General features: G+C 45.6%; 55 protein-coding genes and 1 tRNA gene (2 of these 56 running past the window's edge). 11 read left to right on the forward strand and 45 right to left on the reverse strand.

Annotation, left to right across the window (positions count from 1 at the left end; translation table 11 throughout):
- From IE104_RS09705 to IE104_RS09725, 5 genes are all read right to left on the reverse strand, one after another.
- A protein-coding gene (locus tag IE104_RS09705; RefSeq protein WP_189417845.1) for a DksA/TraR family C4-type zinc finger protein crosses the window boundary here: on the reverse strand, positions 1-2 show a 2-nt sliver of it. It extends 265 nt beyond the left edge of the window; just 2 of its 267 coding nucleotides fall inside the window; the start codon is cut by the window's left edge — 2 of its three bases fall inside, at positions 1-2; the stop codon falls past the left edge of the window.
- A 151-nt stretch (positions 3-153) separates the two neighbouring features.
- A complete protein-coding gene (locus IE104_RS09710; protein ID WP_189417847.1) occupies positions 154-318 on the reverse strand; it encodes a CsbD family protein in 165 nt (54 codons plus the stop codon).
- Positions 319-586: 268 nt separating this feature from the next.
- A complete protein-coding gene (locus IE104_RS09715; RefSeq protein WP_189417848.1) occupies positions 587-2,611 on the reverse strand; it encodes a glycoside hydrolase family 97 protein in 2,025 nt (674 codons plus the stop codon).
- A gap of 205 nt (positions 2,612-2,816) precedes the next feature.
- A complete protein-coding gene (locus tag IE104_RS09720) occupies positions 2,817-5,405 on the reverse strand; it encodes a glycoside hydrolase family 3 protein (RefSeq protein WP_189417850.1) in 2,589 nt (862 codons plus the stop codon).
- Between the two features lie 201 nt (positions 5,406-5,606).
- Positions 5,607-6,623, reverse strand: coding sequence for a nucleoid-associated protein (locus IE104_RS09725; protein ID WP_189417852.1), 1,017 nt, complete (start codon positions 6,621-6,623; stop codon positions 5,607-5,609).
- 67 nt (positions 6,624-6,690) lie between these two features.
- Between IE104_RS09725 and IE104_RS09730 the strand changes: the two genes are divergently transcribed.
- Both IE104_RS09730 and IE104_RS09735 read left to right on the forward strand, forming a co-directional pair.
- Entirely contained in the window at positions 6,691-7,038 is a 348-nt protein-coding gene (locus IE104_RS09730; RefSeq protein ID WP_189417853.1) for a RidA family protein, read from the forward strand.
- A 139-nt stretch (positions 7,039-7,177) separates the two neighbouring features.
- Positions 7,178-8,173 carry an LLM class flavin-dependent oxidoreductase gene (locus tag IE104_RS09735; protein WP_189417855.1) on the forward strand — a complete coding sequence of 332 codons (996 nt, stop codon included), beginning with the start codon at positions 7,178-7,180 and terminating at the stop codon, positions 8,171-8,173.
- Between the two features lie 99 nt (positions 8,174-8,272).
- On the opposite strand, the gene IE104_RS09740 is transcribed toward IE104_RS09735, so the two are convergent.
- Complete coding sequence (locus tag IE104_RS09740) at positions 8,273-10,531, reverse strand: glycoside hydrolase family 16 protein (RefSeq protein WP_189417856.1); 2,259 nt, start codon at positions 10,529-10,531, stop codon at positions 8,273-8,275.
- Positions 10,532-10,993: 462 nt separating this feature from the next.
- On the opposite strand from IE104_RS09740, the gene IE104_RS09745 reads away from it, so the two are divergent.
- From IE104_RS09745 to IE104_RS09760, 4 genes are read left to right on the forward strand one after another with little or no spacing between them, the layout of a single operon-like run.
- Positions 10,994-12,106: an MlaE family ABC transporter permease gene (locus tag IE104_RS09745; protein WP_189417858.1), complete on the forward strand. Its 1,113-nt coding sequence runs from the start codon at positions 10,994-10,996 to the stop codon at positions 12,104-12,106.
- A 2-nt stretch (positions 12,107-12,108) separates the two neighbouring features.
- Entirely contained in the window at positions 12,109-12,921 is an 813-nt protein-coding gene (locus tag IE104_RS09750) for an ABC transporter ATP-binding protein (protein WP_189417859.1), read from the forward strand.
- Positions 12,918-13,898 carry an MlaD family protein gene (locus tag IE104_RS09755; protein ID WP_189417861.1) on the forward strand — a complete coding sequence of 327 codons (981 nt, stop codon included), beginning with the start codon at positions 12,918-12,920 and terminating at the stop codon, positions 13,896-13,898. The genes IE104_RS09750 and IE104_RS09755 overlap by 4 nt, the downstream gene beginning before the upstream one ends.
- 2 nt (positions 13,899-13,900) lie before the next feature.
- Positions 13,901-14,482 (forward strand): PqiC family protein, encoded by a 582-nt coding sequence (locus tag IE104_RS09760; protein ID WP_189417863.1) that lies wholly within the window; start codon positions 13,901-13,903, stop codon positions 14,480-14,482.
- Here the strand turns inward: IE104_RS09760 and IE104_RS09765 are convergent.
- The 3 genes from IE104_RS09765 to IE104_RS09775 all read right to left on the reverse strand — a co-directional run bounded on the left by IE104_RS09765 (position 14,479) and on the right by IE104_RS09775 (position 17,805).
- A complete protein-coding gene (locus IE104_RS09765) occupies positions 14,479-15,804 on the reverse strand; it encodes an outer membrane protein assembly factor BamB family protein (protein ID WP_189417864.1) in 1,326 nt (441 codons plus the stop codon). The genes IE104_RS09760 and IE104_RS09765 overlap by 4 nt on opposite strands.
- A gap of 108 nt (positions 15,805-15,912) precedes the next feature.
- A complete protein-coding gene (locus tag IE104_RS09770; protein WP_189417865.1) occupies positions 15,913-17,370 on the reverse strand; it encodes a winged helix-turn-helix domain-containing protein in 1,458 nt (485 codons plus the stop codon).
- Between the two features lie 15 nt (positions 17,371-17,385).
- A complete protein-coding gene (locus tag IE104_RS09775) occupies positions 17,386-17,805 on the reverse strand; it encodes an OsmC family protein (protein ID WP_189417866.1) in 420 nt (139 codons plus the stop codon).
- Positions 17,806-18,053: 248 nt separating this feature from the next.
- Between IE104_RS09775 and crp the strand changes: the two genes are divergently transcribed.
- Entirely contained in the window at positions 18,054-18,689 is a 636-nt protein-coding gene (gene crp, locus IE104_RS09780) for a cAMP-activated global transcriptional regulator CRP (protein WP_189417873.1), read from the forward strand.
- A 64-nt stretch (positions 18,690-18,753) separates the two neighbouring features.
- On the opposite strand, the gene trpC is transcribed toward crp, so the two are convergent.
- The 7 genes from trpC to rpe all read right to left on the reverse strand — a co-directional run bounded on the left by trpC (position 18,754) and on the right by rpe (position 24,562).
- Positions 18,754-19,551, reverse strand: a complete 798-nt coding sequence (trpC, locus tag IE104_RS09785) for an indole-3-glycerol phosphate synthase TrpC (protein WP_189417875.1) — start codon at positions 19,549-19,551, stop codon at positions 18,754-18,756.
- A 24-nt stretch (positions 19,552-19,575) separates the two neighbouring features.
- On the reverse strand, positions 19,576-20,604 hold the full coding sequence (trpD, locus tag IE104_RS09790) for an anthranilate phosphoribosyltransferase (protein WP_189417877.1): 1,029 nt from the start codon (positions 20,602-20,604) through the stop codon (positions 19,576-19,578).
- 111 nt (positions 20,605-20,715) lie between these two features.
- The gene (locus tag IE104_RS09795) at positions 20,716-21,105 is read right to left on the reverse strand and encodes a tautomerase family protein (protein ID WP_189417879.1); all 390 of its coding nucleotides are present in this window, start codon (positions 21,103-21,105) and stop codon (positions 20,716-20,718) included.
- Positions 21,106-21,139: 34 nt separating this feature from the next.
- Complete coding sequence (locus tag IE104_RS09800) at positions 21,140-21,448, reverse strand: DUF1330 domain-containing protein (RefSeq protein ID WP_189417881.1); 309 nt, start codon at positions 21,446-21,448, stop codon at positions 21,140-21,142.
- Between the two features lie 16 nt (positions 21,449-21,464).
- Positions 21,465-22,046: an anthranilate synthase component II gene (locus IE104_RS09805; protein ID WP_189417883.1), complete on the reverse strand. Its 582-nt coding sequence runs from the start codon at positions 22,044-22,046 to the stop codon at positions 21,465-21,467.
- Positions 22,043-23,518: an anthranilate synthase component I gene (trpE, locus tag IE104_RS09810; protein ID WP_189417885.1), complete on the reverse strand. Its 1,476-nt coding sequence runs from the start codon at positions 23,516-23,518 to the stop codon at positions 22,043-22,045. Before trpE ends, IE104_RS09805 begins: the two co-directional genes overlap by 4 nt.
- Positions 23,519-23,875: 357 nt before the next feature.
- A complete protein-coding gene (gene rpe / locus IE104_RS09815) occupies positions 23,876-24,562 on the reverse strand; it encodes a ribulose-phosphate 3-epimerase (protein WP_189417886.1) in 687 nt (228 codons plus the stop codon).
- 134 nt (positions 24,563-24,696) lie between these two features.
- Between rpe and IE104_RS09820 the strand changes: the two genes are divergently transcribed.
- Entirely contained in the window at positions 24,697-25,776 is a 1,080-nt protein-coding gene (locus tag IE104_RS09820; RefSeq protein WP_189417888.1) for a DUF3530 family protein, read from the forward strand.
- Positions 25,777-26,252: 476 nt separating this feature from the next.
- On the opposite strand, the gene IE104_RS09825 is transcribed toward IE104_RS09820, so the two are convergent.
- The 8 genes from IE104_RS09825 to ftsH form a co-directional block, all read right to left on the reverse strand.
- A complete protein-coding gene (locus IE104_RS09825; RefSeq protein WP_189417889.1) occupies positions 26,253-26,993 on the reverse strand; it encodes a tRNA-uridine aminocarboxypropyltransferase in 741 nt (246 codons plus the stop codon).
- A 31-nt stretch (positions 26,994-27,024) separates the two neighbouring features.
- A complete protein-coding gene (locus IE104_RS09830; protein ID WP_189417890.1) occupies positions 27,025-28,422 on the reverse strand; it encodes an MATE family efflux transporter in 1,398 nt (465 codons plus the stop codon).
- A 184-nt stretch (positions 28,423-28,606) separates the two neighbouring features.
- A tRNA-Leu gene (locus IE104_RS09835) sits at positions 28,607-28,691 on the reverse strand.
- A gap of 6 nt (positions 28,692-28,697) precedes the next feature.
- Positions 28,698-29,075 carry a preprotein translocase subunit SecG gene (gene secG, locus IE104_RS09840; protein ID WP_189417891.1) on the reverse strand — a complete coding sequence of 126 codons (378 nt, stop codon included), beginning with the start codon at positions 29,073-29,075 and terminating at the stop codon, positions 28,698-28,700.
- 66 nt (positions 29,076-29,141) lie between these two features.
- A complete protein-coding gene (gene tpiA / locus IE104_RS09845) occupies positions 29,142-29,903 on the reverse strand; it encodes a triose-phosphate isomerase (RefSeq protein WP_189417893.1) in 762 nt (253 codons plus the stop codon).
- A 191-nt stretch (positions 29,904-30,094) separates the two neighbouring features.
- Positions 30,095-31,432 (reverse strand): phosphoglucosamine mutase, encoded by a 1,338-nt coding sequence (gene glmM / locus IE104_RS09850; protein ID WP_189417895.1) that lies wholly within the window; start codon positions 31,430-31,432, stop codon positions 30,095-30,097.
- A gap of 57 nt (positions 31,433-31,489) precedes the next feature.
- Entirely contained in the window at positions 31,490-32,335 is an 846-nt protein-coding gene (gene folP, locus IE104_RS09855; protein ID WP_189417896.1) for a dihydropteroate synthase, read from the reverse strand.
- Positions 32,336-32,604: 269 nt separating this feature from the next.
- Positions 32,605-34,515, reverse strand: coding sequence for an ATP-dependent zinc metalloprotease FtsH (gene ftsH, locus IE104_RS09860; RefSeq protein ID WP_189417898.1), 1,911 nt, complete (start codon positions 34,513-34,515; stop codon positions 32,605-32,607).
- Between the two features lie 287 nt (positions 34,516-34,802).
- On the opposite strand from ftsH, the gene IE104_RS09865 reads away from it, so the two are divergent.
- Positions 34,803-35,105, forward strand: coding sequence for a YhbY family RNA-binding protein (locus tag IE104_RS09865; protein WP_189417900.1), 303 nt, complete (start codon positions 34,803-34,805; stop codon positions 35,103-35,105).
- Between the two features lie 62 nt (positions 35,106-35,167).
- Here IE104_RS09865 and greA read toward each other — a convergent pair whose 3' ends face one another.
- From greA to glyA, 21 genes are all read right to left on the reverse strand, one after another.
- Positions 35,168-35,647, reverse strand: coding sequence for a transcription elongation factor GreA (gene greA / locus IE104_RS09870; RefSeq protein WP_189417901.1), 480 nt, complete (start codon positions 35,645-35,647; stop codon positions 35,168-35,170).
- A 216-nt stretch (positions 35,648-35,863) separates the two neighbouring features.
- Positions 35,864-39,094, reverse strand: coding sequence for a carbamoyl-phosphate synthase large subunit (gene carB / locus IE104_RS09875; RefSeq protein WP_189417908.1), 3,231 nt, complete (start codon positions 39,092-39,094; stop codon positions 35,864-35,866).
- A 129-nt stretch (positions 39,095-39,223) separates the two neighbouring features.
- Positions 39,224-40,369: a glutamine-hydrolyzing carbamoyl-phosphate synthase small subunit gene (carA, locus tag IE104_RS09880; protein ID WP_189417915.1), complete on the reverse strand. Its 1,146-nt coding sequence runs from the start codon at positions 40,367-40,369 to the stop codon at positions 39,224-39,226.
- Positions 40,370-40,754: 385 nt separating this feature from the next.
- Complete coding sequence (locus tag IE104_RS09885; RefSeq protein ID WP_189417917.1) at positions 40,755-41,693, reverse strand: DUF808 domain-containing protein; 939 nt, start codon at positions 41,691-41,693, stop codon at positions 40,755-40,757.
- Between the two features lie 8 nt (positions 41,694-41,701).
- The gene (locus IE104_RS09890; RefSeq protein ID WP_189417919.1) at positions 41,702-42,256 is read right to left on the reverse strand and encodes an outer membrane beta-barrel protein; all 555 of its coding nucleotides are present in this window, start codon (positions 42,254-42,256) and stop codon (positions 41,702-41,704) included.
- A gap of 29 nt (positions 42,257-42,285) precedes the next feature.
- The gene (gene dapB, locus IE104_RS09895) at positions 42,286-43,092 is read right to left on the reverse strand and encodes a 4-hydroxy-tetrahydrodipicolinate reductase (RefSeq protein ID WP_189417921.1); all 807 of its coding nucleotides are present in this window, start codon (positions 43,090-43,092) and stop codon (positions 42,286-42,288) included.
- A gap of 27 nt (positions 43,093-43,119) precedes the next feature.
- Complete coding sequence (gene ribA, locus IE104_RS09900) at positions 43,120-43,725, reverse strand: GTP cyclohydrolase II (RefSeq protein WP_189417923.1); 606 nt, start codon at positions 43,723-43,725, stop codon at positions 43,120-43,122.
- Positions 43,726-43,762: 37 nt separating this feature from the next.
- A complete protein-coding gene (locus IE104_RS09905) occupies positions 43,763-44,392 on the reverse strand; it encodes a retropepsin-like aspartic protease family protein (RefSeq protein ID WP_189417925.1) in 630 nt (209 codons plus the stop codon).
- Between the two features lie 15 nt (positions 44,393-44,407).
- Complete coding sequence (locus tag IE104_RS09910; RefSeq protein WP_189417927.1) at positions 44,408-44,890, reverse strand: phosphatidylglycerophosphatase A family protein; 483 nt, start codon at positions 44,888-44,890, stop codon at positions 44,408-44,410.
- 27 nt (positions 44,891-44,917) lie between these two features.
- Entirely contained in the window at positions 44,918-45,907 is a 990-nt protein-coding gene (gene thiL / locus IE104_RS09915) for a thiamine-phosphate kinase (RefSeq protein ID WP_189417928.1), read from the reverse strand.
- Between the two features lie 29 nt (positions 45,908-45,936).
- Positions 45,937-46,416 (reverse strand): transcription antitermination factor NusB, encoded by a 480-nt coding sequence (gene nusB, locus IE104_RS09920; RefSeq protein ID WP_189417930.1) that lies wholly within the window; start codon positions 46,414-46,416, stop codon positions 45,937-45,939.
- Between the two features lie 120 nt (positions 46,417-46,536).
- Entirely contained in the window at positions 46,537-47,007 is a 471-nt protein-coding gene (ribH, locus tag IE104_RS09925) for a 6,7-dimethyl-8-ribityllumazine synthase (RefSeq protein WP_189417931.1), read from the reverse strand.
- A gap of 39 nt (positions 47,008-47,046) precedes the next feature.
- Complete coding sequence (gene ribBA, locus IE104_RS09930) at positions 47,047-48,159, reverse strand: bifunctional 3,4-dihydroxy-2-butanone-4-phosphate synthase/GTP cyclohydrolase II (protein ID WP_189417933.1); 1,113 nt, start codon at positions 48,157-48,159, stop codon at positions 47,047-47,049.
- A gap of 23 nt (positions 48,160-48,182) precedes the next feature.
- Positions 48,183-48,722, reverse strand: coding sequence for a hypothetical protein (locus tag IE104_RS09935; protein WP_189417935.1), 540 nt, complete (start codon positions 48,720-48,722; stop codon positions 48,183-48,185).
- The gene (locus IE104_RS09940; RefSeq protein WP_189417936.1) at positions 48,722-49,381 is read right to left on the reverse strand and encodes a riboflavin synthase; all 660 of its coding nucleotides are present in this window, start codon (positions 49,379-49,381) and stop codon (positions 48,722-48,724) included. Before IE104_RS09940 ends, IE104_RS09935 begins: the two co-directional genes overlap by 1 nt.
- 147 nt (positions 49,382-49,528) lie before the next feature.
- A complete protein-coding gene (locus tag IE104_RS09945; protein ID WP_189417938.1) occupies positions 49,529-50,092 on the reverse strand; it encodes an RDD family protein in 564 nt (187 codons plus the stop codon).
- Positions 50,093-50,153: 61 nt separating this feature from the next.
- Positions 50,154-51,278: a bifunctional diaminohydroxyphosphoribosylaminopyrimidine deaminase/5-amino-6-(5-phosphoribosylamino)uracil reductase RibD gene (gene ribD / locus IE104_RS09950; RefSeq protein WP_189417940.1), complete on the reverse strand. Its 1,125-nt coding sequence runs from the start codon at positions 51,276-51,278 to the stop codon at positions 50,154-50,156.
- A 2-nt stretch (positions 51,279-51,280) separates the two neighbouring features.
- The gene (gene nrdR, locus IE104_RS09955; RefSeq protein ID WP_189417942.1) at positions 51,281-51,751 is read right to left on the reverse strand and encodes a transcriptional regulator NrdR; all 471 of its coding nucleotides are present in this window, start codon (positions 51,749-51,751) and stop codon (positions 51,281-51,283) included.
- 220 nt (positions 51,752-51,971) lie between these two features.
- The gene (locus IE104_RS09960; protein ID WP_189417944.1) at positions 51,972-53,285 is read right to left on the reverse strand and encodes a zinc-dependent metalloprotease; all 1,314 of its coding nucleotides are present in this window, start codon (positions 53,283-53,285) and stop codon (positions 51,972-51,974) included.
- A gap of 116 nt (positions 53,286-53,401) precedes the next feature.
- Positions 53,402-54,082 carry a protease inhibitor BamI-like protein gene (locus IE104_RS09965; RefSeq protein ID WP_189417945.1) on the reverse strand — a complete coding sequence of 227 codons (681 nt, stop codon included), beginning with the start codon at positions 54,080-54,082 and terminating at the stop codon, positions 53,402-53,404.
- 307 nt (positions 54,083-54,389) lie between these two features.
- Positions 54,390-55,655, reverse strand: coding sequence for a serine hydroxymethyltransferase (glyA, locus tag IE104_RS09970; protein WP_189417947.1), 1,266 nt, complete (start codon positions 55,653-55,655; stop codon positions 54,390-54,392).
- Positions 55,656-56,163: 508 nt separating this feature from the next.
- On the opposite strand from glyA, the gene IE104_RS09975 reads away from it, so the two are divergent.
- Both IE104_RS09975 and IE104_RS19110 read left to right on the forward strand, forming a co-directional pair.
- A complete protein-coding gene (locus IE104_RS09975) occupies positions 56,164-57,438 on the forward strand; it encodes a hypothetical protein (protein WP_189417948.1) in 1,275 nt (424 codons plus the stop codon).
- A 231-nt stretch (positions 57,439-57,669) separates the two neighbouring features.
- On the forward strand, positions 57,670-57,671 hold a 2-nt sliver of the coding sequence (locus IE104_RS19110; protein WP_268247516.1) for a hypothetical protein. The gene runs 127 nt beyond the window's last position; just 2 of its 129 coding nucleotides fall inside the window; the start codon is cut by the window's right edge — 2 of its three bases fall inside, at positions 57,670-57,671; its stop codon lies off the right edge, out of view.

Consider the following 57,671-nt stretch of genomic DNA (forward strand, 5'->3'; position numbering starts at 1 on the left):
ATAAGCTACCTCACTTCAAATTACAGTTTCAGGTTGTTACGGCTTAGGCTATTCAGGGAAGAAAAAGTTCGAGGGAAATAATATAGATATGGCGCCAAAAAATAGATTTATAGTCTATTTTTTAGCGCCATAACAGCTTGCTAATAATCCCTATTAGCGATTCTCTTTAGCGTTACCAATTCCTTTTTGCACAGAGCCTTCAATTTGTTTGCCTATGCCTTTAGCTTGTTGCTTTTCGCTGCCAACAGCCTCGCCAACTTTTTGTTGAACCTTACCAGCTGTTTTCTTGATTGATCCTTTTACTTGGTCTTTGTTCATGATATTCACCTTATAAAATTGAGTGATTAAACAAACAAGCTGAAAAGAAAAAAGCCCTCACTGCCTTGCAAAAGAAAAATATTACCTGCACAACATCAAACTTTAAAAATCCTTTTCGCACGACCTTTTGCTTTTCACAGCGTCAATATCCCACAGTATCTGGCGCAAGTATGTGCGTTAGCTAACAAGCGAAACAATTGTAAAAGTTCCATAAACACAATAAAAAAGCCGCCCTAAAGGCGGCTTTAAATAACAGCAATATTAAAATCTATTTTTTCAATAAGACTACAGCACCACCGGAAGGCGCTAAAGTCAGCGTTAAACTATCTGCATTGGATTGTGTAGTTTCGGTTTTATTTAGCGAAGAAATGGTTTTTCCATCTTGCCAAATTTGCGCTTTGTATTTTCCTTTATCCAAAAAGTTAAGCGGGATATTTAAGGCGCGCCCTTCTTCATTTGTCATTGCGCCTATGTACCAATCCTTACCTTTGCGACGCGCACTCACAATGTACTGGCCAATATCGCCTTGCAAAATACGAGTTTCATCCCACGTGGTCGGAACATCTTTAATAAATTCCAAACCATCTGCCCAATCACTTTTTGGTTTTGGCCAGGCACCTTCGGTTTTTGAATAATTAATTGGAGAATCTGCCAGCATTTGCAATGGGCTGTCATAGACGACATACATCGCCAACGCTTGGCCTCGTGTAGTTTTTACGTAGGGCAATGTGTTGCGGCGCAACTTGGGGAATTCCTCTGGTGTTGCGTGGAGGAAGCCGCCTGGCGTGTAATCAATTGGACCAAGAATCATACGCGTAAATGGCAAGGTCACATTGTGGGTTGCCGTTACACGACTACTCCACTTGTTGTATTCCGCACCCAATACACCTTCTTGCGTTAAATAGTGAGGATAAGTTCTCACCAAACCATTCGGTGGATAAGCGCCGTGCAAATCAACCATGATGTGGTGCTTTGCAGTCATTGTCAGGAGTTTATGAAAGTAATCGACCATCTCTTGGTCTGAGCGATCCATAAAATCGACTTTGATTCCTTTGATGCCCCATTTTTCATAAGCTTCCAGTGCTTCAGCCATTTGCCAATCCAATTGCTTCCACTGCAACCAAACCCACACACCAACGTTTTTACTTTTTGCATAACTGAGAATTGCTGGCATATCCATCGCAGGTACAGGCGTAAGCAAATCAGAACCGGGCTTACTCGTGATGGTTGAACCCTTGTGCCAACCTTCATCAATCAATATGTATTGCAAACCGAGGGTGGCTGCAAAATCGATATAGGCTTTGTAGGTATCTGTATTCATGCCGGGTTTGCTGGCGGTTGCGCCTTTCCCGAAAACAACTTGATTGTCGTTCCACCAATCCCAGGCTGTTTTGCCGGGCTTGATCCAACTGGTGTCTTTAATTTGTGTTGGTTCACCCAAGGCGGCGATCAAAGAAGATTCCGCCAACTTACCTGGATTATCACCCAACATAACCACACGCCACGGAGTGTTGAATCCTTTGGCAGACATTTTCGCTCTCACCGAAGCATAGTTTGAGCCGTCGGGAAGATTATCAACGCTATACGTCAGGCGTGTTTCCACACCATTTGCGCCGCCGCCCGTACCTGTAAACCATGAACCTGGGTAATCGCGCACATCAGACTCGGCCAAAGCAAAAGTCGTTTGGCCAACACCGGTTTTACACACGAGCGGGTTATCGTAAAGATTATGCTGGCGAATCATGGATGACTTAACCGGATCAAACTCACCTTCATGACTGTGTACAAACTTGCCCTGATTGAAGCCGAAACAGTTGTAATCATTTGCGAAAATAAATTGCGTTAATTCATTTTGGATGGTGAATTGATCAAGCCCAGATTGATTAGGTAATTGGTAGCGTATCGCCACACCCTCGTCGTAGGCACGCACGATTAAGTTTAAATTGAGTTTACGTTCATCTTTTGCTGCAAATTTCAGCGTGTAAGTGTTGTAGTGATCGGCTACGGTTTTGGTTCTACCGAGCAAATTAAAACTCTCATTTACGCTGGAGTTTTCTTTGCTCAGGAACTGCATTTCATTATTTCCCAAGGGCTTATTATTAATAATCAAACCCAGGGAAGACTCGCTAATAATCTGTTTACCATCAAGGCTCAGGGTATAGCTCAACCCACCGCCATTGTTAGTTATATCGACCTGCACCCGCGAATTAGGGGACTTCAGGGCATAGGTATCTGCCTGAGAGGCAGCCGCCAACATCATGATACTGGCCGACAGTAGTTGGAATTTCTTCATTATTTTTTCCTTGGTTGTATGTGTTTGGAGCAGAGTTGACATTAATTCAGAGGTATCCGACACCTCATCGCTAAATCCTATTTTTTACCAATCATCAAACAATTACGATAAATATTACATATTTAAACACATGGACTCTCAAAAAAGCCAAAAAAAATCCCCGCAGGCGCAAACCGGCGGGGATTCATTTCAAGTCTTAAAGCAATTATTTAGGGCAAGCTACACCTTTACCCGCACCTTTCACCACACGAACCTTGGCAAAAGTTACATCCAAAGTGCCCTTGGTAATCAGGGAGAATGGTTGCAATACTTGCGTCCAGAACTCGCTTGGTGGTTGTGCCACACCAAAGTTCGCGCCTGAGTTGGGGTAGCAGCTCAGCGGAACAGTCAGCGTTTGCCAGCCTTTGCCGGTAGCACCTTTAAAGTTCTCGGTCAGGTCAATATCAGAGGCACAGTAAGAACCACAACCCAAACGCAGGAAGGTTGTTGCGCTTGGCGCTGCGTCAACTTTGATATCAAATACCAGTGCAGAATCTGTCTTCACATAATTGATAAAGTCTTGACGGTTACCTACCGACAAAGCTACCTGACCATTACCAGCACCGTTCCATTGCACACGACGCGCATCTTCTTGCACTTCGCGGTCAACGGCTTGAATGGTTAATGATGATGCTTTAACAGTGTTGCTGTTCATTGGCACAACATCATTTTGGAAACCAATAATTTCTAACTGCCAGGGATCAATTGGACGACGGTTGAAAATTTCCATCTCAGCTAAAGCTTCGGCTGCTTTTGGTCCTTCTTCAGAGAGATCATCACCCAAAGTATTTTTATCGGCGTAACTCATGCCGTAACCGTAAGCGAAAAGTGGATCGTAATTTTTATCGCCGCGATTCAACGGAGTTTGGTCGGGCAGTTTTGGCCAGGAGAAACTCAAACGACCTTTCATATCGTAATTAATTGAGCCATCTGCTTTCTTAAAGATTACATCCGCAATACCTGCACCTTCAGTACCTGGCTGCCAAATAGAAACAAAAGCATCAGACGCATTAATTTCACGGTTCACCCAAAGTGGGCGGCCAGTGATAAACAAAGACACCACCGGAATACCCTGGCTACGCAATTTTTTCAGCAGATCCCAATCAGCAGTTGAGCGAGGTTTATAAGCCATGCTACCAACATCGCCTTGCATTTCTGCGTAAGGGTCTTCACCGAACACAACAATCGCAACATCAGGTTTATCTTTGAACGAACCATCAACACTTAAGGTTGCCTTGCCACCAGCAGCAGTTACTGCTTGATTAATACCGGCAAAAATAGAGGTTGCACCGGGGAAATCAGAATTAACATTACCTGTGCCCTGCCATGTTACAGACCAGCCACCCGCTTGTTTACCAATATTGTCTGCACCATCGCCCGCAACCAATACTTTTTGTTTTGGTGCGAGTGGTAAAAGATTATTTTTGTTTTTCAACAACACCAAAGATTCACGCACAGCCTGACGCGCAACTGCACGATGCTCTGGCGCACCCAAAACTTCTTTTTTGCCCGCTAAAGAACGGGTAGAAGGCGCACCCTTTTCAAATAATCCTGCGCGAATTTTTACACGTAAAATACGACGCACTGCATCATCCAAACGCTCTGCAGTTACTTCGCCAGATTTCGCTTGTGCTAACAAATTGTTATAGAGATCTTTCCAGTTAGGTTCTGGCACCATGTAAATATCCAGACCCGCCATTAACGAAGCCGAACAATTTACTGCTGTACAACCTGGAATAAAACTGTGACCACTCCAGTCGCCAACCACTAAACCATCGAAACCCATTTGGCCTTTAAGCACATCGGTCAACAAATGTTTGTGACCGTGCATGCGCGTACCATCCCAGCTAGTGAATGATGCCATGACCACTTGTACACCGGATTCAATTGCACTGAAATAACCTGCGCCGTGAATATCACGCACGAAAGCTTCGTCACCTTGGGTCGGCCCGCGGTCAACACCATTTAGGGTGCCGCCATCGCCAATAAAATGTTTTGACGTTGCGATCACATGATCGTTATTTAAAAAATCTTTTGCACCGCCCTCGCCTTGCAAGCCTTCAACCATTTTGCCTGCAAACGAACGTACGATTTGCGGATCTTCTGACCAGGATTCGTAAGTACGTCCCCAACGATCATCACGCGCTACGGCAACTGTTGGAGAGAAATCCCAATCCAAACCTGTCACAGCAATTTCGCGAGCTGTCGCCCAACCAATTTGCTTTAACAATTCTGGATTGTTAGTCGCACCCAAACCAATATTGTGTGGAAACAAAGTGGCACCCACTACGTTACCCAAACCGTGTACCGCATCTGTACCCCACATAATTGGGATGCCGATACGACCGTTAGATTTATCAACTGAGGCGTTATAAAAACTATCCGCCAGTTTTATCCAATCTTGCATAGTGGCGTATTTATTACTGCCTGGGGTACTACCACCACCATTAAGCACAGAACCAACGTGATATTGCTTAATGTCTTCTGGAGTGAGGAATTTAATTTCTGGCTGAATTAACTGGCCAATTTTTTCTTCCAGCGTCATGCGGCTCATTAGCTCGGTAATGCGCGCTTCAACAGCCGGGTCTTTTTTAACTGCACTGGTAATTGCAGGCCATTCAACTTTGGCCGGTACACTTGCAGGAGGAGTTGCAGCGGTTGCGGGCGCTTCGGTTTTTTTGGAATCACATGCGGATATTAACGACAATAACACCGCTCCAGAAACCAGCGAACGCATAATTGATTTATTGTTCATAAGGGGAGCCTTTTTGGAAACATCAATGGAGATTTGTAAAACAAAATTAGCCTATAAAATGTAGCATTTATGGCGCAAAACGCGAATTAACTTTACGTTTTTATACGTTAAAATCGAGTAAAAAAAGGCTGGCAGCCAACATGCTGCCAAAAATGTGAAAAAAGTCAGTTTTCTGGCTGTTTTTAAGGGATTTTTAACGATTTATTGTGAGCTTAAATGCTTCAATAAACGTGCTTTTAAGGCAGGGGGTAAATTCTTGATAATTAAGCTATCACTCGCAGCATCATAATGAATGTTATTACCAAGACAATCTGCATCAAAACTCATGCTGAGTGAGTCATTTCGACCACTAATTCTTGCATAACTTCGCACTTGACTGGTATCGGGAATAAATTCTGCCTTGATGTGATCTTGTGTTGATGCAACATAGCGAGAAAAATGATCTGGCTCGTAGGTTTTCAATTCCTCAGATAAGGAATTTGAAAGATCCTTAATCACCACACTCTTGCCTGCCTTGTTTTGTTCAAGGCAATAATCCACCACTTTATTGCGGGTCAACTTCGCAGTGCCTTCATCCAGCGATTCGGTAAAGTTGTCCACTATTTTTAAAAATTCGACCGTATCACTCTTCACATCATGCTTATCGCTAAAGCCAATAAAGTCTGTAAACGCATCTGATAAGTCTTTTTCACCACGCTCCCGCAAAATCGCCACATAGGTTACCGATTCACCCGCATTCCAATCTTGCATATTGATTTTTGCAGCTAATCCGAATTGGGAAGAATTCAAAAAGCGACTGTCTCCAATTGCAAGCTCGCCATCAAGATAAATTGCATTGGTATGCTCAACCACAAATACATAGAGCAATTCACCCGCTTCAATTTTTTCGATTAGAAAAAATACGCAAGCATCCAGGATAGTTTCCGTTTTTTCTAACGCATTAGCAAAATGTTGCATTGCTTTATGGGTAAAGCTCTCAAAACTTAAACGCTCTTCGCGACATTCCTTTAGCCAGGATGAAAAGGGAAACTCCACTGTCTCAGCAGAAAAACGTCCATAAAACTTTCCGCCCTTACGAATAAAATTAACTTTCAATTCGTAACCCAATTCATCCAGCTTGCCATTGGAATCAAACACATTGGTACGCAACTGCAATTGTGCAGATTGGGTGGGTTGTAATCGTTGGATACGGTGCGCAATGATGCTGGTAAAAGCCATAAGAAAAGTTCTGAATGTTGTAATATGAGTGAATATTTAGGATTCGAAGTTTAACACAGGTATTATTATGAATATTAAACGCTTAAACACTACTCCCCGTTGGTCTGACGCCACTATTTTCAACGGCATAGCCCATTTTGTAGAAGTAGCGGCTGATACTGGGCAAGATATAACCAGCCAAACAAACCAAATTTTTACGCAAGCCGAGGCAACACTCGCCGCTATTGGCAGTAACAAGTCCCGCTTACTTTCCGCAACTATCTATTTAACCGATGCTAGAAATGCGGCGGCATTTAATACTTTATGGGAAGCATGGTTGCCAACAGGAAGTGCTCCTTCACGTGCTTGCATTTTAGTAAATTTACTGGATCCAACTATGTTAGTTGAAATTGCATTTGTGGCAGCAGTTGATTAACACGATTCGAAAAGCCGGGTATTAATAATATGGCAAATGTCACCTGTGATTAGCATCAACTTGAAAAGCCCTGTAACACCCCTACTAAGAGTTGATTAACCTGGCAGCTGTAATGCCGCGAACTTAAGAGACTCTTATCATGCTAAAAAACATTCCTTTTTCACTGCTCGAATTAGCATCTGTTCGTGAAGGAAGCAGCATTAGCGAAACCTTGGCAAATTCACTTTGCTATGCGCAAGCTGCTGAAAAATTAGGATTTAAGCGTTTTTGGTTAGCTGAACATCACAACATGGAAGGTATCGCCAGCTCTGCAACGGCCGTATTAATTGGGCATATCGCTGGCGGAACAAAAACCATTCGCGTGGGTTCGGGCGGAATTATGCTGCCGAACCATCCACCATTAGTTATCGCAGAACAATTCGGAACACTCGCCTGTTTGTACCCAGATCGAATTGATTTAGGTTTAGGTCGCGCTCCGGGCACTGATCCAATTACCAGCCGCGCCTTGCGTCGCGACAATTTAGCCGCTGATCAATTTCCAACAGAAGTTAGTTTGCTACAACAATTATTAGCACCACTTGCGCAGGGCCAAAGTTTAAAAGCAATTCCCGGTGCAGGAACTCAAGTGCCAATTTGGTTATTGGGCTCCAGTTTATTTAGCGCACAACTCGCCGCTAAACGTGGTTTACCTTATGCATTTGCGGGACATTTTGCGCCGCGATTAATGCGTGAAGCTGTACGAATTTATCAAACACAATTTCAACCCTCAGAAAATTTAGATAAACCTTACGTAATGTTAGGCATGCCAATTATTGTTGCCGAAACCGAAGACGAAGCAAAATATTTATCCACCACTAGTCACCAACGAATTTTGGCGTTGTTGCGTGGGCATCCACTTTGGTTAAAACCACCAGTGGATTCTATGGAAGGCTTATGGAATTTTGAAGAAGAATTGCACGTAAAAGATTTTTTAGGTTTGGCAGCGGTGGGAACGCCAGAACAGATTAAAACCAAATTGGAAAAACTTGTTAGCGAATTAAATATCAATGAATTTATGTTTACTAACGATTTGTATGACCCTGAAAAACGTATTGAAGCGCTGGAATTATTAGCATCACTAAAATACAGCCATTAACTTACACTTTAAAAAAAGCCCCGGTGAAGGGGCAAATAATCACAACGAGCGAAATACTGAGTTACCTATAAAAAATTTATAGGTAACCTAGATTTTTTGTTACATGGTAAATTGTGCCCATGCAGTATCTACCGCACCCACATTTTGACCAATGGTGTAAAAGTATCTAACTGTTGCACCAACAGGAATTCCCGTCGCAGTAAAATTGTTAGTATTATCAGCATTGTGAGTCATACGAACATTTTGTTGTGCGCCACCATTTACGGTGTAATGCACATCAACCCAAGGTGAATTGTTTGCATAAAATTTCACGCTGGTGGTTGTCACTTTCGTATAACCATAAGCTGCAGCCGCTGAACTTGAAGAGCTACTTGCTACTGAACTTTTGCTAGAACTTGACGTGCTTGCAACACTGTTTGCCACAGAACTTTTGCTCGAGCTTGATGAACTAACTGTTACTGGCATAGTGAATTGTACCCACGCAGTATCTACCGCACCCACTGCTTGACCAACCGTGTAGCTATAACGCACTACAGCTCCAACAGGAATTCCCGTTAACGCATAGGTATTTGAATTATTTGCGTTGTGCGTCATACGAACATTTTGTTGCGCACCACCATTAATTGTGAAATGAATATCTGCCCAGGATGCATTGTTCACGTAAAAATTCACGCTAGTTGATGAAACAATGGTGTGGCCATTAGTTGCAGCAACTGATGATGAAGATGAACTTGCAACACTAGAGCTACTCTTCGAAGAAGTGGTTGCAACTGAAGAAGCAACACTGCTGCTTGAGCTTGATTTCACACTGGATTTAGAGGAAGAGCTCACAACAGAAGATGAAGAAGATGCAACAGTCTGGCAAGCAGCGCTATTGCCGCATTCCCACACAACATCATCAATCGCCATTTCAAAGTTAGCAGTAGGTTGTGGATCTATGCTTGCAATATTAAATAGCGAAGACATGGATTGCAGTGCGCTAATTCCACGAATTGCAGAAATTGGAATAGTGGCCTGCGCCCAATCACCGGTACGAACCAAACCATAAGTGGTCGTGTTAGCAGGAAAATTTACGTAGTTCTCATTGGTATAGGTATCTGAAATTCCAACTTTGAAACCCACGTTTGCAGGTATTTTAATTCTGAATTTAAGATTGCCGTTCACAAAATTACTCATATCGTAAGCTTGTCTTGATGCAATACCACCGCCAAACCATTGTGGTGCAGCGTATTTCCAAGCGATCACATTGCTGCCTTCATATGCTGGTATTGTGCCCGCAGAGGTGGACGTGGTGTTCCAAATCCAAATATCAGATGTCACACCAGCTTCTTGCTTATTGGTTACAGAATTGCTGTCAGTAAATACACCAAATGTTCCCGTTTCTGGTTTCACTTGGCTGCCAAGCTTCACTTCACCTTTACCATCCAATTGATAAACACGGATGTAGTCGATGTACATAGTACCCGGCAGCGGCGCAGTTACCTGGCTTGGGTTCGCTGCATCTGTAAATGCTCCACCCACTGCCAGGTTAAATAAAAAGTAGAACGGAGCCTGAAATTCTGAGGACTCTGCTGTAATTGGAATTGGATTGGTGTACATATCGTGTTCAACGTTGTTATCAATAACGGTGAAGCGAATTTGCGAATCCGTCCAATACATACGGTATTTAACAAAACGATTTGTTAATGGCGTGCTGGCAACATAAGCATTTTTGGTTTGCCAAGCGGTGCTCGCCGCGCAAGATGCATTACCCGAACTGCAGGCCGCAGCAGCATAAAAAATTGCGTTAGAAGCGGTATAGCTGTTGATATCCGAGCCAGCCAAACCTGCATTCGCCATACCGGCTGCGCTGTGGCCCATCTCCATAATGTCCAACTCACCTTTTGACGGCCAGGTAGCAAGGCTGGTACCTAACATCCAACCCGCTGGCCATAAGCCAGTACCGACTTGCGGTGTGCTCATACGGAATTCGATCATGCCGTATTTCACTTGCAGTTTATTAGCTGAATCAATTTTGCCGGAGGTAAATGAATGTGTGCCTTTGGTTTCGCGACGCGCTTGAATCGCCAGGGCTTTAGTTGCAGGCTCGAAAGGAACACTAACGATGCTCAAGTTGTTGGGGCTGTAATATTCCAATTCCTGGTTGCCCCAGCCACAGAGGCCAATTTCGCAACCATCACCATCAACGAGATTCCAAACACTGGTATCCAGCGTATTAAAATTTTCTTCGTACAGAAGATTGCCGATTGTAGGATTGAGTACATCAGCTATAGCTTGGGCGCCTGAGAGCGCGATGATCGCCGCAGTTAACGCGAGCCTTGCTTTTGAAATGAATTTATTTTTATCGAGCATGTGCATGAAAATTTACCCTCAACTTTAACGTTATTATTACTTGGGATAGTTGAAAGCCAGAACCTTACTCCATTAGTGCTATGACTCATTTTTGCCTTTCACATAGCCATAGAATCTATAAATAGAACCCATACATAGCTATTGCGCGATCATAGTTCCACGGCAGCTTTCAGGTGTCGTCCCATGTTGACTAATCGCCGCAAAGTGAACCGTCCCGCCTGAAAAGCCGCAAAGTGGGATACGCAAATGCATTACTGGGAAAGGATTTTGATCTGATTTAACTCAAATACAGATCATTAAATTTGCAGAAGGATAAAAGATGGATTTACGTGGGGAAAACAAACGGCCTATGATCAGATGATTAGGTTAGTTGCCGAACAGTAAAATGATTTAAGCGCACTTACTCTACGGAATACTTTGTCTAATTCGCACTCAATTACATGAAGCAAGACAACCAGCAGGGAAAAGATGACCGAGGCCAGTTTTCATATAGAACCCCATGATCAACACTGCAACCTTATAGTGAGTGGGGATTGGCGTTTGGGTAAAGCTCCCGATGGCACAGCCGTGACAGCGAGCATTCCTGCAAATACAACAGATATAGATCTTGTTACTACCCAACTCGGCCATTGGGATTCGAGCCTTGCCATAAGCCTGCTGCAAGTTATGCGGTGGAGCAAAGACAAAAAGATTAACTTCAACATCGAATCAGCGCCCCAGGGCTTACAACAGCTCCTAAGGTTGGCGATTGATGTCCCGGCTTATGAAAACGCCAGTGAAAACAAGCCCCGCTCTCTCCATGAAATTGTCTACAACGGTCTTACAGCCATAGGGCAAGAAGTTCGCATGACATTGACCTTTGTGGGCGAAACCAGCCTGGCATTAATGAATTGGGTACGTGGCGGAGCAAAAACCCGTCGCAGCGATATTTTTTATTTTATCCAGCAAGCGGGCCCCAAAGCCTTAGCCATTGTGACACTCATCAGCGTGCTCGTCGGAATGATCCTCGCCTACCTGGGCTCCGTGCAATTGCGTCAGTTGGGCGCGCAGGTGTATGTAGCCAATTTAGTGTCGCTTGGCATGGTGCGTGAGATGGGCGCACTCATGACCGCCGTCATTATGGCAGGCCGCACGGGAGCGGCTTACGCAGCACAATTGGGAACCATGCAGGTAAACGATGAAATCGACGCGTTAAAGGTTATGGGAATTCCCAGCGTAGAGTTTTTAGTATTGCCCCGCATGCTCGCACTTATTTTTGTTATGCCCTTACTGTGTATTTACGCCGACATTATTGGAATGGCCGGCGGCGCGCTCACCGCCGTCAATATGGATGTGAGCTTCACCCAATATGTTTTACAAACCCAGGACGCCGTAGATTGGGTGGATATCTCAACCGGCATAGTGAAAAGCATATTTTTCGGTGTGCTAATTGCAATCGCCGGTTGCCAGGCGGGTTTACAGTGTGGCCGCAACTCCAATGCTGTGGGCATGGCGGCAACCAATGCAGTAGTGCGAGCAATTGTTTATTTAGTCGTGGCCGATGCCGCTTTTAATATTCTTTATGACAAATTGGGGATTTAATCATGGATACCCAACGCCCAGCTCGCACCGAAGACAAGAATGAAAATGCTGAATTTATCAAAGCCAGGGATGTAAGCATTGGTTACGGTGAACGCGTCGTACAACAAAATTTAAACTTCACCGTCAATAAAAACGATATTTTTTTCATCATAGGCGGCAGTGGGTGCGGTAAAACGACTTTACTGAAAAGTATGATTGGTTTGCTGCCTCCCCCCAAGGGTGAAGTACTTTATCGCGGAAAAAATTATTACCAGTCTGACGAGAAAACGCAGCTCGAATTATTAAAAAGTTGGGGCATAACTTTTCAATCGGGTGCTTTGTTTTCCAGCATGAGCTTGGCAGAAAACGTTGCCCTGCCTTTACAGCTTTATACAGATCTTAGCGAAAAACAAATCGCTGAAACCGTTTCTTACAAACTGGCACTGGTGGGCTTAGCAGGGTTTGAAGAATTTTATCCATCTGAAATCAGCGGCGGAATGCACAAGCGCGCAGGATTGGCTCGCGCCATAGCATTAGACCCGCAATTATTATTTTTTGATGAACCTTCCGCAGGGCTTGATCCGATTAGTTCGTTGCGCCTTGATCAATTAATTTTGCAGGTGTGCCAAGCGCTCGACTCAACCGTCATTATTGTTTCCCATGAGCTGCCAAGCATTTTATCCATCGGCACTAATTGTATTTTTCTGGATGCACAAGCTAAAACCATGCTCGACAGTGGCGACCCAAAAGTTTTATTACACAGCAGTAAAGAAGACAAGGTTCGTCAATTTTTAAGCCGCGCAGAAAGTAACAACCAGGCAGAACAAACATTATGAGCAACTCAAAAAACACTTCGTTTGCAATAGGCGCTTTTATTGTTGGTGCCCTCGTCTTAATTTTTGTTGCCCTACTATTCTTTTCCGGCGGAAAATACTTTTCTGAGAAAGAAAAAGTAATCATGTATTTCGAAGGCTCAGTACAGGGTTTACAAGTAGGCGCGCCCGTAAAACTCAAAGGCGTTGAGTTAGGGCAAATCACCGACATTCAAATTAACTTTCAAAACGACAACAAAACTATTGTCAATGCGGTTACTGCTGACTTGGTTATTAAGCGTATTAATAGCAAAGGTGCCCGTATTACCAGCGAGTTTTTTGATGAGGCGATCAAGAACGGCTTGCGCGCACAATTAAACTTCCAAAGCTTTTTAACAGGATTGCTGTATGTAGAGCTGGATTTTTACCCGGACACGCCTGTAAAACTCTACGGGCTTCAACATGATTATCGCGAGCTACCCACGGTTGCCACGCAATTTGAAGAACTTTCAAAAAGTTTTGCTGAAATGGATATCAAAGGCATAGCGCGGCATATTGATGAATTTGCAATAGAATTGAATAACATTGTCAAAAGCGGTGAAATACAAACCACGATTAAGAATATTAATAAAGCTGCAGTTTCAATTGAAAAAACTTCAAACAATGCCAATTTGCAGATAACACAGCTCAGCCAAAATGTAGAAAAAACCCGTGCGGAAATCGATAAGTTGTTAGCAGAGTTAAACAAACAAACACCAGAGATAGCAAAAGGCATTAACAAAAGTTTGCAAGAGCTAAGCTACAGCCTTGAGCAGGTAAACAAAACAGCAGCATCTATCGACGGTACCCTTTCCGAAAATTCTCCGTTGGTTAATCAACTGAATACCACGTTGAACGATATAAGTCGATCAGCCCAAGCATTTCGCAACCTGACTGAAACCCTGGAACAGCAACCCGAAGCCCTGATACGCGGCAAAACCAATCCCAACAAGGATAAATAGTTATGAGCAGATTTCTATTCATCAGCTGTCTATGTACCTTACTACTGGCGTGCCAACATTCGCCAAAAAAGAATTATTTTTATCTGTCACCCATTAGTGAAAAAACTGTAACGCAAACAAGCAGCAATGTGTCTTCACAATTGATTGGCATTGGCCCTGTTGATATTGCGGAATATTTAACGAGCTCGCAAATTATCGATAACCAGTCGGACAACACCCTGACCATGTCTGATAACGCTTATTGGGCCGAGCCATTGGATAAAAGCATAGCGCGGGTTGTTTCGCTCAATTTAACCCAGCTCAACAACGGGCGAAGCTTTGTTAATTTCCCCTGGCGCAGCGACAGCAAACCTCATTACAGCCTTCGTTTACATGTAGATACACTTTCTCGCACAGGCAAAAATGCCAATATCAATGCAACCTGGGAGCTAATTGATAACGACGCTAAAAAATCCATTTTACGCCGCAATTTTTTGCGCAGCATCCCTGCTGAATCAGGTGCAAAAGGTTTGGCTTATGCATACAGTCAACTGCTTGCAGAATTGTCAAAAGAAATGGATGAAGCACTAAACCAAAACCCTTAATTGAACACTTTTAAATGCCCATTCGCATCTACAATAATTAATTGTTCATTAACCCAGACAGGTGAAGCAACAAAAGCTCCCAACCGCTTCACTTGCTCCAAGGCAGAATGCAAGGCTTCCGGTTTGGCAAACAATTTCTGTGCGTTAAGTTGCTTGGTTGCAGGATCTATAATGGAAAACTCGTCGGCTTTGCTCTCCGCCGTTTGAAAATGCCATTGCTGTTTAGCGGAGTGCTTATCAATAATAAAAAACTCACCGGTCATGGTGCCAAACGCGAGATAAGTATTCGCAATTAATATGGGAGATGTATAAGTCCAATTGCGTGTAGAAAAACGATTGCGCTCTTTACCTGTAGTTTTATCGAGCGATAAAAATAAACCCGTATCAGATGTACCCAAATAAACATTTTCATCATCAACAGCTGCCGTACTCAAGACCCACGAGCCCTGAGCGTTATAAGACCAACGCAAGTTTCCATTATGCAAATCAAGCGCGTAAAAATGTCCATCGCGTGAACCTACATAAACGGAATTTTTATCAACGCTGGACGATGCCTGTACACCCAACATGATGCTTTGCTGATGGTCGCTTTTGCCCTGGTACCGCCATATTTCTTTACCCGAATTTGCATCCAGCGCGTAAATCGCTGAATCCCAACTCCCCACAATAATTTTATTATCGGCAAAGGCAGGAGATGAATGCACAACTCCGCCGGTTTTAAATCGCCATTGCAAGGCGCCTGTTTTGGCATCAAGTGCATACACATGTTCATCGCTACTGCCAAAATAAACTTTGCCATTCTCCACCAGGGGTGAAGACAAATAGAAATCCCAAGGATCAATTACCGGTACAGAATTTAGCGGCCAGCCATACATACCATGGGCAGAAAAATGGTGTTCACCCAAGGTTGCAAAACGCCACAGCAAACTGCCATCGCTCAAACTAATTGCGTAAAAGTTGCCATCACGACTTAAAAAATACACAACTCCATTGGCGACAGCAGGTGTCGAACTTATAGCGCCCTGCGCATGAAAAATCCATTGCGGCTTATGCGTTTTCATATCCACCGAATAAAGGTTGCCGTTTTCAGCAGCAACTAAAAGCTGCTGGCCCACTACAACCGGTGATGCCACAACTTGGCTGTAGAAATCGTATTGCCACGCGAGCTTAAGTTTTTGTACGGCTGGATTTTTGCTTTCGGCATTTCCGCTATGAGCGTTGTTGCCCATAAACATTGGCCAATCACTCGCAAGTGAACTACCACTGCTAAAAATTAAGCTGAACGACATTAGAAATAAAACTACGGGAATTTTTTTACGCATTGCCCTGCCCTCATAAAATGAAAGCTTGAGCCTAATAAGAGATTGTCGGAAAAACACCTTAATGATGCTTAAGGTTTATTATGGGTAGCGCTTAACCTGCAGAAACAACTAATAAGTCTCGACTTGCGCTATACGCTCCAGCAGTTTTTTAAAGCGCGGGGTGTTGCGAACAGGATCATAAGCAGAATCAACATCTGCCCAAAGCAAGGCAGGTTGCCGTTGTTCAAAAGCCGCTTCCAGAAAATCCAAAGCTGCATCGTAATCTTTAGCAATCAAGGCATAGCGCCCCCATGCTAAAGGTGGCGAATAATCACCAAGTTCTGCGCTCACTTTTTGCGCGACCAACCATCGGTTAACAGCCACCAAACCACCACTTCTAAATACTTTTTGCACGCGCTCCAAATCGATTGCAGAAAATCCGCCATCGCGCATTAACCACAGCCATTGTTCGAAGGTTTTACTTTCATCACCCATGCGTTCATAAATGCGCTTAGCAGAAATATGGTAATAGCGATCTTCTGGCTCAGTCGTCAATATACGGTTCAACTCGCGTTGCGCCAAATCATCCCTACCCTGCATTTGGTAAATCCAAACCACATTAGGTACGGAATAGTTGATAGGTTTTAAGCGTCGAGCTTCTTCAACTTTTGCGAGGGATTCATCAAAGCGCTTTTGCGCTAATAATAATTGTGCGTAATTCATCAAGGCCGAATCATCATTAGGATCCAGCTTTATAGCTTGCAAATAATGTTGCTCAGCATAGGTTTGGTCACGCTTACACCAAAATGCCATATTGGCCGCGGTCTTGTGTGCTGCCGATAAGTTGGGTTCCAGCGATAAAGCTTTTTGCGCGAGATCAATAATTTCTACGCAATTTTCTTTTAAGGTAACCCTCTCATTTAACAAGCGGGTTTTGGCATCCGCAATACCCAAATAAACCTGCGCAGATTCGCCGTGGGTTGTGAGCATAGTACGGAATTGTTTGATGGCTGCACGAAGACTTTCAGCATCAGATTGCTGCAGTAATTTATTGGCGATTTGATAATCTTTTTGCCATTCCTCAGATACAACAGGTTTTGACGTTGCAGAAACTGAAGATATTTTTTTAATCCCATATGCTACAAGCAGCAGGAACACCAAGGATGCAACAAAAGCGGAGAGGAAGAGATATTTCTTTGAGGGAATAACTTTATCAACAACCTGCACCGGCTCGTCGGCGACGGGTTGGGCTTTACCAATAAATTGGTAGCCTTTGCCTTGAATAGTTTTAATGAAAATGGGAGCGCGCGAACTATCGCCCAGCGCTTTGCGCAAATAGCTGACGGCAACAGCAACACTATCCTCATTGACAACCTTGCCTTGCCAAATAGTCTTTAGCAAAACATCCTTGTGCAAAATTTCACCGGCGTGCTCAATAAAGTACACCAGAAGTAAAACCAGCCTGTCTTCCAGCTCGATTACTTTATCGTCGCGCGCGAGTGTATTGGCGTGGGTGTTCAGAACAAAGTGGTCGCCAATTTGGTAGCAAACAATTGCTGCCTGCGCTGGAGAAACCGATTCAGACATAGAGCGCGGCGATGCTTAAGCTTCGCGAATTTCATAGGCGTGGGTAATCTCCACACCACCGGCTTCCAGCATAATGGACGCTGAGCAATATTTAGTCGCAGACAATTCAACTGCACGCTTAACTTGCGCCTCTTTAAGCTCTTTTCCTGTCACAATAAAATGCATATGGATTTTAGTGAACGGTGATGGCACACCTTCAGCACGTTCTGCCTGCAACTCGCAACGGCAATCGGTAACCGCTTGGCGCGCTTTGGTGAGAATACTCATCACATCAAAGGAGGAACAACCGCCCAAGCCCATTAGCAGCATCTCCATAGGGCGCACACCGGTATTGCGCCCACCGTGGTCTGGTGGACCATCCATAAGCACTGCGTGGCCACTGCCGGATTCTGCCAAAAACTGCGCACCATCAACCCACTTTACTACTGCTTGCATAAAAACCTCATCACAATAATTAATGGCGCAAGGTTACCACAGGCAGGCGTAAAAAATGAAAATGTCACTAAAATCAACACCATTCACTAAATTGCAATTTTCTTGTAGACAAGAAACAACGGTAGGCTTATAACGACGTCACAAAGATTTGGCTCGAAACTGGTAGATTTGGACTTCTCAGGCCATAATAAGAAAATTTATTGCCCTAAGCTTATGAATAAGTGGGCTTACTACACAGGAGCAACAACTTGGTCGCAGTATCCCTCACACCACACATTAAGAACGTGGACGAATTTCTAGTTCATTGTCATCGCCGCCGTTATCCGGCTAAAAGCACCATTATTTATGCTGGCGATAAAAGCGACTCCCTGTATTACATCGTTAAAGGCTCAGTGACAGTTCTGATCGAAGACGATGACGGCCATGAAATGATTGTTGCCTATCTCAACGATGGCGATTTCTTCGGCGAGATGGGATTGTTTGATGATAAGGATTCTCGCAGTGCTTGGGTGAGAGCTAAAACCGAATGCGAAGTGGCCGAAATCAGCTACGCCAAATTCCAGGAAATTTCTGAAGCGCACCCAGAGTTCTTGTTTGCATTGGGTATCCAGATGGCTCGTCGTTTACGCGCCACAACTCGTAAAGTTGGTGACCTCGCCTTCCTTGACGTAACTGGCCGTGTTGCACGCACTCTGCTGGAACTCTGCAAAGAGCCCGATGCAATGACTCATCCCGACGGCATGCAAATCAAAATTACTCGTCAGGAAATTGGCCGCATTGTGGGCTGCTCACGCGAAATGGTTGGCCGTGTACTCAAAACGCTCGAAGACCAAGGCTTGGTACTTGTGAAAGGTAAAACCATGGTGGTTTACGGAACACGATAACTATTGTTTTCCAGACACCCATAAAAAACCGCCATCAGGCGGTTTTTTATGTCTTTAGTTTGGCTTATTTAAAAAATTCTTTAAGCGCAGTACCTGGATCTTCGGCACGCATAAAAGCTTCACCAACGAGGAATGCATTTACATTTTTTGCACGCATGGCTTGCACATCTGCCGGCGCTAAAATACCGCTTTCAGTTACTACAATTCGCTCGCTACCAATTTTATCGAGCAGTTTATATGTCGTATCCAAGGTCACATCAAAGGTATGCAGGTTGCGGTTATTGATGCCGATTAATTTATTCGGCAATTCAAGTGCTATATCCAATTCATTTTCATCGTGAACTTCTACCAGCACATCTAAACCTATGTCCAACGCGAGCGAATTCAGCTCTTTTAACTTCGCTGTTTCAAGGGCGGATACAATAAGCAACACACAATCTGCACCCAGGGCACGAGCTTCGTAAATATGGTACTCATCCACCAGAAAATCTTTGCGGATGACAGGAATGCTTACCGCAGCGCGCGCTTGTTGCAAGTAAGCATCTGCGCCTTGGAAAAAATCTATATCCGTCAGCACAGACAAACAGGCCGCACCACCAAGTTCGTAAGAGCGCGCTAAATCCGCTGGCACAAAATTCTCACGAATGACACCTTTGCTGGGCGATGCTTTTTTAATTTCAGCGATTACGCCCGATTGGCCTTGCGCGATTTTTTGCTCAATAGCTTTTACAAAGCCACGTGCAGGTGCTTGCTCCGCTGCACGCGCTTTTAAATCAGCCAAGGATGTGTATGCTTTACGCGCCGCAATTTCTTCCCATTTGCGCGCGATAATTTTGCGCAATACGGTTGGTGTTTCAGACATAGTTTTTCTCAACAAATAACGTGCTTACAAATATTGGGTAAAGGCGGCCAACTCGCGGATTTTTTCACCCGCTAAACTACTGCCAATTGCATCGCGCGCCATCTCAACGCCATCTGCAAAAGTATCTACCACTCCACTCACGTAAATCGCCGCGCCGGCATTCAGTGTAATAATGTCGGCCGCTTTTTCAGCGTATTGTCCACGGCGATTACCGAGCGCATCTTTAATCAATAAGAGTGAATCTTCTGCACTGGCCACACTTAAACCAATTAAACTTTTGCTTTGAATGCCGAAGTCTTCCGGTTTGATTGTGTACTCGCGGATCGCACCATTTTTTAATTCAGCAATTTGCGTTTCGGTCGCTAAGCTAATTTCATCCAAACCGTCTTTAGCGTGTACAACCATAACGTGCTCACTTCCTAAACGACCCAATACTTCTGCCATAGGTTTGCAGAGCGCGCCATTGAAAACACCAATTACCTGGCGCTTAACATTCGCGGGATTCGTCATAGGGCCAAGCATATTAAAAATGGTACGCATACCCAATTCTTTGCGCGGGCCAATCGCATGCTTCATTGCACTGTGATGCGCCGGTGCGAACATAAAACCTACACCAATTTCTTTTACGCAACGCGCTACTTGTTCGGAGGTGATATCCAATTTAATACCCGCCGCTTCCAGCACATCTGCACTGCCCGTCACGCTGGAGACGGAGCGATTACCATGCTTGGCAACACGTGCTCCTGCAGCAGCCACCACAAAAGCGCTTGCCGTAGAAACGTTAAACAAATTCGCGCCATCGCCACCAGTGCCGCAAGTGTCTACCAAATAATCTACATGAATATCAACAGGTGTGGCGAGTTCGCGCATAACCATAGCCGCGCCGGTGATTTCATCCAGAGTTTCACCCTTCATACGCAAGGCAACCAGAAATCCACCAATTTGTGCTGGCGTTGCACCACCCGTCATAATGATACGCATGACTGAAATCATTTCTTCAGTGCTTAAATCTACGCGCGCCACCAAGGTATTTAATGCTTGTTTGATATCCATTGCCTATTGCCTCTTATTGTTGATGTCACTAATGGCTAGAACCGCCAGCGCACCATTCTTTGTATTGAGCTTATGAGTTATCACAAAAACCAAACCTGTTTAATAGTTCAATTACACGTTAACCGAATAATTGAGTTTTATTTCGTCACCATGCATTCCACGGAAGCCCCAATTACAAGCCGGGCTTTCATAAATGCAAATTTCAACATCCATATAATCAATTCCAACTTCTGCTTTGATTTTATCGAACAACAAGCGAATTAACTTTTTTCTTGCTTCAACCGAGCGCCCTTCAATCATTGTAATTTCAATGATGATATAGGAACTACTTCTGCCTGCAGGCATAAAGAAATCATCTTTTTCCAAGCCGATAAAACGGTGCGCACGTTTATCGGCTGGAAATTGCAAAGCATCCATCACGCACGAATGGATCACATCAGACAGTTGCTTTTTAATTGGATCTATAGATTCTTTTAAGCCATAAATTTTAATTTGCGACATTGCTATTTCCTTAAGTCGAGCACGCAAGGTGCCATTAAGAACCCGGTTGTAAACCTTCATAACCCTCGACAATAGTAATATCAACACGGCCCGCGTTTTCGCGTAAAGCTTTAACCGCTTGATATTCCGGGCTATGCCAGCAATCAACCGCAACTTGATAACTGGGAAATTCAACAATGGTATTACGTGGGCGCTCCCTGCCTTCTACCGCTTCAAATTGTCCGCCGCGAGCCAGATAGCGCGCACCGTATTTTGCAAAAACATCCATAACGGCTGTTATGTAAGCTTTGAAGGCTTCAGCATTCTCCACTTCAACATGCACCATCCAATAACCTTTTGTCATACATGCGCCTCCGGAATTATTTGCCTTGCAAAAAATTTCTCAACATATCGTGACCATGTTCAGTCAAGATAGATTCAGGGTGAAATTGCACACCTTCTACGGCAAGTGTTTTGTGTTTAACACCCATGATTTCGCCCATACTGCCGTCTTCATTTTGAGTCCACGCAGTGATTTCCAAACAATCTGGAATAGATTCTTTTTCAATCACCAGCGAATGGTAACGAGTGGCCTGGAATGGATTTTTTAATCCGGTAAAAACACCTGTGTTGTTGTGATAAACCTGCGAAGTTTTACCGTGCATGACATAAGGTGCGCGAATCACTTTTCCACCTAAAGCTTGCCCAATACTTTGGTGACCTAAACAAACACCAAGCAACGGAATTTTTCCAGCGAAGGTTTTAATGGTATCCACTGATACGCCCGCTTCCGTGGGCGTACAGGGGCCAGGAGAAATCACAATCTTTTCTGGTGCGAGCGCAGCAATTTCTTCAATGGTAATTTCATCGTTGCGCACAACTTTTACGTCCGCGCCCAACTCACCTAAATATTGCACCAGGTTGTAGGTAAACGAATCATAGTTATCAATCATTAAAATCATTCTGCTTCTCCCACCATATCAACAGCTTTGAAAATAGCGCGCGCTTTATTCATGGTTTCTTTCCACTCAAGCGCTGGAATAGAATCTGCTACTACACCTGCACCGGCCTGAACATAAAGCTTGTTGTCTTTAATAACAGCCGTGCGGATTGCAATTGCGGTATCCATATTTCCATTCCAGGAGATATAACCCACAGCACCACCATAGATGCCGCGTTTTTCGGTTTCAAATTCGTCGATGATTTCCATGGCGCGAATTTTGGGTGCGCCACTCAAAGTACCGGCAGGAAGTGCCGCGCGCAGAACATCCATTGCATCCAAACCGGCTTTTAATTTTCCGGTTACGTTGGAGGTGATGTGCATAACGTGCGAGTAACGCTCAACGACCATTTTATCAGTGAGTTTTACCGATCCAATTTCCGCAACGCGACCAACGTCATTACGGCCCAGATCAATCAACATCAAATGCTCCGCAATTTCTTTTGGATCATTTACCAATTCAATTTCAAGTGCCTTATCTTCTTCTGGCGTATAACCGCGACGACGTGTTCCAGCGATGGGTCGCACAGTCACTTCACCATCTTCCAAACGCGCCAGAATTTCCGGGCTTGAACCCACCACATGGTGATCACCCAAATTCATAAAATACATGTATGGGGATGGATTCAAGTTGCGCAATGCGCGGTATAAATTGATAGGCTCTTTCGTAAAATCAATCGACAAACGCTGGGAAATAACCACTTGCATGGTATCGCCAGACAATACGTATTCTTTGATTTTATCGACAACCTCGTGGAAATTTTTCTCACCAAAATGCGATTGGAATTTTGCCTCGCTGTGGATATTCATTCCCAAACTCAAACTCGGTGTTGTGGGAATTTCGCCGCGCAGTTTTGCTTCCAGCTCATCCAAACGCGCATTGGCTTTTGCGTAGGCGTTATCGACTTCTGGATTTGCGTGAATCACAAAAATCAATTTTCCTGCGAGGTTGTCAAACACCAAAACTTCGTCAGACACGCTAAGCAAAATATCCGGCGTGCCAATAATATCTTTTGGCATGGATGCTTTTAAATGTGGCTCAACATAGCGCACGCAATCGTAAGCAAAGTAGCCCACCAACCCGCCGGTAAACCGCGGCAAGCCAGGCAATTCAGGTGCGCGATAACGCTGCTTGAATTCGTCCACAAAACTCAATGCATCTGCACGTGTATGGCGCTCAACAATTTCGCCATCGCGTTCAATCTGAATTTCATCGCCAAAAGCTTTAAGGATGGTGCGTGCAGGCAAACCAATCATGGAGTAACGACCCCATTTTTCGCCGCCTTGCACAGACTCAAACAAATAAGAGTAAGGCCCACTGGCCAATTTAAGATAAGAAGAAAGCGGTGTATCCAGATCCGCTAATACTTCGCGCATAACAGGAATACGGTTATAGCCCTGCTGGGCCAACTCGGCAAAATGTTCGGGAGTCATGTCATTACCTTTTTACTTGCCGCGCTTTTAATCCAAGCGGTGAAGGCAAGTCTTTATCTTTATTAAGTCAGGTTTGCACTAATTTAGAGTTCTGTAAGAACTTGGGATGCAAACATGGAGAAGTGGCCTCACATGCAAACGCAACGAACGGCTTGCACACAGGCGAAATGAACTAGCGACGCCATCGGGCGACGAGGTAGGTAGCGCACTCTGTAGTGGTAAAGGTTGCGTTTGTCACGAGGATAATTCCCGGAAGTAGCTTCTCGTTTTAAGGGGTATTGCGTTTAAACTGAGGGCAAGTGTACTGAATTAATGCAGAAATGCCTACCCTCAAATCGCGGTTATTGGTCGCCCTAATCAAAATTTGGCTGCAGCCAACTCGGTATGCATAGTCTTAATTGCTTCCGCATAATCAGGTGCGCCGAAAATCGCAGAGCCTGCCACAAAAGTATCGGCCCCAGCCTCTGCAATCTCACGAATATTACCCAAGCCAACACCGCCATCGACCTCAAGCCTTGTGGAAAAACCACCGGCATCTATAAGTGCACGCGCTTCGCGTAATTTATCCAGAGTATGGGGAATGAACTTTTGCCCACCAAAGCCAGGGTTAACAGACATGAGCAGCAGCATATCTAGCTTATAAAGCGAGTTTTTCACTAGTTCCAGGGAGCTGGCGGGGTTTAGCACCAAACCGGGCTTGCAGCCCTTCTCTTTAATAAGTTCGATGGAGCGATCTATGTGTCGAGATGCTTCAGGGTGGAAACTAATGTAGGTAGCACCGGCTTCGGCAAATTGAATGATCAAATCGTCAACTGGCTCAACCATCAAATGCACATCAATGGGAGCTGTTATGCCGTATTTACGCAAAGCTCTGCACACCATAGGGCCTACAGTGAGATTGGGCACGTAATGATTGTCCATCACATCAAAGTGAATGAAATCACCACCTGCGGCTATTACAGCATCCGCCTCGGCACCTAAACGCGCAAAATCGGCGGCCAGAATAGACGGGGCAATTTTAAAATCTCGTTTAAAGTTCTGCATAGCCTTAAAGTTTTCCGTAAATGGTCCGATTACTTAAATGATCTGGTTTACAGCGAGCCCCGCAATGGGAACGCTCTTCTGCTGATATACCTACATTCTAAAGAGATGCGTTTAGATAAGGCAACGAAAGAAATATGTTCCCCCCCAATAGATTATTGCAATACACGCCAAAACTTTGCGTGGCCTTCGCCTGGATCTGCTTAAGCAATTTTTGCTTTGCGCAAGACCCTGCTGCTGAGAGCTCGGCGTCGAGTGCGGCATCCTCGGCTGCGCCTGAAAAGCCTATTTATGCGAATAACGTGGAGCGGGACAACGCCTTGTTAACCAAAGCCTTTACTGCAATCGCCAAAGCGGACGAACTACAGCCGATAGAAACCCCCGATGAAAAAATCATCACGCTATTCAAGAACGGAGAGACTCGCCAAACCAAAGGCGCACTTTTGATTATGCACGCACCAGAAGTACCGCAACTATGGCCTGCAACCCTGGAAAATTTACGCCGCAACCTGCCACTTTATAGCTGGGCGACCATGGCGCTGCCCTTGCCTGCAAAGTACCAAAATACCGTTCCCGAAAGGGAGTCTGCATCTGCCAGTAGCATTGCAGCGGAAACTGAAAGCTCGGCTGCTAGTAGTTCTGCTCCAGCAGAAGCTATTGCAACAACAAGCTCAGCATCATCTGAACCTGCAAAACCGCTCATTCCACGCAATAAGCTGATTAGCGACCGTGTGGAAGCCGCTGTTGCGCAGCTCAATAAGATCGGACAATTTAATTTGGTCGTATTGGTGGACAACAGCAGCGCTCCCGATGCGCTCGCAACACTTTATAAAAAGATCAATAAAAGCAGCACAACCAACGACACCGTTGACGGGCCCTTACAGGCACTTATTTTGGTGAACTTGCAAAATCAGGAGCCTCTGACCAAAGAGCAACTTGCAGACATTTTTTCGGTGGGAGATTTGCCCGTGATGGATGTTTTCTTTAATCCAGACAACACCGCCCAAGCCGAACTCAGGCGCATACATCATGCGGAGGCAATGCGAAAAAATCTCAAAGACTACCAACAATTAATTTTACCCAGCCAACCACCGGTTAGTGTTGACGATAAACAAAATTTTTGGCTGGCAAAAATTCATGGTTTTGTGGCGAGAAAAGCTGAGGGGAATGAGCTGCAGGGCGGCAGCAGCAACTCGTCAAACCTAACCATGAAATAAGGTGCAAATCGGAAGGGAAATAAAAGTTTAGGGCAAATAAAGAGTGGGGCCTGAGAACATTAACCTCAAGCCCCATAGATATTTTACGCACTCCGCGGAGATCCTTCTAAAGGTACGACCTCCTTATACTTAACGCCGCGCTCTCACGAGCGCCATAATAGCTGTGTCCTTCAGCTTACCTGGCTTCCTTAGCATGGCTTACTCCAAGCCATCAATCTCCAAAAATTCCTTTTATGCCGCACTCCTGCGCAGCGTCATCCTCATACTGCAACTGAAGGTGGCGTCCTCGCCACCTCGATATTAGTCGCATCCATTGACCCTTCTTGGTCAACCTCACTTCCCTGAATACCTCCTTGTTGATGTGCATTTTCAAGTAAACGAGCCCCAGCGCCTAGTCGCTAAAAGCGCTAAATCGTGTAGGAAATTAACCATAGTGAAACGCGGATATTATCCCCATCAGCGAGGATATCGACGATTTAGGCAGGCATTTTTAATGCAGCCAAACGCTCATGCAGCTCACCAACAATTGGCGGATAACATCCGCGCGTAGCGAGATAATGCTCATTAAACAATTGGAAATAATCGAGCAAGCGTTCGCTGTTAGTGTTTTCACCAGCCATTTGCAAACACAAGGCAGCCGCTTCTGCTGTAGACAAATAATCTTCCTGGTGGGATTTGCGCACAGCGTATCCACGCAAAGCACCTTGCGGTAATGAAATACAGGGAACCGATTCCAACCAGCGGCTCAAATGAAACATGCGACTACTTTGCTTCCAGGTTGCATCCAATAAAATAAAGGTTTTTATTTTATTATTGTCGGGAACCTCAGAAAAAACTTCGCGTGGTTTTGCTTTGGCTTCAGGGGTGTCCGCAGGAAAAACGATAAAGCATTGACGGTTCTCGTCTTGCAATAAATCCAAAAGCGCTTGATCAGGTTCGGTACGGCTCCAACAATACGCGTGGGTGCGTGGAAATAAATCAGCAATTAAGCGCCCGGTGTTTGTCGGTTTAAAAATTTCTATGCGATGCAACAACAAAACAAATTCGACGTGCGATTGCAATTGCGGTTGCCAATCGCAAATACATGCATAAGCGGCGAGCTGACATTGCTCGCACCGCACCACCGATTTTCCACGCGCAGAAAAAACTCTCGTGGAATCGGCAATGCAACGCTCACGCAATAATTGGAATTGATTTTTAGTTGTTAAATGTTGCATAGCGTTTTAATAACATCATCCATTTGGAAACCTAAGCAACTTTGGATTCAAGGGCATAGACATGTGTGTGATGCCATTTGTTTGATTTCCAGCGTCGCCAGTAAAAATAGGAACGCACACCTTCATCAAGAATGGCTGATAACAAAATACCAAACACACCCCAATGTAAAACAAACACCATTAGGTAAGCGGCAGGAATTGCAACTATCCACGTAAATAAAGGGCCGACAATTGAAATCAAAAGACCGTCACCCGTGGCGCGTAGAGCGCCACCAACCATTACATTTACCGCTCGTGGTGGTTCAGACAATGCAGCCAATAAAAATAACCAAAAAGACGCGCTGATCACCCATTGATCATCAGTATAAATATCCATAATCGGACGATGAAAGGCTAACAAAATCGCCACAACAATACCTGAACCCCAAAGCGCAGCTTTCAAGCTTTGGCGCATTTGACGCGCTGCTTTTTCATAACTACCCGCACCGACAAATTGACACACCAGAATTTCCGTTGCCATGGTTAACGCTAACGTAATAACCAATCCAATCAAAAATGTGTTGAAGGTATAAATTTTTGCGGCAAGCGCTGCTGCTCCCAACGCTGCTGCAAAACCGTTAAGTACCATCATATTTAAATCAAATGACATAGGTTCAATCATACTCGGCAACGCGATACGCAAGGTGTGACGTGAAGCAGGCCGGAACTCTTTAACGAAACTATCCCAACTCAAGTTTAAATCCAGACGGCTCCACACAAAAAAGCCACTCACCAATACGCCGATAATCGCTGCTAAAACACTGGCGTACGCAACACCTTCAATACCCAAGGGTGGTAAGTTAAACCATTGAAAAACCACAGCCGAACAAAAAAGAATATTACAAAGAAAAAATACAATGTTGGCTAACATATTCCACTGCGGCATGCCGAAGATATTCAAAATAGTTTGGAATATCATCTTTAAAGCCCACACGAGCATAATTGCCGCAATAGCATGAATGTAGGTAACTGCGTCTGTTTGAATTTGTCCAGGCAAACCCATCAGTGAGCAAACCCAGGGCGCACTCCAGTAAAGTAAAAGACCAAGCATTCCGCCAACAACTAAAATCCAGGTGGCATAGGTAGCGATAGTTGCTAATGCTTTTTCACGATCACCCGCACCCAGGCGCTGGCTTGCAATACTGGAGCCTGAAAAAACCGTTACCCATAGAATATTCACGCAGAAAAAAATGACCGGTGTCATTGCACCAGCGCCAGCTGCGGCTGAATCACTAACGCGACTCAAAAAAAATGTATCCAAAACAGGAACACTTAATTGCAGAGATTGCTCCACTAAAAGCGGACGACTCATTCCCCAAAGACCTTTGGATTGCGCAGCGGTCACAGGTGATTGGTCAGAATCGCTGGAGACATCAGGAATTTGTGACATGAAAAACCCGGTAATTCAATTAGAAAAAAATAGTAGGTGCTTGCATGATGATGCAGCGAAGATCCTGAGAAAAACGCACAACTGGGTGTTTTTTATGACATAAAAAAACCCGTCCTTACTGTAAATTAAGGACGGGTTTTTAAACGATATTTTTACATAAAAAAACAAATATCGGTCTTACATTTGGTACCCGAGGCCGGACTCGAACCGGCACAGCTTACGCCACTACGACCTCAACATAGCGTGTCTACCAATTCCACCACTCGGGCTTTTTCTTACTTGCTTTGCTCCGGTGCAGTTGCTGGAACATCGCTAGCTGCAGGAGCAGCCTGGTTAGTTGCAGGCACGTCAGATGCAGGCGCAACAGGTGCTTGTTGTGCGGCAGCTGGAACAGCAGGAATACCTTGCACAGCAACTTTAGAATGATTTTTTGCCATTACCGCAAGTGTAAGGCTGAGTACAAAAAATATAGTTGCAAAAATTGCAGTAGCGCGAGTAAAAAAACTACTGCCACCATCACTACCAAATACGGTTTGCGATGCACCAGAACCAAAAGATGCACCGGCTGCAGCACCCTTACCTTGTTGCAACAAAATCAACACAATAATTGCCAGCGCAGATATTGAGTGGATAACTAATACTAACTTTTCCATTGCTGGATCTCTTAATTAGGATCGATTGAGTATCATTAATTTGCCGAAATTCTTTAGTAAGAAATTTTAATCAGCAGCTTTACAAATTTTCAAAAATTCTTCGGCATCTAATGACGCGCCGCCAAGCAAGGCACCATCGATATCCGGTATCGCGAACAATTGTTCGGCATTACTGGCTTTAACACTACCGCCGTACAAAATTCTTACTTCTTCAGCCAAGTCACCCAAGCGTGTGCGAATAAAACGATGCACTTCTTCTGCTTGTTGCGGTGTTGCTGTTTTGCCAGTTCCTACCGCCCACACAGGTTCGTAGGCAACTACGGCATTTTTAAATACGTCGAGACCAACCTGGTCAAATACTGCTTGCAGTTGCGCACCTATCACCTCAAGGTGTTGGCCATTTTCGCGCTGAGCACTTGATTCACCAACACATAAAATGGGAATCAAATTTTCGCGCTGCGCTGCGATAAACTTTTGTGCAACTTGTGCATCAGTTTCGCCCTGCAAACGGCGGCGCTCATTGTGACCAATAATCACAAATTTGCAATGCAATTCTCCCAGCATTTTAGCCGATACCTCTCCGGTATAGGCACCTGAATCATACTGACTCAGGTTTTGCGCACCCAAAAAAATGGGCGAGCCAGAAATCTTTTCAAACGTTGGTAGTAAGTATGGATTGGGCGGACAAACAACGACTTCAGCGTTATGTTCACCTTGCCAGCCAGCAACTACTTTGGCCAACAACTCAGCATTTGACTGCTGGTTTCCATTCATTTTCCAGTTGCCAACTACAAGCTGGCGACGCTTTGCGTGACTGGTTTTGTTCAACAGCAATACCTCCCCCAAAGCGGGCGCTCATGGTAGCTAAGATGACTTGAACATACAACCTAATCTTAGCTTACACCCTGATTTTTATCGGTTTTATAAGTAACGACAGCTAAAAATTGAGCTAATTCGATCAATTTTTAGCTGTCAACTTTTCACCTTGGGTAGTTTTTAAACAGCAGTGCAAGAGTTGGTTAGCTCAATGCTAACTCAACAGTTTTGGCCAGCTCTTGCGCCAGCTCCTTAACCTGCTTCTTATCTTCGCCTTCCACCATCACTCGCACAACGGGTTCTGTACCCGATGGGCGTAAAAGCACGCGGCCTGTTCCTGCAAGTTTTTCCTCAGTCGCTTTCACTGCTGACTGAACAGTTTGGTCTGAACTCAAATCCACACGCTTTGCCATGTGCACATTGATCATGACTTGCGGCATTTTGTTCATGCCTTTTTTGATCTTGTATAAAGACTCGCCAAAGGTTGTAACCGCCAACAGAACCTGCAATGCAGAAATAATACCGTCGCCGGTAGTGGTTACGTTGCTGCACACTATGTGGCCAGAGTTTTCACCGCCAAGACGCCAGCCATTTTGGCGCATCATTTCAATCACATAACGGTCGCCGACCTTAGCGCGAGCGAAAGGAACACCAAGCTTTTTGAGACCTAATTCAAAACCAAAGTTACTCATTAGAGTGCCCACGACACCATCGCAGCCACCTGCGTATTCTTGCTGGTATCGAGCAATGATGTAGAGCAATTCATCGCCATCGACGATTTCACCTTTGTGGTCCACAAATACCACCCGGTCACCATCGCCGTCGAAAGCGATACCAAGATCAGCACCCACCTCGATAACTTTCTCTTGTAAGGCTTCTGGTTTGGTGGAACCGCAACTGCGGTTAATGTTGGTACCGTTCGGTTCCACAAACATAGGGATAATTTTTGCGCCCAGCTCGCTAAATACATCAGGCGCGATATTGTAGGTAGCGCCGTGCGCGCAATCCAACACGATTTGTAGACCTTTAAGGTTAAAACCCCAAGGCATGGTGCCTTTACAGAATTCAATGTAACGACCGGATGCATCGCCGATACGGCGCGCTTTACCGAGCTTTTCAGCGGTGGTCATTGGTTTTTCCAACTCTTCCTCGATAAGACGCTCCAACTCATCTGGCAATTTAGTGCCGTTACCACCAAAAAATTTAATGCCGTTATCGACGTAACTGTTGTGCGACGCACTGATCACAATACCGGCTTGCGCCTGGAAAGTACGGGTGAGATATGCGACTCCAGGTGTTGGCATTGGGCCAAGTAAGCCCACATCCACACCAGCGTTAATCAAACCGGCTTGCAGGGCAGATTCAAACATATAGCCAGAAATACGGGTATCTTTACCGATTAAAATCAGATTGGAGCCGTCAAAGCGATCCATAAGCACACGGCCAGCAGCCCAACCGAGCTTCAGCATAAAGTCCGGGGTAATTGGAGCTTCACCAACCAAACCACGAATACCATCTGTACCAAAATATTTGCGCGACATGAATCCTTACTCCACTTTCAAAAATTAACTCCTAAAAATAAGCTAGGAGACTAATGGTTATGCTGAATTTTTTATTTCTTGATAAACCCTTAAAACATCTTTGGTAGCAGCCACATCATGCACACGAATGATGGCAGCACCACGTTCGACGGCAGCCAATGCCAGCGCCAAACTACCTGGCAAACGCTCATCGACGCCACGATTAAGCAACTGTCCTAAAAGAGATTTGCGCGATAAACCGACCAGAATAGGAGCTCCCAAAACTGCCAATTCGGGCAGGCGCGCCAAGAGGGCGAGATTATGCGCGAGAGTCTTGCCAAAGCCAAACCCCGGATCTACTAAAATGCGTTCTTTTGTGATGCCGGCCGCGCTGCAAGCTGCAATTCGCTCCTGCAAAAAGCCCGATACCTCAGCAACCACGTCCTGGTAACTCGGTGCGTTCTGCATAGTTTGCGGCTGCCCCTGCATATGCATCAAACATATCGGCAGCCCTGTTTTTGCAGCAGCGGAGAGCGCACCATCACGCGTCAAAGCCCGAACATCATTGATGATCCCAGCCCCCATTTGTGCGGACTCACGAATTACACTTGCGGTACTGGTATCTACTGAAACCAAAGCCCCCAGTCTTTCCACGAGCGCCTGAACAACAGGGATAACACGCTCCAATTCTTCTTGTTCAGAAACTGTAGCTGCACCGGGGCGAGTGGATTCTCCACCAACATCTAAAATATCCGCCCCCTCCTCCAACATTTGTTCTGCACGTTTAAGCACTAGATCAAGAGAGGCGTGACCATCTTGGAAATAGTTACCACCATCCGAAAAAGAATCCGGAGTGATATTGAGGATGCCCATTATTTTTGGTGTGGATAAATCCAATGTGTGCGCGGCGCACTGCAATTTCATAAAAATCCTACTGAACCCGGATAAAAAATAACCCCGAGCAAGCTCGGGGTTTTGTGAACTGAAATTTGAATTACTTCTTCGGCCAGTAGGGTTTTATTTTTAGAAGCCCAACCCAAAAACAGGCTTCCAATATCAAACCCATAACAATAGCGGCAAGCATTCCAGTTTTAAATCCAATAAAGTAACAAGCAATGCAAGAAACCATTAACAGCAACAAAACTATCCATCTAGCCCTCTTGCTCACTTCCATTACTTCACTCTGCTAACCGTTAATGCGTATTTGCTGGGCCACCAATCGGACCCGCTTGTTCGCCAGAATCGCCGGAATCCTTATTGCGCAAATGGCTGTTGAAGTCATCGTCATTCCACTCGCGAGGTGGGCGAACTTTACGACGCGCCATCAAATCCGCTACTTGTTCCGCATCAATGGTTTCATACTCCATTAAAGCGTCTTTCATAGTTTCCAGCACATCGCGGTTCTCTTCCAAAATTTGCTTGGCGCGGGCGTAGCATTCATCAATAATTCGACGAACTTCCTCATCGATTTGACGAGAAGTTTCACCGGAATATTGTTGAGTCGCCATACCTGGGTATGCGCCCTCTTCCTCGCCGTAATGCAATGGACCCAGTTTGGCTGACAAGCCCCACTTGGTTACCATACTGCGCGCCATGCTGGTTGCGCGCTCGATATCGTTAGAAGCACCAGTGGTCACGCCATCGATACCTAAAGTCATTTCTTCAGCGATACGACCGCCAAACAAAGTGCACAGGCGTGATTCAAGTGAACGCTTGCTCCAGCTGTACTTGTCTTCCTCTGGCAAATATTGGGTTACGCCCAATGCACCACCACGCGGAATAATGGTGACCTTATGTACCGGATCATGCTCAGGCACCAAGCAACCGATAATCGCGTGACCAGCTTCGTGGTAAGCCGTGTTTTCTTTCTCTTTCTCGCTCATTACCATGGACTTGCGTTCAGCGCCCATCATGATTTTATCGCGAGCCTTTTCGAAATCTTCCATAGTCACCAAACGCTTGTTTCCGCGCGCAGCAGTCAAGGCTGCCTCGTTCACAAGGTTTGCCAGCTCAGCACCGGAGAAGCCCGGAGTACCACGAGCAATAACTGATGCACTGACGCGTTCATCGAGCGGTACTTTGCGCATATGAACTTTAAGAATTTGTTCACGACCGCGGATATCAGGCAAACCTACATAAACCTGACGGTCAAAACGGCCTGGACGCAACAAAGCTTTATCCAACACATCTGCACGGTTAGTAGCGGCGATAATGATCACACCATCATTGCCTTCAAAACCGTCCATCTCCACCAGCAATTGGTTAAGGGTTTGTTCGCGCTCATCATGGCCACCGCCATGACCACCGCCACGGTGACGACCTACAGCGTCGATCTCGTCAATAAAAATAATGCATGGCGCTTGTTTCTTGGCTTGATCAAACATGTCGCGTACGCGGCTAGCACCAACACCCACGAACATTTCTACGAAATCAGAACCTGAAATCGAGAAAAAAGGTACTTTTGCTTCACCGGCGATAGCTTTAGCCAACAAGGTTTTACCTGTACCTGGTGGGCCAACCATCAATACGCCGCGTGGAATCATGCCGCCCAAGCGTTGGAACTTGGAAGGATCGCGCAAGAACTGTACAAGCTCTTGAACCTCTTCTTTAGCTTCATCTACACCTGCTACGTCAGCAAAAGTAGTCTTGATTTGGTCTTCACCTAGCAGGCGCGCCTTGCTCTTACCAAAGCTCATGGGGCCGCCTTTACCGCCGCCACCGCCTTGCATTTGGCGCATAAAGAACCAGAAAACACCGAGAATAATTAAAACTGGTGCGCAAGCGAGGAACAATTGATACAGGAAGCTTGGCTGCTCGATTTCACGGCCTTTAATAGACACGTTGTGAACATAAAGATCATCCAGCAATTTAGGATCAGGAGTCTGCGGACGGACTGCTTTAAATGAGGTTCGGTCTGTGTAAACACCTTCAATGCTCGTAGGATCAATAATGACCTCTTGAACCCTCTCATCTTTGACAGCCTTGATAAACTCTGAATAGCTAATAGTGTCGCTACTCGGAGTTCTGCTGAAGTTTTGGAACACACTGATCACGACTACAAGAATTACGAGCCAAATCAGGAGGTTCTTGGTGATATCGTTCAAGGAGAGATCCTCATATATGCATTAAAACAGCGTTAAACATCAAAAAAACGGGACTTGTGACTTCTTTTGTATACTTGGGGAGTAAATCCGGAATTGCAAGGCCTGGCAGAAATACTACGGGGGTTGTTCATTTAACTTTAGCACTTAATTGCCGAAGTGAAACAAAAACCCATATAACCTTTAACGGCAAATCTCGCTATCTCATTAGCCCTAGTACGGCTTAGTGGGCTACAATAGCGACCCTTCGTATTTAGATGCCGATTTCGGATTCCTTAAGGTAAGTAACTATGCCCATCAGCGCAGAGCGTAAAAAATCATTTCGTACCATTGGCCACAAACTCAACCCGATTGTCACCATTGCTGGCAATGGCTTGAGCGAAGGCGTGCTGCTGGAGCTAAACCGCGCTTTAGACGACCACGAGTTGATCAAAGTTAAACTCGGCCTTGCCGACCGCGATGAGCGTAAAGCACTCGTTGCTGAAATTGTTGCATTGCCTAATGTTGAACTAATTCAAGAAATTGGCAAAGTAGTTATTCTCTATCGCGGCAATAAAAAAGCAAATCCTAAATTGTCGAATTTACATAGATAAACATTTTTGTCGCTTCAATAAAAAAGCCGCCTCATTGGGCGGCTTTTTTATTGAAGCAGTAATTAGATATGCTCGACCGTGTCGATTTCATATTCCACTTCGCCACCTGGCGCTTTTACAACAACAACATCACCTTCTTCTTTACCGATCAATGCACGCGCAATGGGTGAATTGACGGAAATTTTGTTAGCTTTGATTTCTGCCTCATCATCGCCCACGATTTGGTAGGTAACGGTTTGGTCTGTTTCCAAATTAATAATGGTTACAGTCGTACCGAAAATTACTTTGCCGGAATGTGGAATTTTAGTGACGTCGATAATTTGCGCATTGCTCAGCTTGCCTTCGATTTCTTGAATACGGCCTTCGCAAAAACTTTGTTGCTCGCGCGCGGCAGAGTATTCGGCGTTCTCTTTCAAATCGCCATGGGCACGTGCTTCAGCAATTGCATTCACAATACGTGGACGCTGAACTTTTTTAAGATCTTCTAACTCGGCCGCTAATTTTTCTGCGCCGAGCGCAGTCATTGGAAACTTAGTGCTCATTTCGTCTTTCCTTTAAGTACAAAGGCCTGATGAACAGGCCTTTTGTTGCAAATTAATGGTTATGAGAGCCAACTACGGGGAAATGCTGAAAAATGTTTTCAAGGCAGTCAGCGCAAGGCAAAAACAGGCAAAACAGCGGAGTTTATTGAAATAAATGAGCATGTTGAGCCTGCTTTTAACGACGCTATGACAACGTAGATAATTTTCAGTGTTTTCCTAGTGCTGTTGGGCCTTTACCTGCAGATGCAAATCTTGCAAGCGGCGCACTTCAATCTTGTCACCTTTTTTCAGCGCAGTACATACCGCCAAACCTGCTGCCAAAGTCGTGTTGTAATACACGCGATGATTTTCTGCGCTGCGACGAATAGATGCAGAATCACGTGTAGCTTGGCGACCTTCCACCGTATTTAAAATCAAATCGATTTCATCGTTTTTGATCATATCAACAATATGCGGACGACCTTCTTGCACTTTGTTCACGACCTGAACAGTTAAACCTGCATCTTGCAAAATATTTGCTGTGCCGCGAGTAGCAACCAACTTGAAGCCAAGCTCAGCCAAATCCTTACCTACGCTTACAATGCCATCTTTATCCATATCGCGCACGCTTAAAAATGCAGTGCCCGATGTTGGAATGCGGTTGTTCGCACCTAATTGTGATTTTCCGTAAGCTTCACCGAAACTATCGCCCACGCCCATTACTTCGCCGGTAGATTTCATTTCCGGGCCGAGGATTGGGTCTACCGCAGGGAATTTATTGAACGGGAATACCGCTTCTTTCACGCTGTAATAGCTTGGAATAATTTCTTTGGTAAAGCCTTGATCAGCCAGGCTTGTTCCTGCCTGACAGCGCGCCGCAATTTTTGCCAAAGACACACCAATACATTTAGAAACAAAAGGAACTGTACGCGATGCACGCGGGTTCACTTCGATCACATAAATTTTGCCATCTTGATAGGCAAGCTGGGTATTCATCAAACCAATGACGCCCAACTCAATTGCCATTTTCTTAACTTGCTCGCGCATTTCATTTTGCACATCAGCAGGTAAAGAATAAGGTGGCAATGAACACGCCGAGTCACCTGAGTGAACACCGCATTGTTCAATGTGCTGCATGATGCCGCCGATAACAACTTGCTCGCCATCCGACACAGAATCAATATCCACTTCAATAGCGTTATTCAAGAAGTGATCGAGCAACACTGGCGCATCTTCTGACACTTGCACTGCAGTGCGCATATACGTGCGCAACTCATCTTCTTTATAAACGATTTCCATTGCACGGCCGCCCAACACGTAAGATGGACGCACAACCAACGGATAACCAACGCGATCAGCAGCAACTAATGCTTGCTCAAGCGAACGTACAATCGCATTTGGCGGTTGCAACAATCCGAGTTTGTCGATCATTTGTTGGAAACGTTCACGATCTTCTGCGCGATCAATTGCATCTGGACTAGTACCAATAATCGGTACGCCTTCTGCTTCAAGAGCACGTGATAATTTCAATGGAGTCTGGCCACCGAATTGAACAATTACACCAACAGGTTTTTCTTTTTGAACGATTTCTAGAACATCTTCCAACGTCACTGGTTCGAAGAACAAACGATCAGATGTATCGTAATCTGTTGAAACTGTTTCAGGGTTACAGTTCACCATAATGGTTTCATAACCGTCTTCGCGCATCGCTAAAGCCGCGTGTACGCAGCAGTAATCGAACTCGATACCTTGACCGATACGGTTTGGACCACCGCCGATTACCAAAATCTTTTTCTTGTCGCTCGGGTTAGCTTCGCACTCTTCTTCGTAAGTGGAGTACATGTAAGCAGTCGATGTTGAGAATTCTGCTGCACAAGTATCAACACGTTTGTAAACCGGACGAACATTCAAACCTTGACGATAGTGACGAACTTCTTTTTCAGTTACGCCGAGCAATAAAGCCAAACGCTTATCAGAGAAACCTTTGCGCTTGTAGGCGAAAATTGCATCTGCATCTAAATTCGCAAGAGACTTGCCACGCAGCGCTTGTTCCATGTTAATTAATTCTTCGATTTGCACGAGGAACCATGGATCAATTTTTGAAAGGTTGAATGCATCTTCTACGCTCAAACCAGCACGGAAAGCATCGCCCACATACCAGATACGCTCAGCACCAGCAGTAGTTAATTCGCGACGAATTTTTGCGATGCCTTCTTCAGTTGTAACATCAACTTTTGATTCAAAACCGGCAGAGCCCACTTCCAAACCGCGCAATGCTTTTTGCAATGATTCCTGGAAAGTACGGCCAATCGCCATAACTTCGCCAACGGATTTCATTTGCGTGGTTAAGCGAGCATCTGCATCACCGAATTTTTCAAACGTGAAACGAGGAACTTTTGTTACAACGTAATCGATAGACGGTTCAAATGACGCTGGAGTTGCACCGCCAGTAATATCATTTTTCAATTCGTCGAGCGTGTAACCCACTGCGAGTTTTGCAGCGATTTTTGCAATCGGGAAACCTGTTGCTTTTGATGCGAGTGCAGATGAACGCGATACACGCGGGTTCATCTCAATAACAACCATGCGGCCATCAACAGGATTTACAGCGAACTGTACGTTAGAACCGCCAGTCTCAACGCCGATTTCACGCAATACCGCGATCGAGGCGTTACGCATGATTTGGTATTCTTTGTCAGTCAAGGTTTGCGCTGGCGCTACAGTGATTGAGTCGCCGGTGTGCACACCCATTGGATCGAAGTTTTCGATGGAGCAGACGATGATGCAGTTGTCGTTCTTGTCGCGCACAACTTCCATTTCGTACTCTTTCCAGCCCAGCAAAGATTCATCGATTAACAATTCATTAGTGGGTGACAAATCCAAACCGCGGGTACAAATTTCTTCGAATTCATCCCAGTTGTAAGCGATGCCGCCACCAGATCCACCCATGGTGAATGATGGACGGATAATGCAAGGAAAACCGAATTCCTTCGGAGCTTCTTTGGCTTCTTCCAAGCTGTGAACGATTTTTGCGCGGGCGCAAGACAAACCAATACGTTTCATCGCCTGATCAAACAGATTGCGGTCTTCTGCCATGTTGATGGCTTCTTCTTTGGCGCCAATCAGCTCGACATTGTATTTTTCGAGCACGCCGTGTTTAGCCAGCGCCAAGGCGCAGTTGAGCGCCGTTTGGCCGCCCATGGTTGGGAGGATTACATCAGGACGTTCTTTTTCAATGATTTTTTCAACAGTTTGCCACTCGATCGGCTCGATGTAAGTTGCATCCGCCATGGCTGGGTCGGTCATGATGGTGGCTGGGTTAGAGTTCACCAGAATAACGCGGTAACCCTCTTCGCGCAGGGCTTTACAGGCTTGGGCGCCCGAGTAGTCGAACTCACAGGCCTGGCCGATAACAATCGGGCCTGCACCGAGGATCAAGATACTGTTTATGTCTGTACGTTTTGGCATGTCTGCTCCGGTTCTTTAACTCCCTCCCAGTCTCCCCCTTGAAAAGAGGGAGGAGTTACATCCTGCCACCTACAAGGTGAAGTCAGTCCCTCCCCCTTTTCAAGGGGGAGGTTAGGAGGGGGTTTAGTGTTAGCTCTTACGAGCCTGCATCAATTCAATAAAGTGATCGAACAAGGTATCCGCTTCGTGTGGGCCCGGGCTTGCTTCGGGGTGCCCCTGGAAGCTAAAAGCCGGCTTGTCAGTGCGGTGAATACCTTGCAATGAACCATCAAACAGGGACTTGTGGGTCGCTTTGAGGTTCGCGGGCAAGCTCGCTTCTTCTACCGCAAAACCGTGGTTTTGGGCAGTGATCATTACGCGCTTGCTATCCAAATCTTGTACAGGGTGGTTACCGCCGTGGTGACCGAACTTCATCTTCAAGGTCTTAGCACCAGAGGCCAAAGCCAACAATTGGTGACCGAGGCAAATGCCAAATACAGGGATGTCGGTTTCGAGGATTTCTTTAATCGCATCAATGGCGTAAGTACAAGGCTCTGGATCGCCAGGGCCGTTGGAGAGGAAAACACCATCGGGATTCATCGCCAACACTTCAGCGGCGGTGGTTTTGGCTGGAACCACGGTCAAATCGCAATCGCGATCAGCCAAAAGACGAAGAATGTTGCGCTTTACACCGTAATCGTAAGCAACAACTTTGAATTTTTTAGGTGCGGTCAGTGCTGTGTGGCCTTTGCCCAATTCCCAGCTACTTTCATTCCATTGGTAAGCTTCGCTGATAGTAACTTCTTTCGCCAAATCCAAACCTTTCAAACCGCCGAAAGCTTTTGCTGCTGCCAAGGCTTTGGCTTCATCAACGTCATCACCTGCGATGATAGCGCCGTTTTGGGCACCTTTATCACGCAGTAAGCGAGTCAAACGACGGGTATCTATATCAGCGATGCCAACTACATTGCGGGCTTTAAGATAATCAGAAAGGCTTTGGGTATTGCGGAAATTACTGGCTAACAGAGGTAAATCACGAATTACTAAACCAGAAGCCCAAATTCGATCACATTCAGCATCTTCCTGGGTGGTACCGGTATTGCCTATGTGCGGATAAGTGAGGGTGACAATTTGTTGGGCGTAAGATGGATCAGTGAGAATTTCCTGGTATCCGGTAATGGCGGTATTAAAAACTACCTCACCAACGGATAAGCCATCGGCACCAATAGCAGTGCCACGAAAAACACTACCGTCTGCAAGTACGAGTAGCGCGGGTCTCTTCGCGAGAGTATTCAAGTAAACCTCCTGGGTTTGGCAGTGGTTTTAAATCGTAAAGCTATGAGCGCTTTATCCGCATGCCGTTCACTTTCTTCAGGCTCAAAAAGGCAATCGCACAGTCAAAAAGGCGCGAAAAGCGAGTTGAGTTCATGGTTTTTAGTGAAATTGGCCAGTTACAGGTTGTAAAAAAGCGAGATGAAATAAACTCCCATCTCGCTTTTTGTAGGTCGGCCCGGCGTTGTAAAGAGCGATGGCCTAAAATTCTGTACCTTTAGATTCTGTAACTGGGCGCAGCACAGCCGAGCGCAATCTGGCTGCGAATTCTACGGGAGTCGGGCGCGGGTGTCCATTGGAAAATCCCTGTTGCAGGGTAAATGACCGAGAAAGACGCAGGAATGGGTGCTTAATGAGCGGCTTTAGGTTTAGAAAATAATTTACCCACAAGGCTAGTTACTAAAAGCGCGATTGCGCCAGCCACTACACCTAAAACCATATTGGCAAGTGAACCGCCGAGAATGGCTGCAAACCCACCGTAGTAATGCTCGATACTGTGCTCGATCCCATGAAAAAAGGGCAAGCCGTGCGCCAGTATACCGCCGCCAACCAAAAACATGGCGACAGTTCCCGCGACAGATAAGACTTTCATTAAGACCGGTGCAGTGACCAGCAGGCCTTTGCCGACCTTGTGTTGGAAGCCAAGCCAGGCGCCCTGCCCTTGCTTTTGCAGGAGATGCAAGCCCATATCGTCCAACTTCACGATAAGCGCCACAAAACCGTAAACCCCTACCGTCATCAGAATCGCTACCGTAATGACTGCCGCGACCTGAACCATAAAAGCTGCTTTGGCAATTGCGCCCAGGGTGATTACGATAATCTCTGCGGAGAGGACAAAATCTGTACGAATTGCGCCTTTGATTTTCTCCCGTTCAAAATCCACCATATCAACGTGAGGATTGTGCAACGCGGCTTCCAATGCATCGTGCTCGGCTTTTTCTTCTGCATCACTGTGCAGGAATTTGTGCGCGAGTTTTTCCACACCCTCGTAGCACAAATACAAACCGCCAATCATCAACAGCGGTGTGATCAACCAGGGAACGAAAGCACTGATCAACAAAGCTGCCGGCACCAGAATGGCTTTATTGATAAAAGAACCTTTAGCAACCGCCCAAACTACTGGCAACTCCCGCTCCGCACGTACACCGGAAACCTGTTCGGCATTGAGCGCAAGATCATCACCCAATACACCTGCGGTTTTTTTTGCGGCGACCTTGGTCATGACTGCAACGTCATCAAGCACGGCGGCGATGTCGTCGATCAACAGTAGCAAACTGGAACCGGCCATAAAAATTCCTAATAATTCATGCTAATGAACAGTGAGGCAAAGGCAGCTTTCTCACTTGACCGCAAAAACGATACATCATACTCGATGCCTAGCTGAATGTTCTTTTCGAGCGAAACAGCAAAACCTGCAGCCACAACAGGCCCGAAACCCGACTCAGTGCTGGAGAAGTGCGCTAGATGCCACGATGAGAACGACTTCTCGGAATAATAATTGACACCGGCACGCCCAAAAACCTCAAGCCACTCAGCTGGCTTTTGTGAAAAGCGTGCAGAAAGTTCAACACTGCGAGTTAAGTTAGTTGAATCCGCACAAACCTCATCGCAATCATTGTTAATATGTTTGTAATCCACGTGGACCGCAATACGGGGAGTGATGTGTTTTTCCACAAAGAGCACAGTTGCATTCACATCTTGCGATGCACTCTCACCGCCAATATCGAGATCAACCTTCGTTTTGGACAACATTAGCCCAAAACGAAGATCATCGACGGATGTAGATGCTTCCGCGGCAGAAGCAGAGGCGGAAACCATCGCAGTAATAATCAACACTTTTAACTTATCCATAAAATATTCCTTATCAGTTTACGAGCAACTTATCTAAGACCTAAAACATCCTGCATATCAAACAAACCATTTTTTTGTTGTTGCAACCAAATCGCCGCACGCACAGCGCCGTTTGAAAATGCCAAACGACTGGACGCTTTGTGCGTAATTTCAACACGCTCGCCATCTGCCATAAACATAACGGTGTGATCGCCCACTACGTCGCCACCGCGCACAGTTGCAAAACCAATAGTGTCACGCGGACGCGCGCCAATTTGGCCTTCGCGACCATAGACAGCCACTTTTTTCAAATCGCGATCTAATGCATTCGCCAAAACTTCACCCATGCGCACAGCCGTACCTGAAGGAGAATCCACTTTGTGGCGATGATGGGCTTCGTAAACTTCCACGTCGTATTCATCACCCAATACACGCGCTGCAATATCGAGTAATTTAAAACAAAGATTTACACCGGTAGAAAAGTTAGCAGAAAGCAATAAAGGAATTTGCGTTTGATAAGAAAGCAGCTCAGCTTTTTCAGCATCGCTAAAACCTGTTGTACCTACGACGATTGGCTTTTTGTGAGCGGCACAAATTTTTACGTTAGCGAGTGTCGCCGCTGGCGAACTGAAATCAATCAAAACGTCAAATTGATCAACAACAGCTGCAATATCGCCCACTATTTTTACATCAATTTTACCGAGGCCGCCAAACTCGCCTGCATCAACACCAACCAATGAACTTGTAGGGCGAACAATTGCAGCAGCCAAAGTTGTATCAGAATTTTTATGGGTAGATTCAATAAGTGCTTTACCCATACGGCCAGCAGCACCGGCGATTGCAATTCTTGTTGTCATATAACTCTCTTCTTAATTTACTGAAGACTATTTGTCTTCATCTATTTCATTAAACAAATGCCCGAGCTTACCAGCTTTTGTTTCAAGATATTTTGCATTGTGTGGATTGCGACCTGTCTGATGCGGCATACGCTCAACCACATTGATACCCATATCTTGTAGCGCTTTTACTTTGCGCGGATTATTGGTAAGTAACTTTAGCGATTTAATATTTAAATGTTCGAGCATTGGTTTCAAAATGCTGTAGTCGCGCATATCTGCACCAAAACCTAACTGCTCATTGGCCTCAACGGTATCTGCACCGCAATCCTGCAATGAGTAAGCACGAATTTTATTCACCAAACCAATACCGCGACCTTCCTGACGCAAGTAAAAAATAACACCGCGCCCTACCAAACCAATTTTATGCATGGCAGCTTGCAATTGCGGGCCACAATCACAACGCAAACTAAACAGTGCATCGCCCGTTAAACATTCCGAATGAACGCGCGCGAGCAAAGGTTCGCAACCACTGATATCGCCCATGGTGAGTACCACATGCTCTTTTTCGGTCTTGTCATCTTCAAAACCGTGCATTACAAACATGCCAAAGGGTGTCGGCAATTTGCAAGATTCTATAAAACGAATTGTCACTGAACGACCTCAATAATTGTGAAAAATAAAATCAGTTTTATTTTTCTTTTAGTACCAACACGCCTTGATCAATTTTTAAATCCACTTTACTGAGATAACTATTACCCAATAAAACAACCGATGGCGAATCTGTACTGCTTACTGCTGCGGGCACCTGGTGTATAACAATATTGCCAACCGACACGCTCGACAAGGTAACGAGGAATGCTTTTGCAATACCATTAGCCGTGTTGACGTTAATCGGGGTTCCGGCGCGATAATCAATTCCCAAGCGTTCTGCCTCAAAGTGATTCATCGCAATTGTAGTCGCGCCCGTATCCACTAAAAAATCAACTGCGCTTCCGTTGATTAAACCTTTTGTTTGGTAATGCCCACCAAGACTACTGGCAATGCGTATTTCAGTTTTTTCCGCTGTTTTAAACTGGTTGACTATGCCACGCGATAAAGAAATCGTTTTACGCTTTCCTTCAATTTCCAATACAGCTTGTGTGCCATCAGCAGAAACCAGCAACACGCCTTCGGGGCTTTTGGTGCCTGCACGCAACATACGTTGCTTGCCATCAATCAGTAATATAGCGCTACCCTGCGCGAGCATCTTGGCTTCAATTTCAAAACCAAAACATATAGGCGCTAGTACAGCAAATATTATGGCCACCAATGCTTTCATTTATCTTCCTTGATCTTAATATGGATAAAAGTAAACGCAGGTTTGTAAAACAACAAACGCGTAGATACCTGCCAACACATCATCAATCATAATGCCAAAGCCGCCATCGACTTTGCGATCCAGCCAATTTATTGGCCAGGGTTTAATGATGTCAAAAAAGCGAAACAGAACGAAGCCCAGCAATATCCAAAGCCAGCCTTTGGGAGCGAGGAACATGGTTATCCAATAACCAACAAATTCATCCCATACTATGCCGCCGTGATCGTGCACGCCTAGTTGCTTTGATGAACGATCACACCAATAAACACCGAGCGCAAAAGTCACAACTAACCAAGTGCCGTAAATCGGCCAAGCCAAATCTTGCAGCAACCAATAAATAGGCACAGCGGCAAGCGTACCGAAGGTACCCGGTGCTTTGGGAGCCAAGCCACTACCAAAACCAAATGAAAAAAAATGATTGGGATTCGTCAACAGCTGCTTAAAGTTTGGTGTAGTCATTTTCAAATTCTTAAAATTTAGCGACCATTAAAAATGCTGGTAACCTTGCGCCGTTAATTCGTAGGCTTCGCCCTCTAGCTCACATTGCACACCAACACCTGCAACGATTTCGCCAACAACAGTCGCGTTAATTTTTTCTTGCGCGATTAACATGGCCAGCTCAGGCATTTTTTCCGGTGACACCGTAAAGCACAATTCATAATCATCACCGCCGCTCAATGCCCAAGTGCGCGCTTGTTGCAGATCGCCAACTGCAAGCAAGGCCGGAGAAAGCGGCAAATTTTCTACATCAATCACCGCTCCCAAATCGCTGGCTTCGCAAATGTGGTTTAAATCTGCCACCAAACCATCTGAAATATCGAGCGCCGCACTGGCGATTCCTTTTAATAAACCAGACTCAATTAAACGCGGTGTAGGACGATAAAAACGCTCGCGCAAATAATGTTCATGATCTGCGTTCAACGCTAGGCGGTTCTGCATAACCGCTAAAGCGGCCGCACCATCACCCAGTGAGTTGGTCACGCAAACAAAATCGCCAATGCTTGCACCATCGCGCCGCATAGCGTGATGCGACTCAACGGCGCCCATAACCTGAATAGTAATACTCAGTGGTCCAGATGTGGTATCACCGCCAACCAATACAATTTCATATTTATTAGCTGCACGAAACAAACCGCGACTAAAACCGCGCAGCCATTCTTCGCTAACATAATTAGAACTTTTGGGTAGAGTCAGTGCCAGCGTGAACCACAAAGGTTCTGCGCCCATGGCTGCCAAATCGCTAAGGTTTGTACGCAAGGCGCGCTCGGCGATATCTTCCGGTTTGGCGTCTGCGGGGAAATGCACATCAGCAACTAAAGTGTCCACCGAAGTTGCCAATTGTTGGTTTGCGGGAATTTGCAGGAGCGCGCAATCGTCACCTATACCCAGGATCACACTTGCTTGCGCTTTATCTTCCAGCAACAAATCAGCTTGTTCGCGCTGGAAAAACTCACGGATAAGTTCAAATTCGCGCATAGTAAATCGCGTGCGACAAGCGCGTGCGATTAATCTCCCCGATTGGCTTTCACTTCAACGGCACGAACCACAGCAGCGGTTTTATCCAACACGCCGTTGATAAATTTGTGGCTATCTTCTGCGCCAAATTTTTTGGCTAGCGAAACTGATTCGTTGATAACAACTTTGTAGGGAACATCGATACGGAATTTTAATTCGTAGGTAGACAGACGCAACAAGGCTTCCGTCACTGGGTCCAACTCAGTAAGCGCGCGTTCAACCAAAAATGGTTCAAAGGTCGCTTCAAGGTCGGATAAATGTTCAGGCACTCCGTGCAATATTTCGTGGAAATATTCCAAATCTACATTACTCATATCATTATCAACGCGAAACTCTGCTTCAATTGCGTTGATACTGGCACCCGCCATTTTCCATTGATAGAGCGCTTGCATGGCATAGTGGCGAGCCATACGGCGAGTGGCGGCAACGTGGCCTTTTTGAGCAGTGCCTTTTTGATTCTGGGAAGTCATTACTTTTACCTGATAAAGAACATTGATTGCGCTGCGCAATCATTAAAAGCTATTTCAATCTGCAACCTCTCCTATTAGTAAAAGAGGTTGCTTACTACTTAAACTCAATACGCCAAGGCGTTAAATATTACCAATGAGCGAAACCATTTCCAGAGCAGTGGAGGCAGCTTCAACACCTTTATTACCTGCTTTGGTTCCAGAACGCTCGATAGCCTGCTCAATGGAATCTACAGTCAGTACACCAAAGGTAATGGGAACACCTGCATTCAATGACACTTGCGCCAAACCTTTGGTGCACTCGCCAGCAACATAATCAAAGTGTGGTGTACCACCGCGAATAACCGCACCCAAAGCGATGATTGCATCGAATTCTTTTTTGGCAGCGATTTTTTGTGCAACCAACGGAAATTCAAATGCACCCGGTGCGTAATAAATGGTGACATTAGCGTCTGGAATACCGTGACGACGCAAAGTATCCAAAGCGCCTTCTTTCAAACTTTCTACAACGAAACTATTCCAGCGGCTCACAATCAAGGCGTACTTGCCTTTTGACGCGGCGAAATTTCCTTCGATAACTTTGATGTTGCTCATAAATTTTTCTCTTTAAGATTCCAATAAATTATTATGCGCTCAGGCATCAGGGCAAACGTATTCAACCACTTCCAAATCAAAACCTGACAAGGCGGAGTAGCGCATAGGCGCAGACATGACGCGCATTTTACGCACCCCCAAGTCGCGCAGGATTTGCGAGCCGGTGCCGACTTGTTTGTATAAAACTTCCGGGCTGCGGCGCTGTTGTTTTCCGCTCAACAACCAATCAATACTTTCTTCAACTTCGCTGGTGGATTCGTCGTGACAAATCAGTAGCACCACGCCTTTGCCTTCATCATTCACACGTTTGAGTGCTTCCTGATAAGACCAGGCTTTGCCACCTGCAATAGAAGGACGCTGCAAGCTTAAAATATCCCGCGCAAGATCCATCACATGTACGCGCACCAAGGTTGGTTCAGCGGTAATTTCGCCTTTTACCATCACAAAGTGTAGATCGCCGCGCGCTAAATCGCGGTAGGTGCGCAGCTCAAATTCGCCGTAAAGGGTTTCCACTTTACGAGTGTTAATGCAGGCAACGGTTTTTTCTTTGGTGGCGCGATAATGGATCAGGTCGGCAATGGTACCGATTTTTAAGTCATGTTGCTCGGCAAATTGCTCAAGATCTGGCCTGCGCGCCATGCTGCCGTCAGGGTTCATCACCTCAACAATCACCGCTGCGGGTTCAAAACCTGCCAAACGAGCAAGATCACAACCTGCTTCAGTATGGCCAGCGCGGCTCATAACGCCGCCCGGTTGGCTCATCAAGGGGAAAATATGTCCTGGCTGTACTATGTCGCTCGCCTTGGCATTGGCACGCACCGCAGCGCGTACTGTTAAGGCGCGATCCGCTGCGGAAATCCCCGTACTCACACCTTCTGCAGCCTCAATAGATACAGTGAAATTGGTAGTGTGTTGGGATTTGTTGTCGGTAACCATTAATGGCAAATCGAGCTGTTTGCAGCGCTCTTGGGTAAGGGTCAAACAAATCAGGCCGCGCGCGTGGGTGGCCATAAAATTAATATCTTCGGGGCGCACTTGCTCGGCAACCATAATCAGGTCGCCTTCATTTTCACGGTCTTCGTCATCCATCAGTATAACCATTTTACCGTGACGCATATCTTCAATCAGTTCTTCTATGGTGTTGAGTTGCATAGGCATTCTCTGTATCGATTTTCTTAAATTTGCTGATTAAGACCAGAGTGGTCTTGTGGTTGGTGATTAAAAAAAGCAATCAAGTCACCAACCGTCAGTATTTTTCCAGCCAGGGGATTTGCGGCTGTATGCCTAATGCACCGCCCCGCTCTCAGCGCAACCCGCTCAATAAGGTCTTCCATTTCGTCACCTGTTAAAAGGAGATCTGAATAGAGATTATCGCTCCAGCGCAAAGGAAAGTTTTGCACGGGCAGATCCAACCGTATTTCTTCATACACGGCGCGAACAACGAAGGTATCAATCTCCCTTAAATTTTGCTCGCGTGCGAATGTAGATAAAGATTCACCCACTCGCTGACTGACCAAAATACCGAAGTGTCGGTAAGCCTTGAACCGTTCATAAACAAACAGACCTAACACAATTGCTAACGCAGAAAGTGATACGAACGGGTGCACCCAAAAAATATACAAGCCCACAGACACCAATGCCAAAAGCACAAGCCAGCCCGCAACACCGAAAGGCTGCGGTTTGTACTTGGGCATAAGGCGTGAGGGAGTAGGCACTACACAAATCCATTCCTGGCTAAAAATTCGAGCGTAACACCGCCCTGCTCTGTACTTTCGGCGGCTTTATCACCCAGCATCAAACGCTCCAAATAGCGCGCGAGCACATCAACTTCAAGGTTAACGCTTGAACCAGCTTGATAGCTGCCCATAATCGTTTCCTTAAGTGTATGAGGGACTATGTTTAATTCAAACTCCGCGCCATCAACTTTATTTATCGTGAGACTGGTCCCGTCGACAGTGATTGAACCTTTATGGGCTATGTATTTGGCGAGCGCTTTGGGGGCGCGAATACGAAAGCGTTCTGAGCGGGCATCAGGGTGACGGCTAACCACCTCACCAATTCCGTCTACATGGCCGCTAACAATGTGGCCACCCAGGCGAGTTTGTGGTGTAAGCGCTTTTTCCAGATTAACGCGCTGGCCAACTTTCCAATTTGGCAGACTGGTGTTGTCGAGGGTTTCGCGCGACACATCGGCCCAGTAACCATCGCCCGGGAGATCTACAACCGTTAGGCAAACACCATTGGTAGCAATTGAATCGCCCAGACGAACATCACCTAAATCCAGACCATGGGTTTTAATACGCAAACGCAAATCGCCGTTTTTTGGCTGGAGCGCAACCACTTCGCCAATTGCTTCGATGATGCCGGTAAACATAGTTGGTCCTATTCCTGTGATCGCTGATATCTTGTGGTCGCTGAGGTCTTGAGTCGCTACAGCAACGAAGTAGCAAGTCTATAAGCCGTTACTACAAATTTCGAGAGTATCTTTAAACAGGTTTTGATCGAAAAATTTGATCTTCACTTAAGCCACAAAACTATTGGGTGTAACAGCCACTTTTACACTGAGATCAATTACCTTGGTTCGCGCTATCAAGTCGTGCAAGCAGCGCTTATCTCTGCGAAAAATCAACAGCACGTCGGCCAGACGCAATGCCACACCAATGACAGGCACCATGCCCATAATCCATTGGGAAAAATAACGCTGGGCGATCAACGCCATAAATGCCGGTTTTTGGTTGTCGAGCGTCACTATGGCAATTCCCATTACTTTCTTGCCGACGGTTTGACCCTGGTGATACAGCAAATAACCATGAAGCAGGAAAAAACTGATCATAGGCGAAAAGGTTAAAAGCATTTTTTGCGAATCAGAAAGTGCCGCCAGTTTTTTTATTAACTCTGCCTGGGCACTTTGCATATCAGCTGCTTGGCCGGGGTCGATACCCAAGTACTGCATAAAAAACATAAGCATTACGGCAATCAAGAAAACGTCGATTACAAATGCCAAAAAGCGCTTGTTGTATGAAGCCGTATTGTCGCCGCCCGTAGCGGATGAAGGCTGGAAACCCTCGGGTTGTTGATCGTTCAAAGCTGTACCTATCTACAATGACTTAGTTAACGAGGGCTAACCAAGCTAAAAGCAAAACTCATTAATATTCTGTATCCGGAACGGCGGTAATGCGCCAATCCGTACCCACCGCGCGCATATCGCTAATTTTTAGGGGTAGCGCGGACGACATACTCACCAGGGGTAAATCAAACAAAGGCCGCGCGCTGCTACCCAATAGTTTGGGCGCCATGTAAATAATCAACTCATCTACCAGGCCACGCCGTAAAAAATTGGCCGCCAGGGTAGCACCGGTTTCTACCAAAACTTCATTACATTGACGTTTAGCCAATTCGCTCAGCAAAGCGCCCAGATTAACGCGCCCATCATTGGCAGGCAGTGCGATAAATTCTACATGGTCCGGCCATCCGGTTAGCTTGTCAGCATCAGCGCTGCCATTATGGACAACTAGAATTGGCGTTTCTTGAGTAAGGATCTTGGCTTTGCGGCTCAAACGCACATTGGAATCCAACACCACACGCAGCGGTTGCTTGGCTGCAGCCTGTTCTGCATCGGGCATTTCCAGCTCATCTATTCGTACCGTTAGGGATGAATTATCCAGCAAAATGGAATCTATACCGCTGATAATCGCGCAGCTGCGAGCGCGTAAGCGCTGTACATCGCCACGCGCTTTTTTGCCTGTAACCCACTGGCTTTCACCGCTCGCCATGGCGGTGCGGCCGTCCAGACTCATACCCATTTTGCAGCGAACGAAGGGAAGTTTGCGCTCCATACGTTTAACAAAACCGGGATTAAGGGCTCGTGCGTCATCCTCCAACAACGGACCATCGACCTGAACATTGTGTTCGCGCAGATAATCGAGGCCACGACCGGCAACCAGAGGATTAGGATCTTCCATCGCGTAAACGACGCGGCTTATGCCTGCATCCACCAAAGCGTGGCTGCAAGGCCCGGTTTTACCGGTATGACTGCAGGGTTCAAGGGTAACGTAGGCGGTTACACCTTGGGCGTTATTGCCCGCCGCTGCGAGCGCGTTGACTTCCGCGTGGCCCTCGCCCGCGCGGATATGCCAGCCTTCAGCGACAACTGCACCGTTTTTTACCAAAACGCAACCAACTCGCGGATTGGGCATAGTGGTGTAGCGACCACGCTCCGCCAAACGAAGCGCTTGCGCCATAAAAGGATAATCGTCAGTGGTAATGGCCATGCTTAGAGTTTTTCTGATTCTGGCTGTTGTTCAAGGCGGTCGATTTCCTGACGGAATTCGTTCAAATCTTTGAAGCGGCGATATACGGAAGCAAAGCGCACATAGGCGACTTCGTCGAGCTTCTGCAATTGCTCCATAACCTTCTCGCCTACGGCAATAGATTTCACTTCGCGCTCACCGGTCGCTTGTAAAAAATGTTTGATGTGGTTGATGGAGGACTCAATCGCTTCAATACTGACCGGCCGTTTTTCCAGCGCACGCAATAAACCGGCGCGCAATTTGTTTTCGTCGAAAGGTTCACGCGTACCATTTTGTTTGATGATGCGCGGCATTACCAATTCAGCCACTTCAAAAGTGGTGAAACGCTCGTGGCAGGACAAGCATTCGCGACGGCGGCGCACCTGGTCGCCTTCAGCCACCAGGCGAGAATCTATAACTTTGGTATCTTCGGCACTACAAAAAGGACAATGCATCTTGCGCAACCCTAAGCATTTTTAGAAAGGGGCACATCTTAGCATATTGGAGGTTCTTTGCTGTCACCTTAGGCCATTGGGATTGGCGTCAGGTTATTGCGATGCCCAAATAAAAAACCCAGCCGAAGCTGGGTAACAGGAGTAACTCAAACGTTGATTAACACTTCTTGTTCTTACCACTTACATCTACCACACACTACACACAGGTCTTACACACTCGTTAAGGCGTTTTCTCATAAGCATCCGCTAAACCGGGAGCCGATCCATACCAGGGTTTGCCAGAGAAAAAGACTGCATCGCCAGAGCGGAATACGCCCTTAGCGCCCAAAGACATTTGCCCACCCTTGGTGATAAAGAAATAGGTAATTTTTGGATTGGCAGCTGCGATTGCTTTAGCTTGGTCAAGCGTTAAAGCTTTATCGCGACGCACTTCGTTTGCCCAATCTGCCCCCATGTATTGCGCCACATCGGCTACGCGAGTAAAAGCAACCGCTGCAGCTTTGGATGAGGCAGCAGAACTCACACTTGTTTTAACACTGCTTAGGCTGCTACTGCTTTTTGCACTGGATTTCGCTTCGCTTGATTTACTGCTGGCGATAATAATGGGTGTAACACTGGAAGCTGCTTTTGAGCTGGCAACTGAAGATACAGGTTTGGTAACTGCAATTGATGAACTGGCCTTTGAGCTCACTTGTGATGAGCTGGCTTTTGAACTCGAGCTGGAAGAAGGCGCTGAATAAAAATTAGCAATTTGCGGAGCCGTAATGCTTACTGCATAACGCGCATCGGCACCATTCACAGAATCTGTTCGGCTCACACCGCAGGGAACACCTTTGCAGGTTAATTCAGGGCTGGAAAATTTATAAATTTTTCCGCTCCAGTAATCTACATTGAATTCCGATTGGTATGCCATCACAGTCGCAAACTGATTTACAACACCGTAACCCAAGGCGTAAGCATAGGTGCCACCACTACCATCTTGTTTGCGCGAATGTTTTAAACCCATGTTGTGACCCAATTCGTGAGCAGTCACAAAATCACCGCAAGAATTTATGGCGATGTGCGAATACATATAATTTTTAATGTAGGGATTTGAAAAATCACCGTTGGTTCCCTGACCGCCAATCCAGGCCAAGCCACAACTGCCTTGAACAGATTTAAACTGACGATAAAAAATAACCATGTCTGCTTTGGCTTGTTCGCGCGCAGCCGCTACGCCAGAAAACGCAGAATTTTTTGCGAAGGTAATATCATTTAAAGCAACGTCAGCCGTATTATCATCGGTGTAATTCACCATTAATGTTTTAGCAACGCGCAACTCAACATTCAGATTTGAATCTTTATAAATTTGATTCGTTACTTGGAAAATTTGATTAATGCGAGTGGTTGGATCGCCACCGTAAGCATCGGCTGTGCCTTTGGTATAGACCACAAGTACATCAATCACGGCATTCGCAGCAAAGGTTGCGGAAGTGAAAAGCATCGACATTAAACTGACGATGATCAACAGACTATTTTTTAATAAAAGTTTCATAGGGTTTTCTCAATTGACTTTACATTAAACCCTCCGTGATTCACTAAATTGTGCGCGCATCCGTTAAAGCCAAACGCTATCTATTATGTGCTCATCATTTATTTTCTCATGCTGTATTAGTGGGGTTCATTGACTTCCAAAAAATCATTAGCGCCCGGATTTGATAATTCAATTTCTGCCGGGTTTTTATAAAGCCAGCCCAATCCATCAATTGATTCCATAGTAAAACTGCCTTGCGGTGTAGTAATTGTGGCGAAAATAGAATGCTCACCGTAAGTCATAACGACCGGATAATCGGTACCATAACCTTGTAAATGTCCGCTCCAGGTGTAATCGCCATTAGGATTTGTTGTAGTCGATTCCACGTTTGCAACTACACTTTGCCCATTCAACATAGGCAACTGAATTTGCTGGCCAACCGCAGGAAGCTGCTCAGGGTTTTGCTCCAATTGCACAATCGCGTAATCAGAAATTTTTTCACTTAAGGGGATTTTTGGTGTGTCGGTTTTTACATCACCCATTGTCCATGACTTCACATCTGCATTTACCGCAACGGCCGTAGCAGATTGTGGTGAAAACTTTTGTACAGATTGAGCAGGAACAACGGTCGGCATTTCTGCTTTCATCGTGGGAGACGAGTTAACAGTCTGAGGAACAGGAATGGATTCGGCAGTCCACATATGTGCACCCTTCTCCGATTGAGGTACCTGAACCAACAGCATGCTCGCGCAAGCAACAACCACGAGTACTGCAATAGCGAAGATTTTTTGTTTATCAGTCAGCTTTTGAATTTGCATACAGACCTCGCTCAGAAATGAATCTCTCTGTACAAAAATAGATCACCAATTGGCCCTACACTATTTTTATTTCAGTTTTAGCGAAGAAAATCTAAATTCTTTTTTATTAGCTATTTTCGGTTCTAATGAGAACTGGTTCGCACAAATTTTACGGGCAAAAGCACGGGTTGGCGGGTCGTAAACTTGACGCATTTACACATAACGAACGCTAGGTTTTTCAATACGTCATAAACAAGGCGAGCACTAAAATCCAGGAATAAAAAAAGGCAGCCCTAAGGCTGCCTCTTGCAAGCGAAGACGGAACAGATTATTCAGCGTAAACTGGGAAGTCTTTGCACAAGGCAGCCACTTTGGTTTTTACGCTTGCGATGACTTCATCCGCATTGCCCGCTTCCAGCGCTGCAAAAATATCGCAGATCCAATTGGTCAACTGAACGCACTCAGCTTCTTTAAAACCGCGAGTGGTTACTGCTGGCGTACCAACACGAATACCAGAGGTCACAAAAGGTGAACGTGGGTCGTTAGGAACGGCGTTTTTGTTTACGGTGATGTGCGCCTTGCCCAAAGCTTCGTCAGCATCTTTACCTGAATAGGATTTTCCGATCAGGTCAACCAGCATCAAATGGTTTTCAGTACCGCCGGAAACGATATTGATACCGCGCTCAATAAAGGTTTTGGCCATAGCTTTGGCGTTTTTAGCCACTTGGGTTTGATAAGCCTTGTACTCTGGAGTCATAGCTTCTTTGAAGCAAATCGCTTTAGCCGCAATAACGTGCATTAAAGGACCACCCTGACCACCTGGGAATACCGCAGAGTTCAGTTTTTTCTCAATCTCTTCATTGGCTTTGGCCAAAATCAAGCCACCGCGAGGACCGCGCAGGGTTTTGTGAGTAGTGGTAGTGGTTACGTCAGCAATTTGCACCGGGTTTGGGTACAAACCAGCAGCAACCAAACCTGCAACGTGCGCCATATCTACAAACAGGTAAGCGCCAACTTTGTCCGCGATTTCGCGGAAACGCTGCCAATCTACAACTTGTGAGTAGGCAGAGAAGCCCGCTACAACAACTTTTGGCTTGTGCTCCAAAGCCAAACGCTCTACTTCGTCGTAATCGATCAAGCCAGTGGCTGGATTCAAACCGTACTGGATTGCATTGTAATACTTGCCTGACGAGCTTACTTTGGCGCCGTGGGTCAAGTGACCACCGTGAGCCAGGCTCATACCCAAAATAGTATCGCCCGGAGCACAAAGCGCTGCGTATACCGCTTGGTTAGCTTGCGAACCTGCGTGTGGTTGCACGTTAGCGTAGTCGGCACCGAACAATTGCTTGGCGCGCTCAATCGCCAAAGATTCAGTTACGTCTACATATTCGCAGCCGCCGTAGTAACGCTTGCCCGGATAACCTTCGGCGTACTTGTTGGTCAACTTGGTGCCTTGAGCAGCAATCACCATTGGGCTGGTGTAGTTTTCAGAAGCAATCAACTCGATGTGTTCTTCCTGGCGTTTACCTTCATTTTGGATGGATGCCCAAATTTCCGGGTCGAAAGAAGCGATAGTTTGGTTTTTATCAAACATAGAAGAGTCCTAAGCTGCGCAAGACCCGAAACGGGCTGCCGGTTAATGGTAAGGAGGGAAAATTTAGGCGCGCATTGTACATCAAACGGCCAAACGCCTGCCACGCAAAAAACTCATGTAGAGCAAGAATTTGGCTCAAGATCAACAGACCGGCGTTAGCGATTGACTACGGATTGAGCAGAGGCCGATAGCCAGCGGATTAGTTGAATTGCCAACCCACTCACAAATTTAAACATCCCTTAACGGTAAGGCTAAATTCCAGTCGTCCTAACAAAAACTGCCACCGGTTTACGGTAGAAATCAATTAATAGACTTACTATATTAGCGCCCGATAATTTGCCGCTGCTCGTAATGGCTGCTCATTACAAAGTAGATATGTATCCCAGAAATAACGATAGCGTAAACACATTAAGAAATTGTTCAGTTTCGATTCTTTAGTCTCTGGCATTCGCTGGTGATTTAACTGGCAGCGCAAAACCTCCAACCGACCTAAAAGGACTGGCCTCACATGATTAAACGCATATCCTTTATCTTGTTACTTAGCATATTTTCTATCCAACCCGCTTTGGCTGCTGATGGACTCGATTTTTTAAACAAAGCTAACAAACTCCTTGAAGAAAAAAAGCGACTGAAAGAAAAAGCTTCTGAAGGCAGCAGAAAAAATAGCCTGGAGGGCGCGCAAGAAAGCAGGCTCGTCGCCAAATATCCTGGCAGTATTTTAAACGCGCAACAAACAAATGATTTAACACGGGTTGTGCTGCCACTCTCTAGCAACTTAAGAAGCGATACCAAGAATTACAAAAAACTTAAACTGAGCGGCGAGCAATCGGTTTACATTTACGATGTACCAACGGATGTTTCAAAATCTTATTTCAAAGTATTTAACACACTTAAAGAAAACTTGAAGGAAGCTGGCTTTAAAAATCTTTGGGAATGTGATTCTGCCGATAAAAACTGCGGGTACTTTTTCCCTCGACAATTTGTATTTACCGACCGCGGTGAAGATTCCAGCAAAATTTTCAACGCCTTTGATGGGCTCACTAACTTTGTCGATGGGAATTCGGATTACGCCATTTATACTGGCAAAACTCTGCACAGAAACCAGACTTATTTTATAACCTTGATTGTTGGGCAATACAGTTCCAAGGTTCAATACTCATTTGAAATTGTGAAAGCAGATGATCCTATGCAAGATGCTGGCGACGACAGCACTACCGGTGATACAGCTGCAGAAACACCAAGAGACGATAAACTGAAACCAGGACTTGGCGTTGCATTCTTCCCCGGAGCAAAAATCACAGCAGAACACAGCAATGACCTTACCCGCGTAGTTTTCCCAATTTCCGGCAATTTGCGCAACCAGGAAGAAAATTACAAAAAATTAAAGCTCACCGGTGTGCAGCAGGTTCAAATTTTCAACATACCTGCCAACGTCTCTAAATCTTATTTAAAAGTTTTAAGTCAAATGAAGCAAAATTTGGTGAGCTCAGGTTTTGAAATTCTTTGGCAATGTGATTCTGCCGACAATAATTGCGGCTATTTCTTTCCAAGACGCTTTTTATTTACCGAACGCGGTAAGGATGCCAGCGACATCTACCACAAATTTAGTGGCGTAGATAACTTTACCGATGGCAACTCTGACTACGGCATAGTCACCGCCAAAGTGAAATATAATAATCAAACCTGTTTCGCTTTGTTAATTGTGGGCAGCTACAGTTCAGAGGTGCAATATTCACTGGAGTTTTTGGTTGGCGATGATCCTACAGCGCCTCTCAAAAAATAAATCTATGCTGTAAAAAAATTAAGGGCGCTTTATGCGCCCTTTTTCTTGCGTCATTACGAACTCTCCCGCATTTCAACGCCAATATCTCTCATTTAGATCTGCTGTTTTATTCACAATAGGGTTTCATGTTCAGCGCCAAAAACAACCTAGGTTCGGTGCCGCACAGATTCTATGTGTGTCGTTTTGTTACAAAGTCCCTGCAAATTGAAATCGCAAAAAACGATTTGCACCAT

Origin of the sequence: Cellvibrio zantedeschiae (genome assembly GCF_014652535.1) — a bacterium.
Lineage (GTDB): Bacteria > Pseudomonadota > Gammaproteobacteria > Pseudomonadales > Cellvibrionaceae > Cellvibrio > Cellvibrio zantedeschiae.

Coding starts and splice junctions, on each gene's coding strand:
- IE104_RS09805 (WP_189417883.1), bottom strand. CDS start 22,046: ATGATTTTAATGATTGATAACTATGATTCGTTTACCTACAACCTGGTG.
- trpE (WP_189417885.1), bottom strand. CDS start 23,518: ATGACTCCCGAACATTTTGCCGAGTTGGCCCAGCAGGGCTATAACCGT.
- trpC (WP_189417875.1), bottom strand. CDS start 19,551: ATGTCTGAAACACCAACCGTATTGCGCAAAATTATCGCGCGCAAATGG.
- IE104_RS09765 (WP_189417864.1), bottom strand. CDS start 15,804: ATGCGTAAAAAAATTCCCGTAGTTTTATTTCTAATGTCGTTCAGCTTA.
- IE104_RS09965 (WP_189417945.1), bottom strand. CDS start 54,082: ATGCAAATTCAAAAGCTGACTGATAAACAAAAAATCTTCGCTATTGCA.
- greA (WP_189417901.1), bottom strand. CDS start 35,647: ATGAGCACTAAGTTTCCAATGACTGCGCTCGGCGCAGAAAAATTAGCG.
- trpD (WP_189417877.1), bottom strand. CDS start 20,604: ATGGATATCAAACAAGCATTAAATACCTTGGTGGCGCGCGTAGATTTA.
- IE104_RS09975 (WP_189417948.1), top strand. CDS start 56,164: ATGATTAAACGCATATCCTTTATCTTGTTACTTAGCATATTTTCTATC.
- IE104_RS09910 (WP_189417927.1), bottom strand. CDS start 44,890: ATGACTACACCAAACTTTAAGCAGCTGTTGACGAATCCCAATCATTTT.
- thiL (WP_189417928.1), bottom strand. CDS start 45,907: ATGCGCGAATTTGAACTTATCCGTGAGTTTTTCCAGCGCGAACAAGCT.
- IE104_RS09775 (WP_189417866.1), bottom strand. CDS start 17,805: ATGCAAGCAGTAGTAAAGTGGGTTGATGGTGCGCAGTTTTTGGCAGAA.
- rpe (WP_189417886.1), bottom strand. CDS start 24,562: ATGCAGAACTTTAAACGAGATTTTAAAATTGCCCCGTCTATTCTGGCC.
- IE104_RS09745 (WP_189417858.1), top strand. CDS start 10,994: ATGACCGAGGCCAGTTTTCATATAGAACCCCATGATCAACACTGCAAC.
- secG (WP_189417891.1), bottom strand. CDS start 29,075: ATGGAAAAGTTAGTATTAGTTATCCACTCAATATCTGCGCTGGCAATT.
- IE104_RS09865 (WP_189417900.1), top strand. CDS start 34,803: ATGCCCATCAGCGCAGAGCGTAAAAAATCATTTCGTACCATTGGCCAC.
- IE104_RS09830 (WP_189417890.1), bottom strand. CDS start 28,422: ATGTCACAAATTCCTGATGTCTCCAGCGATTCTGACCAATCACCTGTG.
- glmM (WP_189417895.1), bottom strand. CDS start 31,432: ATGTCGCGCAAATATTTTGGTACAGATGGTATTCGTGGTTTGGTTGGT.
- IE104_RS09740 (WP_189417856.1), bottom strand. CDS start 10,531: ATGCACATGCTCGATAAAAATAAATTCATTTCAAAAGCAAGGCTCGCG.
- IE104_RS09755 (WP_189417861.1), top strand. CDS start 12,918: ATGAGCAACTCAAAAAACACTTCGTTTGCAATAGGCGCTTTTATTGTT.
- IE104_RS09825 (WP_189417889.1), bottom strand. CDS start 26,993: ATGCAACATTTAACAACTAAAAATCAATTCCAATTATTGCGTGAGCGT.
- IE104_RS09715 (WP_189417848.1), bottom strand. CDS start 2,611: ATGAAGAAATTCCAACTACTGTCGGCCAGTATCATGATGTTGGCGGCT.
- folP (WP_189417896.1), bottom strand. CDS start 32,335: ATGAAATTGCAGTGCGCCGCGCACACATTGGATTTATCCACACCAAAA.
- nusB (WP_189417930.1), bottom strand. CDS start 46,416: ATGACTTCCCAGAATCAAAAAGGCACTGCTCAAAAAGGCCACGTTGCC.
- IE104_RS09725 (WP_189417852.1), bottom strand. CDS start 6,623: ATGGCTTTTACCAGCATCATTGCGCACCGTATCCAACGATTACAACCC.
- IE104_RS09750 (WP_189417859.1), top strand. CDS start 12,109: ATGGATACCCAACGCCCAGCTCGCACCGAAGACAAGAATGAAAATGCT.
- nrdR (WP_189417942.1), bottom strand. CDS start 51,751: ATGCATTGTCCTTTTTGTAGTGCCGAAGATACCAAAGTTATAGATTCT.
- IE104_RS09820 (WP_189417888.1), top strand. CDS start 24,697: ATGTTCCCCCCCAATAGATTATTGCAATACACGCCAAAACTTTGCGTG.
- glyA (WP_189417947.1), bottom strand. CDS start 55,655: ATGTTTGATAAAAACCAAACTATCGCTTCTTTCGACCCGGAAATTTGG.
- ribH (WP_189417931.1), bottom strand. CDS start 47,007: ATGAGCAACATCAAAGTTATCGAAGGAAATTTCGCCGCGTCAAAAGGC.
- carB (WP_189417908.1), bottom strand. CDS start 39,094: ATGCCAAAACGTACAGACATAAACAGTATCTTGATCCTCGGTGCAGGC.
- IE104_RS09960 (WP_189417944.1), bottom strand. CDS start 53,285: ATGAAACTTTTATTAAAAAATAGTCTGTTGATCATCGTCAGTTTAATG.
- ribBA (WP_189417933.1), bottom strand. CDS start 48,159: ATGCAACTCAACACCATAGAAGAACTGATTGAAGATATGCGTCACGGT.
- IE104_RS09735 (WP_189417855.1), top strand. CDS start 7,178: ATGCTAAAAAACATTCCTTTTTCACTGCTCGAATTAGCATCTGTTCGT.
- IE104_RS09800 (WP_189417881.1), bottom strand. CDS start 21,448: ATGACAAAAGGTTATTGGATGGTGCATGTTGAAGTGGAGAATGCTGAA.
- IE104_RS09940 (WP_189417936.1), bottom strand. CDS start 49,381: ATGTTTACCGGCATCATCGAAGCAATTGGCGAAGTGGTTGCGCTCCAG.
- IE104_RS09730 (WP_189417853.1), top strand. CDS start 6,691: ATGAATATTAAACGCTTAAACACTACTCCCCGTTGGTCTGACGCCACT.
- dapB (WP_189417921.1), bottom strand. CDS start 43,092: ATGACAACAAGAATTGCAATCGCCGGTGCTGCTGGCCGTATGGGTAAA.
- IE104_RS09885 (WP_189417917.1), bottom strand. CDS start 41,693: ATGGCCGGTTCCAGTTTGCTACTGTTGATCGACGACATCGCCGCCGTG.
- IE104_RS09905 (WP_189417925.1), bottom strand. CDS start 44,392: ATGAAAGCATTGGTGGCCATAATATTTGCTGTACTAGCGCCTATATGT.
- IE104_RS09760 (WP_189417863.1), top strand. CDS start 13,901: ATGAGCAGATTTCTATTCATCAGCTGTCTATGTACCTTACTACTGGCG.
- IE104_RS09710 (WP_189417847.1), bottom strand. CDS start 318: ATGAACAAAGACCAAGTAAAAGGATCAATCAAGAAAACAGCTGGTAAG.
- IE104_RS09890 (WP_189417919.1), bottom strand. CDS start 42,256: ATGGATAAGTTAAAAGTGTTGATTATTACTGCGATGGTTTCCGCCTCT.
- ribD (WP_189417940.1), bottom strand. CDS start 51,278: ATGGCCATTACCACTGACGATTATCCTTTTATGGCGCAAGCGCTTCGT.
- IE104_RS09720 (WP_189417850.1), bottom strand. CDS start 5,405: ATGAACAATAAATCAATTATGCGTTCGCTGGTTTCTGGAGCGGTGTTA.
- IE104_RS09770 (WP_189417865.1), bottom strand. CDS start 17,370: ATGTCTGAATCGGTTTCTCCAGCGCAGGCAGCAATTGTTTGCTACCAA.
- IE104_RS09795 (WP_189417879.1), bottom strand. CDS start 21,105: ATGTCGCAAATTAAAATTTATGGCTTAAAAGAATCTATAGATCCAATT.